The 56,362-nt window shown below is 59.4% G+C and carries 55 protein-coding genes, 1 other RNA gene and 1 pseudogene (1 of these 57 cut by a window edge); 28 read left to right on the plus strand and 29 right to left on the minus strand.

Annotated features, from left to right (window positions below):
* Positions 1-464: 464 nt before the first annotated feature.
* From KBY08_RS19750 to KBY08_RS19765, 4 genes are all read right to left on the minus strand, one after another.
* Positions 465-1,694, minus strand: coding sequence for a 2-octaprenyl-3-methyl-6-methoxy-1,4-benzoquinol hydroxylase (locus tag KBY08_RS19750; protein WP_011266320.1), 1,230 nt, complete (start codon positions 1,692-1,694; stop codon positions 465-467).
* Positions 1,695-1,745: 51 nt separating this feature from the next.
* On the minus strand, positions 1,746-2,933 hold the full coding sequence (ubiH, locus tag KBY08_RS19755; RefSeq protein ID WP_024652493.1) for a 2-octaprenyl-6-methoxyphenyl hydroxylase: 1,188 nt from the start codon (positions 2,931-2,933) through the stop codon (positions 1,746-1,748).
* On the minus strand, positions 2,930-4,264 hold the full coding sequence (pepP, locus tag KBY08_RS19760; protein WP_011266318.1) for a Xaa-Pro aminopeptidase: 1,335 nt from the start codon (positions 4,262-4,264) through the stop codon (positions 2,930-2,932). Before pepP ends, ubiH begins: the two co-directional genes overlap by 4 nt.
* A 75-nt stretch (positions 4,265-4,339) precedes the next feature.
* Positions 4,340-4,894: a YecA family protein gene (locus KBY08_RS19765; RefSeq protein WP_003403224.1), complete on the minus strand. Its 555-nt coding sequence runs from the start codon at positions 4,892-4,894 to the stop codon at positions 4,340-4,342.
* Positions 4,895-5,044: 150 nt separating this feature from the next.
* On the opposite strand from KBY08_RS19765, the gene KBY08_RS19770 reads away from it, so the two are divergent.
* From KBY08_RS19770 to KBY08_RS19785, 4 genes are all read left to right on the plus strand, one after another.
* Complete coding sequence (locus KBY08_RS19770; protein WP_002551573.1) at positions 5,045-5,254, plus strand: TIGR02449 family protein; 210 nt, start codon at positions 5,045-5,047, stop codon at positions 5,252-5,254.
* Entirely contained in the window at positions 5,251-5,580 is a 330-nt protein-coding gene (locus tag KBY08_RS19775) for a cell division protein ZapA (protein WP_096127434.1), read from the plus strand. Before KBY08_RS19770 ends, KBY08_RS19775 begins: the two co-directional genes overlap by 4 nt.
* A 30-nt stretch (positions 5,581-5,610) precedes the next feature.
* A non-coding RNA gene (gene ssrS, locus KBY08_RS19780) (6S RNA) lies at positions 5,611-5,789 on the plus strand.
* 94 nt (positions 5,790-5,883) lie between these two features.
* Positions 5,884-6,495: a 5-formyltetrahydrofolate cyclo-ligase gene (locus KBY08_RS19785; protein ID WP_096127433.1), complete on the plus strand. Its 612-nt coding sequence runs from the start codon at positions 5,884-5,886 to the stop codon at positions 6,493-6,495.
* A gap of 45 nt (positions 6,496-6,540) precedes the next feature.
* Here KBY08_RS19785 and KBY08_RS19790 read toward each other — a convergent pair whose 3' ends face one another.
* Positions 6,541-6,693 (minus strand): hypothetical protein, encoded by a 153-nt coding sequence (locus KBY08_RS19790; RefSeq protein WP_003317333.1) that lies wholly within the window; start codon positions 6,691-6,693, stop codon positions 6,541-6,543.
* Positions 6,694-6,886: 193 nt separating this feature from the next.
* Here KBY08_RS19790 and KBY08_RS19795 point away from each other — a divergent pair, with 193 nt between their 5' ends.
* Entirely contained in the window at positions 6,887-7,336 is a 450-nt protein-coding gene (locus KBY08_RS19795) for an EVE domain-containing protein (RefSeq protein WP_011266315.1), read from the plus strand.
* A gap of 6 nt (positions 7,337-7,342) precedes the next feature.
* Here KBY08_RS19795 and KBY08_RS19800 read toward each other — a convergent pair whose 3' ends face one another.
* Complete coding sequence (locus KBY08_RS19800) at positions 7,343-7,750, minus strand: flagellar basal body-associated protein FliL (RefSeq protein WP_003403230.1); 408 nt, start codon at positions 7,748-7,750, stop codon at positions 7,343-7,345.
* 130 nt (positions 7,751-7,880) lie between these two features.
* On the opposite strand from KBY08_RS19800, the gene KBY08_RS19805 reads away from it, so the two are divergent.
* The 4 genes from KBY08_RS19805 to KBY08_RS19820 all read left to right on the plus strand — a co-directional run bounded on the left by KBY08_RS19805 (position 7,881) and on the right by KBY08_RS19820 (position 12,050).
* Positions 7,881-8,858 (plus strand): NADPH:quinone oxidoreductase family protein, encoded by a 978-nt coding sequence (locus KBY08_RS19805; RefSeq protein WP_111522325.1) that lies wholly within the window; start codon positions 7,881-7,883, stop codon positions 8,856-8,858.
* Between the two features lie 98 nt (positions 8,859-8,956).
* On the plus strand, positions 8,957-10,921 hold the full coding sequence (locus KBY08_RS19810) for an S-type pyocin domain-containing protein (RefSeq protein ID WP_111522326.1): 1,965 nt from the start codon (positions 8,957-8,959) through the stop codon (positions 10,919-10,921).
* Positions 10,918-11,190: a bacteriocin immunity protein gene (locus KBY08_RS19815; RefSeq protein ID WP_016566934.1), complete on the plus strand. Its 273-nt coding sequence runs from the start codon at positions 10,918-10,920 to the stop codon at positions 11,188-11,190. Before KBY08_RS19810 ends, KBY08_RS19815 begins: the two co-directional genes overlap by 4 nt.
* Before the next feature lie 44 nt (positions 11,191-11,234).
* Positions 11,235-12,050 carry a hypothetical protein gene (locus KBY08_RS19820; RefSeq protein WP_024641257.1) on the plus strand — a complete coding sequence of 272 codons (816 nt, stop codon included), beginning with the start codon at positions 11,235-11,237 and terminating at the stop codon, positions 12,048-12,050.
* Positions 12,051-12,500: 450 nt separating this feature from the next.
* Here the strand turns inward: KBY08_RS19820 and KBY08_RS19825 are convergent, their stop codons facing one another.
* A complete protein-coding gene (locus KBY08_RS19825; RefSeq protein WP_024643080.1) occupies positions 12,501-13,136 on the minus strand; it encodes an energy transducer TonB in 636 nt (211 codons plus the stop codon).
* Positions 13,133-13,797, minus strand: a pseudogene (locus KBY08_RS19830) (energy transducer TonB). Before KBY08_RS19830 ends, KBY08_RS19825 begins: the two are co-directional and overlap by 4 nt.
* 274 nt (positions 13,798-14,071) lie before the next feature.
* Between KBY08_RS19830 and glpT the strand changes: the two are divergent.
* A complete protein-coding gene (gene glpT / locus KBY08_RS19835; RefSeq protein ID WP_003403247.1) occupies positions 14,072-15,421 on the plus strand; it encodes a glycerol-3-phosphate transporter in 1,350 nt (449 codons plus the stop codon).
* Here glpT and KBY08_RS19840 read toward each other — a convergent pair whose 3' ends face one another.
* The 6 genes from KBY08_RS19840 to KBY08_RS19865 all read right to left on the minus strand — a co-directional run bounded on the left by KBY08_RS19840 (position 15,422) and on the right by KBY08_RS19865 (position 21,527).
* On the minus strand, positions 15,422-16,090 hold the full coding sequence (locus tag KBY08_RS19840; protein ID WP_003403249.1) for a gamma-glutamylcyclotransferase: 669 nt from the start codon (positions 16,088-16,090) through the stop codon (positions 15,422-15,424). It lies immediately after the preceding gene.
* Between the two features lie 207 nt (positions 16,091-16,297).
* Complete coding sequence (locus KBY08_RS19845; protein WP_003403251.1) at positions 16,298-17,266, minus strand: CDP-6-deoxy-delta-3,4-glucoseen reductase; 969 nt, start codon at positions 17,264-17,266, stop codon at positions 16,298-16,300.
* On the minus strand, positions 17,266-18,732 hold the full coding sequence (gene ubiD, locus KBY08_RS19850) for a 4-hydroxy-3-polyprenylbenzoate decarboxylase (protein WP_003403254.1): 1,467 nt from the start codon (positions 18,730-18,732) through the stop codon (positions 17,266-17,268). Before ubiD ends, KBY08_RS19845 begins: the two co-directional genes overlap by 1 nt.
* A 127-nt stretch (positions 18,733-18,859) precedes the next feature.
* A complete protein-coding gene (rho, locus tag KBY08_RS19855) occupies positions 18,860-20,119 on the minus strand; it encodes a transcription termination factor Rho (RefSeq protein WP_002551560.1) in 1,260 nt (419 codons plus the stop codon).
* A gap of 231 nt (positions 20,120-20,350) precedes the next feature.
* Entirely contained in the window at positions 20,351-20,701 is a 351-nt protein-coding gene (gene trxA / locus KBY08_RS19860) for a thioredoxin TrxA (RefSeq protein ID WP_003403255.1), read from the minus strand.
* 121 nt (positions 20,702-20,822) lie between these two features.
* Positions 20,823-21,527 carry a FadR/GntR family transcriptional regulator gene (locus tag KBY08_RS19865; protein ID WP_024643077.1) on the minus strand — a complete coding sequence of 235 codons (705 nt, stop codon included), beginning with the start codon at positions 21,525-21,527 and terminating at the stop codon, positions 20,823-20,825.
* Between the two features lie 250 nt (positions 21,528-21,777).
* Here KBY08_RS19865 and KBY08_RS19870 point away from each other — a divergent pair, with 250 nt between their 5' ends.
* From KBY08_RS19870 to ppx, 5 genes are all read left to right on the plus strand, one after another.
* On the plus strand, positions 21,778-22,563 hold the full coding sequence (locus KBY08_RS19870) for a transporter substrate-binding domain-containing protein (protein WP_011266305.1): 786 nt from the start codon (positions 21,778-21,780) through the stop codon (positions 22,561-22,563).
* A 31-nt stretch (positions 22,564-22,594) separates the two neighbouring features.
* A complete protein-coding gene (locus KBY08_RS19875; protein ID WP_003403260.1) occupies positions 22,595-23,260 on the plus strand; it encodes an amino acid ABC transporter permease in 666 nt (221 codons plus the stop codon).
* On the plus strand, positions 23,257-23,907 hold the full coding sequence (locus KBY08_RS19880; protein WP_032608017.1) for an amino acid ABC transporter permease: 651 nt from the start codon (positions 23,257-23,259) through the stop codon (positions 23,905-23,907). Before KBY08_RS19875 ends, KBY08_RS19880 begins: the two co-directional genes overlap by 4 nt.
* Positions 23,894-24,628 carry an amino acid ABC transporter ATP-binding protein gene (locus KBY08_RS19885; protein ID WP_003432251.1) on the plus strand — a complete coding sequence of 245 codons (735 nt, stop codon included), beginning with the start codon at positions 23,894-23,896 and terminating at the stop codon, positions 24,626-24,628. Before KBY08_RS19880 ends, KBY08_RS19885 begins: the two co-directional genes overlap by 14 nt.
* A 671-nt stretch (positions 24,629-25,299) precedes the next feature.
* Positions 25,300-26,802, plus strand: coding sequence for an exopolyphosphatase (gene ppx / locus KBY08_RS19890; protein WP_003403846.1), 1,503 nt, complete (start codon positions 25,300-25,302; stop codon positions 26,800-26,802).
* Here ppx and ppk1 read toward each other — a convergent pair.
* A complete protein-coding gene (gene ppk1, locus KBY08_RS19895) occupies positions 26,789-28,999 on the minus strand; it encodes a polyphosphate kinase 1 (protein ID WP_024643076.1) in 2,211 nt (736 codons plus the stop codon). The genes ppx and ppk1 overlap by 14 nt on opposite strands.
* 16 nt (positions 29,000-29,015) lie before the next feature.
* Positions 29,016-30,026: a porphobilinogen synthase gene (hemB, locus tag KBY08_RS19900; RefSeq protein ID WP_058823230.1), complete on the minus strand. Its 1,011-nt coding sequence runs from the start codon at positions 30,024-30,026 to the stop codon at positions 29,016-29,018.
* 231 nt (positions 30,027-30,257) lie between these two features.
* Here hemB and KBY08_RS19905 point away from each other — a divergent pair, with 231 nt between their 5' ends.
* The 5 genes from KBY08_RS19905 (at position 30,258) to KBY08_RS19925 (ending at position 35,541) form a co-directional block, all read left to right on the plus strand.
* Positions 30,258-30,920 carry a DedA family protein gene (locus tag KBY08_RS19905; protein WP_011266302.1) on the plus strand — a complete coding sequence of 221 codons (663 nt, stop codon included), beginning with the start codon at positions 30,258-30,260 and terminating at the stop codon, positions 30,918-30,920.
* Between the two features lie 186 nt (positions 30,921-31,106).
* Positions 31,107-31,775, plus strand: a complete 669-nt coding sequence (elbB, locus tag KBY08_RS19910; protein WP_003403852.1) for an isoprenoid biosynthesis glyoxalase ElbB — start codon at positions 31,107-31,109, stop codon at positions 31,773-31,775.
* Positions 31,776-31,897: 122 nt separating this feature from the next.
* Complete coding sequence (locus KBY08_RS19915) at positions 31,898-32,956, plus strand: PA0069 family radical SAM protein (RefSeq protein ID WP_003403854.1); 1,059 nt, start codon at positions 31,898-31,900, stop codon at positions 32,954-32,956.
* A gap of 207 nt (positions 32,957-33,163) precedes the next feature.
* Positions 33,164-33,904: a carbonic anhydrase gene (locus KBY08_RS19920; RefSeq protein ID WP_003414103.1), complete on the plus strand. Its 741-nt coding sequence runs from the start codon at positions 33,164-33,166 to the stop codon at positions 33,902-33,904.
* A gap of 104 nt (positions 33,905-34,008) precedes the next feature.
* Positions 34,009-35,541, plus strand: coding sequence for a SulP family inorganic anion transporter (locus KBY08_RS19925; RefSeq protein WP_003403858.1), 1,533 nt, complete (start codon positions 34,009-34,011; stop codon positions 35,539-35,541).
* A 120-nt stretch (positions 35,542-35,661) separates the two neighbouring features.
* Here the strand turns inward: KBY08_RS19925 and KBY08_RS19930 are convergent, their stop codons facing one another.
* Positions 35,662-36,312: a hypothetical protein gene (locus KBY08_RS19930; RefSeq protein ID WP_011266299.1), complete on the minus strand. Its 651-nt coding sequence runs from the start codon at positions 36,310-36,312 to the stop codon at positions 35,662-35,664.
* 248 nt (positions 36,313-36,560) lie between these two features.
* On the opposite strand from KBY08_RS19930, the gene KBY08_RS19935 reads away from it, so the two are divergent.
* Together KBY08_RS19935 and KBY08_RS19940 are read left to right on the plus strand one after the other, a co-directional pair.
* Entirely contained in the window at positions 36,561-37,052 is a 492-nt protein-coding gene (locus KBY08_RS19935; protein WP_024659404.1) for a cytochrome c oxidase assembly protein, read from the plus strand.
* 69 nt (positions 37,053-37,121) lie between these two features.
* The gene (locus KBY08_RS19940) at positions 37,122-37,754 is read left to right on the plus strand and encodes an SCO family protein (RefSeq protein ID WP_011266297.1); all 633 of its coding nucleotides are present in this window, start codon (positions 37,122-37,124) and stop codon (positions 37,752-37,754) included.
* A gap of 6 nt (positions 37,755-37,760) precedes the next feature.
* On the opposite strand, the gene KBY08_RS19945 is transcribed toward KBY08_RS19940, so the two are convergent.
* From KBY08_RS19945 to KBY08_RS19965, 5 genes are all read right to left on the minus strand, one after another.
* Positions 37,761-38,246 carry a hypothetical protein gene (locus KBY08_RS19945; protein WP_111522327.1) on the minus strand — a complete coding sequence of 162 codons (486 nt, stop codon included), beginning with the start codon at positions 38,244-38,246 and terminating at the stop codon, positions 37,761-37,763.
* Positions 38,247-38,263: 17 nt separating this feature from the next.
* Positions 38,264-39,496, minus strand: coding sequence for a DUF6861 domain-containing protein (locus tag KBY08_RS19950; RefSeq protein ID WP_225650663.1), 1,233 nt, complete (start codon positions 39,494-39,496; stop codon positions 38,264-38,266).
* Between the two features lie 546 nt (positions 39,497-40,042).
* Entirely contained in the window at positions 40,043-40,816 is a 774-nt protein-coding gene (locus KBY08_RS19955) for a MetQ/NlpA family ABC transporter substrate-binding protein (protein ID WP_003403866.1), read from the minus strand.
* A 50-nt stretch (positions 40,817-40,866) separates the two neighbouring features.
* Complete coding sequence (locus KBY08_RS19960; protein WP_003317371.1) at positions 40,867-41,541, minus strand: methionine ABC transporter permease; 675 nt, start codon at positions 41,539-41,541, stop codon at positions 40,867-40,869.
* On the minus strand, positions 41,541-42,548 hold the full coding sequence (locus KBY08_RS19965) for a methionine ABC transporter ATP-binding protein (RefSeq protein WP_011266296.1): 1,008 nt from the start codon (positions 42,546-42,548) through the stop codon (positions 41,541-41,543). The genes KBY08_RS19960 and KBY08_RS19965 overlap by 1 nt, the downstream gene beginning before the upstream one ends.
* A gap of 307 nt (positions 42,549-42,855) precedes the next feature.
* Between KBY08_RS19965 and katE the strand changes: the two genes are divergently transcribed.
* Positions 42,856-45,006 carry a catalase HPII gene (gene katE / locus KBY08_RS19970; protein WP_011266295.1) on the plus strand — a complete coding sequence of 717 codons (2,151 nt, stop codon included), beginning with the start codon at positions 42,856-42,858 and terminating at the stop codon, positions 45,004-45,006.
* A 152-nt stretch (positions 45,007-45,158) separates the two neighbouring features.
* On the opposite strand, the gene KBY08_RS19975 is transcribed toward katE, so the two are convergent.
* From KBY08_RS19975 to KBY08_RS19990, 4 genes are read right to left on the minus strand one after another with little or no spacing between them, the layout of a single operon-like run.
* Positions 45,159-45,875 carry a PA5502 family lipoprotein gene (locus KBY08_RS19975; RefSeq protein WP_054091538.1) on the minus strand — a complete coding sequence of 239 codons (717 nt, stop codon included), beginning with the start codon at positions 45,873-45,875 and terminating at the stop codon, positions 45,159-45,161.
* A gap of 38 nt (positions 45,876-45,913) precedes the next feature.
* Entirely contained in the window at positions 45,914-46,702 is a 789-nt protein-coding gene (gene znuB, locus KBY08_RS19980; RefSeq protein WP_003341611.1) for a zinc ABC transporter permease subunit ZnuB, read from the minus strand.
* The gene (gene znuC / locus KBY08_RS19985) at positions 46,695-47,480 is read right to left on the minus strand and encodes a zinc ABC transporter ATP-binding protein ZnuC (protein WP_024640283.1); all 786 of its coding nucleotides are present in this window, start codon (positions 47,478-47,480) and stop codon (positions 46,695-46,697) included. The genes znuB and znuC overlap by 8 nt, the downstream gene beginning before the upstream one ends.
* Positions 47,480-47,962: a Fur family transcriptional regulator gene (locus tag KBY08_RS19990; protein ID WP_003425978.1), complete on the minus strand. Its 483-nt coding sequence runs from the start codon at positions 47,960-47,962 to the stop codon at positions 47,480-47,482. The genes znuC and KBY08_RS19990 overlap by 1 nt, the downstream gene beginning before the upstream one ends.
* Before the next feature lie 67 nt (positions 47,963-48,029).
* Between KBY08_RS19990 and znuA the strand changes: the two genes are divergently transcribed.
* On the plus strand, positions 48,030-48,971 hold the full coding sequence (znuA, locus tag KBY08_RS19995; protein ID WP_225651248.1) for a zinc ABC transporter substrate-binding protein ZnuA: 942 nt from the start codon (positions 48,030-48,032) through the stop codon (positions 48,969-48,971).
* Positions 48,972-49,220: 249 nt separating this feature from the next.
* Here the strand turns inward: znuA and KBY08_RS20000 are convergent, their stop codons facing one another.
* A complete protein-coding gene (locus KBY08_RS20000; protein WP_011266290.1) occupies positions 49,221-50,171 on the minus strand; it encodes a homoserine kinase in 951 nt (316 codons plus the stop codon).
* 36 nt (positions 50,172-50,207) lie between these two features.
* Entirely contained in the window at positions 50,208-50,495 is a 288-nt protein-coding gene (locus KBY08_RS20005) for a DUF2782 domain-containing protein (RefSeq protein WP_003397794.1), read from the minus strand.
* Positions 50,496-50,569: 74 nt separating this feature from the next.
* Between KBY08_RS20005 and polA the strand changes: the two genes are divergently transcribed.
* Positions 50,570-53,335: a DNA polymerase I gene (gene polA / locus KBY08_RS20010; RefSeq protein WP_111522328.1), complete on the plus strand. Its 2,766-nt coding sequence runs from the start codon at positions 50,570-50,572 to the stop codon at positions 53,333-53,335.
* A gap of 241 nt (positions 53,336-53,576) precedes the next feature.
* Here polA and yihA read toward each other — a convergent pair whose 3' ends face one another.
* Positions 53,577-54,212, minus strand: coding sequence for a ribosome biogenesis GTP-binding protein YihA/YsxC (gene yihA, locus KBY08_RS20015; protein ID WP_003341625.1), 636 nt, complete (start codon positions 54,210-54,212; stop codon positions 53,577-53,579).
* Positions 54,213-54,505: 293 nt separating this feature from the next.
* On the opposite strand from yihA, the gene KBY08_RS20020 reads away from it, so the two are divergent.
* The 3 genes in view from KBY08_RS20020 to KBY08_RS20030 are tightly spaced (at most 9 nt apart) and all read left to right on the plus strand, a layout consistent with a single transcriptional unit that may run on beyond the window.
* A complete protein-coding gene (locus KBY08_RS20020) occupies positions 54,506-55,150 on the plus strand; it encodes a thiol:disulfide interchange protein DsbA/DsbL (RefSeq protein WP_003403888.1) in 645 nt (214 codons plus the stop codon).
* Between the two features lie 9 nt (positions 55,151-55,159).
* A complete protein-coding gene (locus tag KBY08_RS20025; protein ID WP_011266288.1) occupies positions 55,160-56,035 on the plus strand; it encodes an endonuclease/exonuclease/phosphatase family protein in 876 nt (291 codons plus the stop codon).
* Positions 56,032-56,362: the beginning of a GGDEF domain-containing protein gene (locus KBY08_RS20030; RefSeq protein WP_011266287.1), read on the plus strand. 1,742 nt of this gene lie beyond the right edge of the window; the window shows 331 of its 2,073 coding nt (coding positions 1-331); its start codon is at positions 56,032-56,034; its stop codon lies beyond the right edge, outside the window. The genes KBY08_RS20025 and KBY08_RS20030 overlap by 4 nt, the downstream gene beginning before the upstream one ends.

Below are 56,362 nucleotides of genomic sequence, written 5' to 3' on the forward strand. Positions count from 1 at the left end.
TCAAGCTGAAGCTAAACGGCTTGAGCCCCGTAAAATACAGGGCTCAGGCGGCGAGCTAAAACTGTCCAACTTTCGGGGGGCAGTCCACTGGAGCGTGAGGAACGATAGGTGTCTGGGGGATCGCGGGCGTAACGCGCCCTGAAGAACACCATCGTACCCATGCTCCGCGTGGGTATGCCGTTCTGGACGCTCTGCGTCCTCTCCTGATTATGTGACGCAGAGCGTCACGACAGGCATTCCCACACTGGAGCGTGAGGAACGATAGGTGTCCGGGGGATCGCGAGCGTAACGCGCCCTGAAGAACACCATCGTACCCATGCTCCGCGTGGGTATGCGGTTCTGGACGCTCTGCGTCCTCTACTGATTATGTTACGTAGAGCGTCACGCGACGCTGGAGCGTGAGGAACGATAGTGCTCTCAAGAACACCGTCGCGCCTGGGCTCCGCGTAGGTATGTTTTGGTTTCTAGCGTGCTTCGATCCGCGCCAGTTCAGGCAGATCCCCCGACAAACCCAGTGCCTCGCGGACGAACAGCGCCTTGGCTTCGGGCATGCGGTTGACCATTTTCAGGCCGGTGTTGCGCAACCAGCGCAAGGGCAGCGGGTCGGCCTGGAACAGGCGTTCGAAGCCCTCCATCGCCGCCATCAGTGCAAGGTTGTGCGGCATGCGGCGGCGCTCGTAGCGGCCCAGCACGCGCAGGTCAGACCAGCGCTCGCCGCGCCTTGCGGCATGGGTCAGGACTTCCGCCAGCACTGCGGCGTCGAGAAAACCGAGGTTCACGCCCTGCCCGGCCAGCGGGTGAATGGTGTGGGCCGCATCACCAATCAGTGCCAATCCTCCGGCAACGTACCGCTTGGCGTGACGCTGACGCAGCGGCACACACAGGCGGCTATCGGCAGACAGCACCTGGCCCAGTCGTCCTTCGAATGCCTGCTCCAGTTCGCGGCAGAACAGGTCATCTTCCAGCACCATCAGGCGCTCGGCTTCGGCAGGTGTGACTGACCAGACGATGGAACACCAGTGCTCGCCCTCACGCTCCAGTGGCAGAAAGGCCAGCGGCCCGTCATCGGTGAAACGCTGCCAGGCGGTTTTCCTGTGGGGATCGGCGGTGCGCACGCTGGTGACGATCGCGTGATGCAGGTAATCCCATTCACGCGTCGGCGTTTCAGTCAGGCGGCGCACGGCGGAATTGGCACCATCGGCGGCCACCACCAGCGGTGCGCGCAGCTGACGACCATCAGCCAGAGTCAGCAGCCAGTCATCGCCGGAGTGACGCATCTGTTCAAGCCGCGCATTGGCCAGCAGGCCGATGTCGCTGGCATGCAGACGGTCGAGCAACGCGTCCTGCACCACACGATTCTCGATGATGTGACCGAGCACGTCGGCATGCACGCTGGAGGCCGAGAAGTGAATCTGCCCGGTGCCGCTGCCGTCCCAGACCTGCATATGCGCATACGGGCTGATGCGCCGGGCTGCGATGCCTTCCCACACGCCCAGCCGCTGGAGGATTCGCTGGCTGGCCGCCGACAAGGCGCTGACCCGCGGCTCGAAGCTCGACTGCTGATCAAACGGTTCGACGCTCAGCGGTCCACCGTCGACCACCAGCACATCAAGGCCGCTGTCCTGCAATGCCAAGGCAAGGGCACTGCCGACCATTCCGGCTCCGACAATCAGCACATCTGCGCGCGTTTCCATGGTCAAACCGTTCTCGCTTGCGGCCGAAGCCCTGTGTTTAAAGTGGGTGATTCACACATCGGATCGAGTCCCCAACCCCATTGCCTGGCGGGCAAACCAGCGCTTGGCGGCAGGCAGCAGGTCCAGGCCGAGCAACCCGACGTTACGCCCGGTGGCAACCGCCGACCGGGAGCTGCCGAACAGGCGCGTCACCTTGTCGGAGAAGCCCACGGTCAATTGCTGATCCTGGCGCTGGCGCTCACGGTAGAGCTGCAGCGTCGGCAGCGCACCGGGCGGCGCGTCGCTGTCCAGCAGCGTCTCGGCCAGTGCATCGGCGTCGCGCAAGGACAGATTGAACCCCTGCCCGGCGACCGGATGCAGACTGTGCGCCGCGTTGCCCAGGATCACCAGATGCGAGCGCACCTGCTCTTCGGCTTCGATCAGTGCCAAGGGGTAGACATGCCGGGCACCTACCTGACGCAGCGTGCCCAGGCGATAGCCAAACACGCCCTGCAGCTCTTCCAGAAAACTGCGGTCGTCCAGCTCGGCCAGACGCTGGGTATCGTTGCCCGGACGCGTCCAGACCAACGCACAGCGGTTATCCGGCAATGGCAGCAGCGCCATCGGCCCGTGTTCGGTAAAACGTTCGAACGCCTGCCCGCAGTGAGCTTCGCTCGGCGTGATATTGGCAATCAGCGCATGCTGGTCGTAAGGCCGTTGCCGCACCCCGATACCCAACTGTTCGCGCAGACTGGAACGGCCACCGTCGGCCAGCACCGCCAGGTCGCAGTCCAGCTCGCTGTCGTCACTCAGGCTCAGGCGATAACCGTCGGCCAATGGCTGCATGTGTTTGACCTCGGCCGGCACACGCCAACTGACCACATCACGATCCAGCCCGGCCCACAGAGCCTGACCGAGCCAGGCGTTTTCGACTACATAGCCAAGCGCCGGAACGCCCTCTTCGATCGCCGACAGGCGAGTGGCGCCGAAGCGACCCCGGTCCGACACCTGGATTTGCAGGATCGGCTCGGCGCGTCGGGAAATCTGCTGCCAGAGGCCAAGCCGTTCATAGATGCGTCGCGAGCCGAACGACAGTGCCGAAGAACGCGCATCGTAGCTGGGCTGCCAGGCTTCACCCGGCGCGAAGGGCTCGATGAGCACGATTTTCCAGCCGCGCGCCTTGGCACCGGCCTGCAGCGACAGCGCAAGGCTCGCACCGACCAATCCGCCGCCGACGATGGCGATATTGAAGCGGCTCATACGACCTGTTCCTGTGCAGCCGCCATCAGCGCCTCGATCTCGGCGACGGTCTTGGGCACGCCGCCGGACAGAATTTCACACCCCTGCCTGGTCACAACCACGTCATCCTCGATTCGCACACCAATACCTCGCCATTTCTTCGCGACGTCCAGGTTGTCGGGGGATATGTAAATCCCGGGTTCAACGGTCAGCGTCATGCCAACCTCCAGTACGCGCCACTCGCCGCCGACCTTGTATTCGCCGACGTCATGCACATCCATGCCCAGCCAGTGCCCGGCACGGTGCATGTAAAACATCTTGTAGGCCTCGCTTTCGATCAGCTCGCGGACATCGCCGCGTAGCAGGCCCAGCTCGACCAGCCCGGCGGTAATCACCTTGACCGTCGCCTCGTGTGCCTGGTTCCAGTGTTTGTCAGGCCCGATGGCCGCGAAGGCCGCCTGCTGGGACTTGAGCACCAGCTCGTAGATGGCTTTCTGTTCGGGGGAAAACCTGCCGTTCACCGGGAAGGTACGGGTGATGTCGCTGGCATAGCAGTCGATTTCGCAGCCCGCGTCGATCAACACCAGATCACCGTCCCTGAGCACCGCGTCGTTCTGCTGGTAATGCAGGATGCAACCGTTGCGACCCGAGGCGACGATCGAGCCATAGGCAGGCATCTTCGAACCGCCCTTGCGGAACTCGTAGTCCAGTTCGGCTTCCAGACTGAACTCATGCAACCCCGCGCGGCAGGCCTGCATCGCCCGCACATGGGCCCGCGCGGAAATATCCGCCGCGCAACGCATGACTTTGATTTCCGCGGCGGACTTGTACAGGCGCATGTCGTGCAACAGATGGTCCAGCGCCACGAACTCCTTGGGCGGCTGGGCACCGAGGTGCGCCTTGGAGCGAATCACGTTGATCCAGTCCATCAGGTGTCGGTCGAATTCAGGATTGCTGCCCATCGCCGAATACACCCGATCCCGGCCTTCGATCAGGCCGGGCAGGATTTCATCGATGTCATTGATGGGGAACGCGTCGTCCGCACCGTACTCGCGGATCGCGCCTTCCTGCCCCGCGCGAAGGCCTTCCCACAGCTCGCGCTCGGGGTTGCGCTCGCGGCAGAACAATACGTACTCACCGTATTCACGACCGGGGATCAGCACCACCACCGCTTCGGGCTCGGGAAAGCCGCTCAGGTACTGAAAGTCGCTGTCCTGCCGATAGACGTGCTCGACATCACGATTGCGAATGGCAACCGCAGCGGCGGGCAGGATGGCAATGCTGTCCGGCTCCATCTGAGCCATCAGAGCCTTGCGGCGGCGGGCGTACTCGGACTTCGGGATCTGAATCATGGGCAGCGGGCGTCCTGATGGAGTCCACCGGCTCGCGCTGCGGCAAGCGCTGGCCGGTGTCGCAGTGATCGGCTATCAGTGCAGGGAAGGCTTGGGTTGCGGCGCGGACGGCTCGTTGAATTCAGTGAACAGCAGCAGCGGCGCTACACGCATGTACTCCATGACTTCCATGTAGTCGGTTTCGCCGTCTTCGGACTCTTCCAGCGCGTCCTGAACCTGGGCAATCGCCGCCAGATCCTCCAGAACAGCCTTGGCCTCGGTGCCCAGCGGCTTGTCACCAATGTTCAGACCGAAGCCCATCAAAAATCCCTGACACCATTGGCCCAGCGCAGCAGCACGCTCGGTCAGCGGTTCATCGTCGCCCGGCAGCAACAGCACGACGGTCATGTCGTCGCCGGTGAGCTCGCCCTTGACCATCTCTTGCAGGCCGATGAGGGCCTGACGGATATTGTCTTGCGGCTCGGTTTCCAGCAGTTGCGACGCGTCGGCGAACCAGCCTTCGTTGTCGAAACCGGCAGCTGCGCAACTGCGCCCCAGCAACAGGCCATGCAGCTCGGCAGGAGATACCTGGTGACCGCCACTGTTGAGCAGAGTGGCGAACGCTTTGTACGGAGAATTCTGAATGGGCATGGGTAGCTAGTCGCCAAACGGCGCAATGTCTAGAATGAAGGCCTTGTATCCTAGACTATCCGCGCGACAAGATCACCCGGACGGCGGTTCGAGCTTGAGCACAAGCATCGCTCCCCCTGCCATTCATCAGAAAGTATTCAGTGGAAAACAATGGAAGACACCGACCTGCAAGCGCTGATGAAACGTGTGGAGCTGCTCCTGAAGTATGCCGAGCAACTTAAAGGCCAAAACGCACTCTTATTAGCTCAGGAAAAGACCTGGCGCGAGGAACGTGCCCAACTGATTGAAAAAAACGAAATCGCCCGGCAGAAGGTCGAGTCAATGATTTCGCGCCTTAAAGCCCTGGAGCAAGACTCATGAGCAATGGCAACAGCGTTACCGTTCAGATCCTGGACAAGGAATATTCGATCATCTGCCCTCAGGAAGAGCGCACCAACCTGGTCAGCGCCGCCCGCTATCTGGATGGCAAGATGCGTGAGATCCGCAGCAGCGGCAAAGTCATCGGTGCGGATCGCATCGCCGTGATGGCTGCCCTGAACATCACTCACGACCTGCTGCACAAGGAACATCTGCCTGACGTACAGACCAGCGGTTCGACCCGCGAACAGGTCCGCGATCTGCTCGACAAGGTCGATCTGGTGCTGGCGACAGACACGCCCGGCGCACCGGATTCAACTCGGGGCTGATTATTGCGGGGCATTTCTGTATACTCGCGCTGCTCCCTGGAGTGCTTGCCAGTCGGTCATGTCCCTGAGCCGATACGCACAACCACGGGGGTTGCACGTTGGGGTTGGTGTGCATGTCCGCTCGACGGAAAGCCTTAAAACCTCCTGCAATCTCCACCTTGAACTTTCGGGTTCAAGGGCTAAACCGACAGCGGTTCGTCGGGGAGTCCATATTCAGTTCGTTGCCAGCCCTGTTGTCTGGCAACGACGACCCCGCTCCGGCTTCAACCTCCTTTCCGGATCAGCCTGCATGACCTCCTGCTCATGATCAGCGCCCAATCACTCACACGTCCACAATTGCGCCGCCAGCTACGCAAGGCACGCAAAGCCTTGAGTCAAAGCCAGCAACGCGCAGCCGCACGGGATATTTACCGTCAACTGGCGCAGCACCCGCTGTTTCGGCGTGCCCGACATGTTTCGCTGTACCTGCCGATGGATGGCGAGATCGACCCGCGGCTGTTGCTGCGCGAAGCACAGCGCCGCGGCAAGGCAACCTATCTGCCGGTGCTCAATGCCTGGCCGCGCACCCGCATGGTTTTTCAGCGTGTGCGTCCCGGCGAGACATTCATCCCCAACCGTTTCCGCATCCCCGAGCCGCACATCGACCGGGCAAGGCAACGCCCTGTCTGGGCGCTCGATCTGATCCTGATGCCGTTGGTAGGTTTCGATGACGAAGGCGGTCGCCTGGGCATGGGCGGAGGTTTCTACGACCGCAGCCTGGCGTACCTGGCGCGCAGAAAGACCTGGCGCAAACCGCTGTTACTCGGGCTGGCTCATGAATGTCAGAAAGTGGATCGACTGGCGCAGGCCAGTTGGGATGTACCGCTGCACGGCACGCTATCGGATAAAGGCTGGTATGTGACGCAGACTCTCTGATCGTTCAGCCAACAAGGCCATCAACGATCAGAGTACAGGCAGGGCTCAATGCCTGCCGGGGACTTTTTGCTGCTGCTGTGTGATCTCGACGGGAGCGTCGTCCTTGGTGGACCACAAGCTCTGTGCATAACCGGTTGTCACGACACCCAAGCCAAACAGAATAACCAGAATCCAGAGTAAATCAGGCTTGCGTTTCATTGACTGCCCTCCTTAGGCAAATCAATACGATGTCAGCATCGGTTTTGTGTAGGCCGTGCAACAGCGTGGAACTTTGAAGGGCGGCATTTTGCGGTAACGTGAACCAGTACGCAAATAGTGGCGCGAACCGATTGTCGGTTTGTCATCAAACTGTTCGAAACACCGTAAACCTTTTGTCTGTGGAGTGAGCACAATGGCCTATTGGCTGATGAAGTCCGAGCCTGATGAATTCTCGATCAGCGACCTGCAACGACTGGGCAAAGCGCGCTGGGACGGAGTGCGCAACTATCAGGCGCGCAATTTTCTGAGAACCATGGCAGAGGGCGACAAGTTCTTTTTCTATCACTCCAGTTGCCCCGAACCGGGCATCGCCGGTATCGGCAAAGTCGCCAGGTCAGCTTATCCGGACCCCACCGCGCTGGACCCCCAGAGCCACTATCACGACGCCAAGGCCACGGAGGAAAAGAATCCGTGGAGTGCCATCGACGTCGAGTTCGTGGATATCTTCAAACACGTGCTGGGGCTGGGTTATCTCAAGCAACAAAGCCAGCTGGAGCAACTGCCTCTGGTACAAAAAGGCAGCCGGCTCTCGGTCATGCCGGTGACCGCCGAACAATGGGCGGCGATCCTGGCATTGCGCTGACGGCCGTTATTGAACGATGAAGTTATTGAACAGCAAGTCTTCGACAATCGGCTTGCCTTCTTCATCGTTCATGACGCGCTGAACCTGCTTGAGGGCTTCCTGACGAATGTTTTCCTTCGCTTCGGCGCTGCTCATGGAATCGACGGTCTGCTGAGTGAACAGCGACACCAGTTGATTGCGGATCAGTGCGTCATTGCGCTTCACGGCGGCCTCGGCGTCGGCACCGGTTACACGCAAGGCAATGTCAGCCTTGTAGACACGCAGCTTGGGGCCGCCATCGAGTGCGTAGTTACCCACGAACGGAGGCGTCAGCGAGACATACGCCGCTTTTGGCGGGCCGCCTTCTTCCTTGGCTTCCTCTTGCGCCATGACAGGCAATGACAAGGCCAGCAACATCAGAATCCACGCTTTCACAGTCCACTCCTTAATACGGTTTGCCACGTAGCTTACAGCTTATGTGTGCTTATCAGGCAGGGCCATGCTTGTTGACCCGAGAACCCGCTTAACTGACTTTATCGGCCATTACCGGAAAAGGAATAGCCCGATGAAAGCCCTGTTATGCAAAGCCTTCGGTCCTGCCAGCACACTGGTACTCGAAGACGTCCCCGGCCCTGCGATCAAAAAGAACGAAATTCTGCTCGACGTGCACGCCGCCGGGGTCAACTTTCCCGACACCTTGATCATCGAGGGTAAATACCAGTTCAAACCACCCTTCCCGTTCTCACCGGGTGGTGAGGCCGCAGGCGTGATAGCCGCCGTCGGAGAAAACGTCAGCCACCTGAAACCCGGCGACCGCGTCATGGCGCTCACCGGCTGGGGCAGCTTTGCCGAGCAGGTCGCCGTGCCCCACTACAACGTGCTGCCGATTCCGCAGGGCATGGAATTCACCACGGCGGCCGCATTCAGCATGACCTACGGCACCTCCATGCACGCCCTCACACAACGCGCCCGCCTGCAACCCGGCGAAATCCTGCTGGTACTCGGTGCATCCGGCGGTGTGGGCCTGGCCGCCGTGGAAATCGGCAAAGCCCTCGGCGCACGCGTGATCGCCGCCGCCAGCAGCGCAGAAAAACTCGAAGTCGCCAGAAACGCAGGCGCCGACGAACTGATCAACTACAGCGAAACCAGCCTCAAGGACGAAGTCAAACGCCTCACCCACGGCAACGGCGCCGACGTGATCTACGACCCGGTCGGCGGCGACCTTTTCGACCAGGCCATCCGCAGCATCGCCTGGAACGGTCGCCTGCTGGTCGTCGGCTTCGCCAGCGGCCGCATCCCCGACCTGCCCGTCAACCTGACCCTGCTCAAGGGCGCTTCGGTGGTCGGCGTGTTCTGGGGCTCGTTTGCGCAGCGACAACCGCAAGACAACGCGGCGAACTTCAAGCAGTTGTTTGCGTGGTTTGAAGAAGGGAAATTGACGCCGCTGGTGTCGACGGTTTATCCGCTGGAAAGGGCTGGGGAGGCGATTGATTTGTTGGGGGGACGGAGGGCTGTGGGGAAGGTGGTGGTTTTGGTTAATTAACACTCGTAATACAGTATGAAGCAAAAAATATTTATGTATCACAATGACGGAGAAAAAGCGGATTAATTAGTCGCCATACAGCTAATAAGGAGAACTGTATGGCAGATGAGCAAGAAAAACATATATATGTAAAATACTGGCCTATTCCAGACTTAGGGTCCGCAGACCGGGCAGCGGCCGAGGCAGCTGCTAATAAAGCGAGTGGTGGAGGTAATTCAGGCTGGAGCATTGGAATCGGTGGTGGCGGCGGCGGACCCAGCACTACCGGCCTAGGCCCAGGGCGCGGTCGCCGAAGAGGTATCACTAATAAACAGCTGAGACGTCTATTAAGGCAACAAGAGGCAGAGGCGCATGCGTTGGCCCAGCGGCAAGCGGCAGAACACGCGGCTCATCTCGCAAGACTAGAAGCTGAGGCGCATGCTCGGGCAATGGCGGAAGCCGCCGAGCGAGAGCGCGTTGAAGCGCAGGTGCGCGCACAGGCCGAAAAAGATCAGGCACATCGACAGGCTCTTGAAACGCTGACAGCGTCCTATCCCTCGTTACAATCTGGATTGGCACAAAACTACTTACTGGCTTTTGCATCGCTGCCAAATGATCTTCAAAAAGAAATAGCGTCAGGTCATGATCTAAATGCTGATCCCCCACGCGACGAACAGGCTCTTGAGCTGATACTTCAGAAAAAAATCAGGGTTAACTATTTACTTGCAATCAAACAACCGTTACTGGAAGAGCGTCGCGCTCAGGCTCTGAGTCTCACCGGTCAAGAGCTTGACCATGCTACACAAAAAGACCACCTGAACTATCTGGTGTACTACAGCCAGGGTGATCCTCCACGTGTGCAGCAGGCCCATGAAGCGTGGATACAGGCGTTATCTCAGACCTACGAAGCAAAGCTTCTTGCCGAATCGGTCACGCTGCTCAACGAACAATCAGCAGCGCTTTCCATGCGCCATGCTGAACTGTCGCTGGCCAATAAACCGGCGAGTCAGGATGCACGACAGGCCGCTGGCATCGACAAGCTGTGGTCAGTTATTGCCCCCGCGTCAACCACCACCGCAGCAACAGGCATCAGAACCGTCGCGACCAACATCGCGAAGGATCAACTCATCAGGATTGCAACCAGAACACTGGGCAGCAATCTGGTTACGTTGCTGGCGATGTATCCACAACCGTTGGGCGACGCAGAACTGCCGCCCGCCGTTATCGCCACACCTCTGTCGCAGCTCAACCTGCCGCCGCATATCGATCTGCACTACCTTGCCAGCGTCAAAGGCACGCTGGATGTGCCTCATCGACTGACATCCGATGAAGCTGGCACAAGCGGCGCTGCACGCTGGGTAGCTACGGACGGTGTGGAAGTTGGTACCAAGGTTCGCGTAAGAACTTTCACCTATAACGCACAGAACAATTCCTACGAGTTTATCCGTGACGGGGAATCGACACCGGCACTGATATGGACGCCAATAGCACGACCGGCGGACAGCTCGACAAGCTCACCCGCAGGACCACCCGCTTTGCCGGTAGATCCAGGCAACGTGGTGACACCTTTTGTACCCGAGCTTGAAGCTTACCCGGCGATTGATCGAGATGATCCTGATGATTACATTCTCATATCGCCGATTGATTCAGGGCTGCCGAATAGCTACCTGCTGTTCAAGGACCCGAGGTCGATTCCGGGGGTTGCGAGTGGGTATGGTGAGCGCATAACAAACACTTGGTTAGACGCTAGGACTCGGGCTGAGGGGGCTCCAATTCCTTCGCAAGTTGCAGATCAATTGCGTGGGGTACGCTTCAGCAATTTTGGCCGTCAGAGAGAAGCCATCTGGAAAGCTGTGGCGAATGACTCAGAAATCAGTCAACAGTTTAGTCAGCGGAACCTGCAATTAATGAAGGCCGGTAACGCACCACATCCAAAATTAGAAGATCAGGTAGGACAGCGTACGAAATTCGAGATTCATCACAAGGAAGAAATTGCAAACGGCGGGGCGGTGTATGACGTAGACAATTTAGTCATCATGACACCAAAACAACATATAGAGCATCATAGGAACCGTTCACAATGATTATGAAAGAAAAAATTGAAGATTACACTGAAGAAGAGTTTCTTGATTTTTTGAGGGAGTTCTCTCCCGAGCGCAACAAGCTTGAAGGGAAAGAATATGGGGCATATGTCGACGTATTGTTGCAGCATTTCATTAAAGTGACCGAACACCCCGCACAGTCGGACGTAATATTTTATCCAGAGGAAGGCCAAGAGGACAGCCCCGAAGGAGTTCTGAAGGTAATCAAAGAATGGCGAGCTCAAAATGGCAAGCCCGGATTTAAAAGCTGACGTCCCAACAGGCTACGCGATAGATTTATATAAGGAAATCACCCATGGAAGAATTACGCCATCACTTGCAACAACTGCCTGACATCCTGCAAGTGGAACTTGCTACTCAAGTTGGCGATTGGAGCACACTGGAATACATCGAAATAACTGATCGACACCTACAAGCAATCAATCATTTGATTGCAAACAAGCGTGCCCCACTGCGGCAGGATCATATTGACAACATCCCCACTGCGTTGGGCGATGCTCGCTGGACGAAATCGGATATTGAGATGCACGCACGGCTGGGCTCTCTTACTGGTGTCACACCCATCGACTTTTTCTCGATGACGGTATATGCGCAGTTTCAGATGGAAAGTATTCGTTTTCTAAACGAACTCAAGGCCAACCTCGAATCGTTACACGCGCGAATTAAAGAGCAGAACCGGCAGTATCTTGAGCGTCTTGCTACGGAGGCTGCAAACCGTCAAGCCCAAGAAGCCGCACAACGCCAAGCCGAAGAAGAAGCGCGCGCGCGAGCCGAGGCGGAAGAGGCGGCTCGCCGACTCGCGGAAGAACAGGCTGCGCAGCAGCGAGCCATAGAGGCAGCGTTCCGGCTTGCACAGCGTCAGGTTGAAGAGGCCGAGCATGCGTTGGCCCTACGCAATGCCGAGGAAGCTCGCGCTACAGAGGCCGAATCCCTCCGAGTGATTGAGGTAACGTTCGGGCCTGAGACGTCGCGAGAAATCGATAATGCAATCAAGGTGCTGAGAGGCACTATCGAAATCGCGATCACCGACTTCTCGAATACGATCAGCGCTCACGGAGCGCTCGACATGAGTCAGCTTGAAGCGATTCAAAATATGAGCACTGTTCACTGATCATTTCGCTGGAGGTGCCGGGTCAAGTCAGCACTGCTTTGACACCGGCACCACACGATAGATCTGACATTCTCCGGCAAATAATCCACCTACCTGAAGGTCGGATCATTTGGTAACTGACGACGATATCCGGTTCAGACCTCCAGACTGAAACTCACTCAAAAGCAGGAGGATTACCTGAACTGTGGGAGCGAGCTTGCTCGCGAAGGCGTATTCACAGGGCAACAAACATTTTCGTTGCCATGCCCGCTCATGCTTTTCTGGAGACTTTACGTCCAATCTTGAATGTGGCTCATGGAGCGAATGGTGACGCGGAGCCTTAAGAAAGGCGCTCCCGCTGACGCGTGCGAAACGAGAGATATCCGTCGGCTGTACCGGCCCCTTCGTGAGCAAGCTCACTCCCACAAGTACGCGGCGCTCACGATGTCCGTAATCAATACCGCTCAACCCTTACAACGCCTTCCTCACATTCTCCGGCAAATAATCAACATACCTGCGCATCGGATTTTTTTGGCATTGAGCGACGATGCCCGGCGTCGCTTCCAGCAGCTCAAGAACCAGGGCCTGACGCTCGTCCGGTGTGAGAAACTGCTCTATGACCGGACTGCTCGACAGGTACAGTTCTGTCCGCATCAGCGCATCCGGCTTGACGTCCTTGCGCCATTTGCGTCCCTCGAACATTTCCGTATTCAGCTGCCAGCACAACACCTGCTTCAGCTCGACATTGGCTGCCAGCGGCGGGTTGGTATGTGGCCGCCCCGTGAAATTGAACGTGACCGTAACTGCTTCGCCCTCGGGATGAGAAGCAGACGGCTGCCAGGGTTCGAAGACCCACTGTTCGACAGCACTTCGGGTCAGGCTGATGAGCCTAGGATCGGGCGCGCCCAGCACTTCGAGGAAGCGCACGCCTCCATCGGCCTGAATGAAAACCCTGATACTGACACTGCGTTTTACGGAGGAACGAAGCATCGATGTCGGATAGCCCGGCTCAGGCATGTGCAAGGGCACAGGATAAGACGGCAACGCCTGTGCTCCCCCCGCCGAAAGCAACCCCGTAAGCATCATGCAACCCAGCACGCAGCTCATTCGCTGCCCTCCGCTTGCTCGGCCAGCCCGACGATCAACGCCTTGATCGGCGCTGGCAGATAATCGCCGTACAGACGATCGGGATTGCTTCGGCAATTGCTGACCATCATCGGTATCGCGGCGCCCAGTTGCTCAAGCAGGACCTGGCGTTGGGGCTCGCTGCGCAGGTGGGCAACATGGCTGCCGAACAGCGCCTGCCCGGTGTACCAGAACACGTCGACCTTACTCAGTGGTTCCTTGGGATAGTCCTGGCGGGCGGATTTCACTTCGTGGTTCAGGTAGCCGCAGCGGATGTTTCCCAGGCCCACGGTCACTTCGGTGTTGAAGCGCCGATAGCCGTGGAACCAAAAATGACGGGCACGGTGATCGTGGTCATGGGCGGCGCGCCGACTGTTCCGACCCAGGGTTTATAGCGCCATTGGCGGAGTGCCTGCTCCACCGCTGCGGCGAGCTGCGGATGCCCGCTCTCGACGGCCCGGACTTCACGAACCTGCCCATCGGACTTGATCCACAACTGGGCGCGGACTTTGCCTGCATAGCGGGTCTTGACCAGCTCAGGCGGAAAAACCGGTGTCGGCGTGTATATCGGCACCAGAAATGGCTCTGCAGCGCCGACGTGAGCGGCCAGTGCTGCGGTAATCATGAACGCGGTCATTCTCATTGTTGTAGGGGCTCATCGTCGTGGTGCACCTCCAGGGCGCGGTGATGACGATGGTATGAACCTGCCGACACATCAGTCAGCACACGACTTCCGATACGCCTGTAGGATCCATCCCAAATACTTGAAACACCTGTAAACATTTACGCAATGTTCGTAAAACAACAGCTGATTGCCTGCATTTCCTACAAAGAATCAGCCCGAAGGCACTGCTTTTTTCTGTAATGAAAATGTAATATTCGCATTCGCAAAAACAACAATAATCAGGAGCTTCTCCATGTTTGGGTTTTTCCGTCCTGCCAGGCATCAGGCACCCCTTCCCGAAGAAAAGGTCGACAGCACCTATCGCCGTCTGCGCTGGCAGATCTTCGCAGGCATCTTTATCGGCTATGCGGGTTACTACCTGCTGCGCAAGAATTTCTCGCTGGCGATGCCGTATCTGATCGACGAAGGCTACACGCGTGGCCAGCTGGGCGTGGCGATGTCTGCCATTGCCATTGCCTACGGCTTGTCGAAATTCCTCATGGGCATCGTTTCGGATCGCTCCAACCCGCGTTACTTCCTGCCGTTCGGCCTGCTGGTGTCGGCCGGGATCATGTTCATCTTCGGCTTCGCGCCGTGGGCGACGTCCAGTGTCACGATCATGTTCGTGCTGCTGTTCATCAATGGCTGGGCACAGGGCATGGGCTGGCCGCCGAGCGGGCGGACAATGGTTCACTGGTGGTCGCAGAAAGAGCGCGGCGGCGTGGTGTCGGTGTGGAACGTGGCGCACAACGTCGGCGGCGGCCTGATCGGCCCGCTGTTCCTGCTTGGCATGGGCTGGACCAACGACTGGCATGCGGCGTTCTACGTGCCGGCGGCGGTTGCGTTGCTGGTCGCGGTGTTCGCCTTCGCGACCATGCGTGACACCCCGCAATCGGTCGGCCTGCCACCGATCGAGCACTACAAGAACGATTACCCGGAAGGCTACGATGCCAGCCACGAGGAAGAATTCAGCGCCCGGGAGATCTTCGTCAAGTACGTGCTGCGCAACAAGTTCCTGTGGTACATCGCCATGGCCAACGTGTTCGTTTACCTGCTGCGCTACGGCGTGCTGGACTGGGCACCGACCTATCTCAAAGAAGCCAAACACTTCACGGTCGACAAGACCTCCTGGGCTTACTTTCTGTACGAGTGGGCGGGCATTCCGGGCACGCTGCTGTGCGGCTGGATGTCGGACAAGATCTTCAAGGGCAATCGCGGCCTGACCGGCATGGTGTTCATGTTTCTGGTGACCATCGCCACGCTGGTGTACTGGCTGAACCCTGAAGGCAATCCGACCGTCGACATGATCGCGCTGGTGTCCATCGGTTTCCTGATCTACGGACCGGTGATGCTGATCGGCCTGCAGGCGCTGGAACTGGCACCGAAGAAGGCAGCAGGCACGGCCGCCGGCTTTACCGGGCTGTTCGGCTATCTGGGCGGGTCGGTCGCGGCCAGCGCAGCGATGGGCTACACGGTTGACCACTTCGGCTGGGATGGCGGCTTCGTGCTGTTGATCGGCGCGTGCATTCTGGCGATGGTGTTCCTTGCGCCGACGCTGCGGCACAAACAGGTCGCCAGCACATCTCGCGACACCAAAGGCTGATCAGGCAGTCTCTGACTTGCAGCGCTTGAGCCGCGCCTCCAGATTCAGGTCTGGCATGGCGTGGCTACGCAGGGCCTTGGCGGTCTGCTCGACGTACTCGCGGGTGGTTCCATAGCGCCCTCTGGCGCTGGCGAGCACCTGGCTCAGCACGCTGTCCGGCAGGTTGCCTGCGTAGCTGGGCAGATGCCGCTCCAGCACAAAGCCCAGGGCCTGTACCTTCCGGCCATCTTCAAGGCGACAATTGAGCCAGTGCGGGCGATACGAGGGGTACGGCATCTCGCGCTCCCACAAGGCCAGCAGTGATTTTTCCAGGCATTCATCCGGCAGACGATAAGCGAAGCCGGTGCATGAACCGCCACGGTCCAGACCGAATACCAGCCCCGGCACTTCCGGCGTGCCACGGTGTTCGTGCGACCAGAGGTAAAGTCCGCGGTGATAACCGTGCACTCGGGCGCGCTGGCTCTCCACGGCGGTGCACTCGGGACGCCAGATCAGTGAACCATAGGCGAACAGCCAGACCGGGCCGCCCTTGTGACGACGCATGGTGGCGTTCATGGATGCGAGCAGTTGCTCGCGGGTAAGCTGTGGGCCCATATCGATAACGGGCGGATACGTCAGGCCAAGACCGTCGTGCACTGCAGCGGCCAACTCGTTGATTGGATTCTCCATTTGCCTCCCTGACAGTCTGACTGCCAGTTTTACCGAGCCCCGCCGACTCGCTCGTGGTTGAGCGGCATCAGGGTGTCGTGGTTCGGTTGTTGCCACAGGCCAAGGGCCTGCCTCTACTAAAAGTTGCCTGGCGACGAACAGGCATCGCCATCGGTTGTAATCAGTTAAAGCAATTTACACTCCACTCCTGCAGCCGTCAGTCCGGCATTACGGACGCGGTGCGTAGGCGAATACGTCTGCGCGCATCTGATGTGCATCCATTCCGGCGTCAACCAGGGCGTCCAGGGTTCCGTAGATCATCGCAGGCGAGCCGCTGGCGTAGACGTGAACGGCCGACAGGTCCTTGATGTCCTCGCAAACCGCCTCGTGCAGCAGACCGCAACGCCCCTCCCAACCGCACAGGTCGCTGACGACCTTGTGCAGGAACAGGTTCGGCAGTTTCGCCCACTCATCCCAATGGCTGACCTGGTAGAAATCCTCGGGACGACGCACGCCCCAATACAGGTGCACAGGATGACTGAAGCCTGTGGAGCGACAGTGTTCCAACAAACTGTTCATTTGCGCCATGCCCGTACCGGCCGCGATCAGCACCAGCGGCCCGTCCGGCAGCTCGGCGAGGTGGGTGTCGCCAAACGGCAGCTCGACCCGCGCCATGCGGTTGCGTTGCAGTTGTTCGATCAGGCTGCGCGCACTGTCTTCACGAGCCAGCACGTGCAGTTCCAGGTCGCGACCGCTGTGCGGCGCCGACGCGATGGAGAACGCCGACTTCTCGCCGTTCTCGCGCTCGATCATCAGGTACTGCCCGGCATGATAACGCGGCGGCTTGCCGGCCGGGGCGCGCAGGCCGACCCGCCAGACATCGCCACCCACCTCGACGCATTCGCTCAATTGGCAGGCAAAACTGCGCACCGGCAGTTCACCCTTGGCCAGCACGCCATCCCACAGCACCAAGCACTCTGTCAGCGGCTCGGCCACACAGGTATGAATTTCGCCGTGATCAAGTGTCTGCCCTGACTGCATCACCCGGCCTTCGACCAGCAGGGCCGAGCAGACATGGCAGTTGCCATTGCGACAGCTCTGCGGGCACTCGTAACCCAGGCGTTGTGCCGCATCGAGTATCCGCTCGCCCGGCAGGGTTTCCAGCACCGCACCTGATGGCTGCAAGGTTACGCGCATCAGTCTATTCCCAACTGAGTCCAGATTTCGTCCACCCGGCGTGTGGTGGCTTCGTCCTTGACGATCGCCCTGCCCCACTCGCGGCTGGTCTCACCTGGCCATTTGTTCGTGGCATCCAACCCCATTTTCGAACCCAGGCCGGACACCGGCGAGGCGAAATCGAGGTAATCGATGGGCGTGTTGTCGATCATGACCGTGTCGCGCTTGGGGTCCATGCGCGTGGTGATGGCCCAGATCACGTCGTTCCAGTCCCGCGCATTGATATCGTCGTCGGTGACGATCACGAATTTGGTGTACATGAACTGGCGCAAGAACGACCAGACACCCAGCATCACGCGCTTGGCATGGCCGGGATACTGTTTCTTGATGGTCACCACCGCCATGCGGTACGAGCAACCCTCGGGCGGCAGGTAGAAATCGACGATCTCCGGAAACTGCTTTTGCAGAATCGGCACGAACACTTCGTTCAGCGCGACGCCCAGAATCGCCGGCTCATCAGGTGGACGACCGGTGTAGGTGCTGTGGTAGATCGGCTTGATACGGTGCGTGATACGCTCGACGGTCAGCACCGGAAAGCTGTCGACTTCGTTGTAATAACCGGTGTGGTCGCCGTAAGGCCCTTCGTCGGCCATCTCGCCCGGATGAATCACACCCTCAAGCACGATCTCGGCGCTGGCCGGAACTTGCAGATTGCTGCCACGGCATTTGATCAGTTCGGTGCGCGAGCCACGCAGCAGCCCGGCAAAGGCATATTCGGACAGACTGTCCGGTACAGGCGTCACGGCACCGAGAATGGTCGCCGGGTCCGCGCCCAGTGCGACGGCCACCGGATAAGGCTCGCCGGGGTGCTTGGCGCACCAGTCGCGGAAGTCCAGCGCGCCGCCGCGGTGGCTGAGCCAGCGCATGATGATCTTGTTGCGACCGATGACCTGCTGGCGATAGATGCCGAGGTTCTGGCGCTCCTTGTTCGGGCCTTTGGTGACCGTCAGGCCCCAGGTGATCAGCGGCGCGACATCGCCCGGCCAGCAGGTCTGTACAGGCAGCATGCCGAGGTCGACGTCATCGCCTTCGATGACGACCTCCTGGCAAGGCGCATCCTTGACGACCTTCGGTGCCATGGCGATGACCTTGCGGAAGATCGGCAGCTTGGACCACGCATCCTTCAGGCCCTTGGGTGGCTCGGGCTCTTTGAGGAACGCCAGCAGCTTGCCGATTTCACGCAGCTCACTGACCGCTTCGGCGCCCATGCCCATGGCGACGCGCTCTGGCGTGCCGAACAGGTTGCCCAGCACCGGGATATCAAAGCCAACCGGTTTTTCGAATAACAGCGCCGGGCCCTTGGCACGCAAGGTACGGTCACAGATTTCAGTCATTTCCAGCACAGGCGAGATCGGCATCTGAATGCGTTTCAACTCTCCGCGCTGCTCAAGCTGCTGCACGAAATCCCTAAGATCTTTGAATTTCATTAACCCGGCCATTTATCCAATAGACGCACATCGTACCTGCTCCAGCACGTCAAGGCAGCTAATCGGCGGCATGCAGGCAAAAAAAATGGTGCCCCGAAGGACACCATTTTTTGTTTCAGCCTGCCAGTTACTTGCGTTTCATGGACAGGAAGAACTCGTCGTTGGTCTTGGTCTGCTTGAGCTTGTCGATGAGAAACTCGATAGCCGCGACTTCGTCCATCGGGTGCAGCAGCTTGCGCAGGATCCACATGCGCTGCAGCTCGTCATCAGCGGTCAACAGCTCTTCACGGCGTGTGCCGGAGCGGTTGATGTTGATGGCCGGGAACACGCGCTTCTCTGCGATCTTGCGATCCAGAGGCAGCTCCATGTTGCCGGTACCCTTGAACTCTTCGTAGATCACTTCATCCATCTTCGAACCGGTTTCAACCAGTGCGGTGGCGATGATGGTCAACGAGCCGCCTTCTTCGATGTTACGCGCAGCACCGAAGAAACGCTTTGGCTTCTCGAGTGCGTGAGCGTCGACACCACCGGTCAATACCTTGCCGGAGCTCGGGATGACGGTGTTGTAGGCACGGGCCAGACGGGTGATGGAGTCGAGCAGGATAACGACGTCTTTCTTGTGCTCGACCAGGCGCTTGGCCTTCTCGATCACCATTTCGGCAACCTGTACGTGACGGGTTGGCGGCTCGTCGAACGTCGAGGCGACCACTTCGCCGCGCACGGTGCGCTGCATCTCGGTCACTTCTTCCGGGCGCTCGTCGATCAGCAGAACGATCAGATGCACTTCCGGGTTGTTACGCGTGATGTTCGACGCGATGTTCTGCAGCATGATGGTCTTGCCCGCCTTCGGCGGAGCAACGATCAGACCACGCTGGCCCTTACCGATCGGTGCGCACAGATCGATCACACGACCGGTCAGGTCTTCGGTGGAACCGTTACCGGCTTCCATCTTCATGCGAATCGTCGGGAACAACGGCGTCAGGTTTTCGAACAGAATCTTGTTCTTGGCGTTTTCCGGACGGTCGTAGTTGATCGTGTCGACCTTGAGCAGAGCGAAATAACGCTCGCCTTCCTTGGGTGGACGGATCTTGCCAACGATGGTATCGCCGGTACGCAGGTTGAAGCGGCGGATCTGGCTGGGGGAGACATAGATGTCATCCGGGCCGGCCAGGTAGGAAGCATCTGCAGAGCGCAGGAAACCGAAGCCGTCCTGGAGAATCTCCAGCACGCCATCACCGGATATTTCCTCGCCACTTTTGGCGTGCCGTTTGAGCAGGGAGAAAATGACGTCCTGCTTGCGCGAACGGGCCATATTCTCGATGCCAGCCTGTTCGGCCATTTCGAGCAATTCGGTAATCGGCTTTTGCTTGAGTTCAGTCAGGTTCATATGGGGAATGACGTAATCATGTATGGAGGGGGAAATTAAGCTTTTGGCTTAATGAGGCCGCGCCGCAGAAAAGGCGACAGGATCGCGTACTAAATCGAAAGGAGAGCGTCGGCGACGGCTAGCAGGGGGCAACGGAGAAGCCGTTGCGGGGCCGAATGTACCACCTGATTTTCCAGGCGTCTAGTACGACACCCGAAAAAAACCCCGCATTTTGCGGGGCTTTGAAACGTCTCAAACAGGTTTAGGAAGGTCGATACCGTTTCCTTCGAGAAACGCAGTCAGCTGCGACTTCGACAGCGCACCAACTTTGGTCGCTTCCACATTGCCGCCCTTGAACAGCATCAGCGTAGGAATACCACGAACACCATGCTTGGCAGGAGTGTCCGGGTTTTGATCGATGTTCAACTTCGCAACCGTCAGCCTGCCTTTGTAGGTGCTGGCGATTTCGTCCAGAACCGGGGCAATCATTTTGCAAGGGCCACACCATTCAGCCCAATAGTCAACAAGCACAGGACCCTGAGCCTCGAGTACTTCGGCGTCAAAGGTGCCGTCGGTGACGTGTTTGATAAGGTCGCTACTCATGGAAGTCTCCGAGGTCATAGGCTAAAAACGACGCTCATCATAGCGGTCCTTATGCTATTCAGGAAGCGAAGCTTCATTGAGTCTTGCTATCGTAGAACATGACTGAGGTTATGGCAGTAGCTCAGTTCGCGGGTGAAACGAAGACGATGCCGGTGCGCAGTGCCGCGCCACGAATATGGTCCTGCATGGCCTTTTGCGCAGGCCCTGACGCATGTCGGGCCAGCGCGCGAAGGATCTTGCGGTGCTCCTGCCAGGTCTCCATGACCCTGGCCGCCCGGATGAACGGCATCTTCTGGCTTTCCAGGAAGATGTCGGCCCCGGCAGTCACGATCCCGAGCATCGCCTGATTGCCGCTGGCGGCCAGAATGTGCCGATGAAACTCGAAGTCCAGCCGCGCCGCAGCCTCGAAGTCACCGGCCCGCAATTCCAGGCGCATGGCTTCGACGTTGTCCTCCAGTACATCGCGCTCGTCGGCGGTCAGGGTCACGGCGGCCATGCCTGCAGCGAAACCTTCCAGTGCATAGCGCAACTGAAAAGTGTCGGCCGGGGAAACCTGAGCTTCATAAGGCCAGGAAAAACCACCCGTGCGCTGTTCTGGTTCAGAAATCGACTGCACGAAGACGCCTTTGCCGGGCTGGACACTGACCACTCCGAGTGCGCTGAGCGACGACAAGGCTTCACGCAAGGACGCACGACTGACCCCCAGCAATACCGCCAGATCGCGTTGCGACGGCAGGCTTTCGCCGGGCTTGTACCCTTGCTCGGCGATCAATTTGCGAATGGCCCGGAGGGCTGATTCGGGTACTGCGAGTGAAGTGTGCGGCATCACTGTTCAGGCCAGTCAGTCCAGTAAAAATCCCTTTTATCCCCATCTCGAACATTCGGCAAGCGACGCCCAGCCCTGGGGCGGCAAGGCTTTAAAGCGCGCCAAAGCAGGGCGCGGCGCCGCTCAACTGGTCAGACCAGTAAGACCATAAACACGCTGCAAACCCTTATTCATGGCAGCTCAAGAGCGAATGGCATGCGCTGTGCACTGGAGACAGGCCAACACCTTTCGTTTCGCCCGGAGACTTCATATGACCAAGCGTTACAGCGCCCTGCTTACTGCATTGTTTGCCAGTCTGATGCTGAGCCAGACACCCGCCCACGCCAACGGCCTGGACGACGTTGTAGCGCGCGGCACCCTCAAGGTAGCCGTTCCGCAGGACTTCCCGCCATTCGGCTCGGTCGGCCCGGACATGAAGCCGCGCGGCCTGGACATCGATACTGCACAGCTGCTGGCTGACAAGCTGAAGGTCAAGCTGGAGCTGACCCCGGTCAACAGCACCAACCGCATTCCGTTCCTGACCACCGGCAAGGTCGACCTGGTGATCTCCAGCCTGGGCAAGAACCCGGATCGCGAGAAAGTCATCGACTTCTCGCGCGCCTACGCACCTTTCTATCTGGCGGTATTCGGCCCACCTGATTCGCCGGTCAAGGACATCGCTGACCTGAAAGGCAAGACTATCAGCGTGACCCGTGGCGCGATCGAGGATATCGAGCTGTCGAACGTTGCTCCCGAGGGCGCGACCATCAAGCGCTTTGAAGACAACAACTCGACCATCGCGGCCTATCTCGCTGGCCAGACTGACCTGATCGCCAGCGGCAACGTGGTGATGGTCGCCATCAGTGAGCGCAATCCCAAGCGCATTCCGGCGATGAAAGTGAAACTCAAGGACTCGCCGGTGTACGTTGGCGTGAACAAAGGTCAGCCGGAACTGCTGGGCAAGGTCAACGAGATTCTGAACGCTGCCAAGGCTGACGGTACGCTGGAAAAAGCGTCACAGAAATGGCTGAAGGACCCGCTACCCGCCGATCTCTGATCACTGCTTTTTTCGGTCACAGGATTCACCCATGGCTTATCACTTCGACTTCACACCGGTCCTGCAGAACCTCGACGTGCTGTTGCGTGGGGCTCTGTTCACGCTGGAACTGACCGCTATAGGCACCTTGCTCGGTGTCAGCCTTGGCATTGTCGGTGCCGTCGTGAGGGCCTGGAAGATCCAGCCCTTTGCGACGATCTTCGCCATCTATGTCGAGCTGATCCGCAATACACCGTTTCTGGTCCAGCTGTTCTTCATTTTCTTCGGTCTGCCGTCGCTGGGCGTGCAGATCACGGAATGGCAGGCAGCGGTGCTGGCGATGGTTATCAACCTGGGTGCCTACTCGACCGAAATCGTGCGGGCGGGTATCCAGGCGATTCCCAAGGGCCAGCTTGAAGCATCGGCTGCGCTGGCGATGAGTCGCTACGAAGCCTTTCGCCACGTGGTGCTGGTTCCGGCGCTGGGCAAGGTCTGGCCGGCACTGAGCAGCCAGATCATCATCGTCATGCTCGGCTCGGCAGTCTGCTCGCAGATTGCCACTGAAGAGCTGAGCTTCTTTGCCAACTTCATTCAGTCACGCAACTTCCGCTCGTTCGAAACCTACATCGTGACCACGCTGATCTACCTGGCCATGGCGCTGTTGATCCGGCAACTGCTGGCCTGGATCGGACGTCGCTACATCTCGAGGAACCGCTGATGGATTTCACCCTCTGGGACATCGTGCGCAACCTGCTGATCGGCCTGCAATGGACCGTGGCCTTGTCGCTGGTGGCGTTCATCGGCGGCGGGCTGATCGGCTTGCTGATCATGGGCATGCGCACCTCGGAAAAATCCGGCCCGCGCGTGACCGCGAAACTCTATATAGAACTGTTTCAGGGCACGCCGCTGTTGATGCAGCTGTTTCTGGTGTTCTTCGGTGTCGCCCTGATGGGCCTGAACATTTCGCCCTGGGCGGCGGCGGCACTGGCCTTGACGCTGTTTACCAGCGCTTACCTTGCGGAGATCTGGCGTGGCTGCGTCGAATCAATCTCCAAGGGCCAGTGGGAAGCATCCGCGAGCCTGGCGCTGACCCCGTTCGAGCAGATGCGCTATGTGATTCTGCCGCAGGCGCTGCGCATCGCGGTCGCGCCGACGGTCGGCTTTTCCGTGCAAGTGGTCAAAGGCACAGCGGTGACGTCGATCATCGGCTTCACCGAACTGACCAAGACCGGCAGCATGCTGGCCAACGCTACGTTCGAACCTTTCATGGTCTATGGCTTCGTTGCTCTGGGCTACTTCATCCTGTGTTACCCCTTGTCGCTGTGCGCGCGCCATCTGGAAAGGAGACTGCATGCCTCTGCTTAGAATTTCCGCCCTGCATAAATACTATGGCGATCATCACGTGCTCAAAGGCATCGATCTATCGGTCGAAGAAGGCCAGGTCGTGGCGATCATCGGTCGCAGCGGCTCGGGCAAAAGCACCCTGTTGCGCACGCTCAACGGTCTGGAGTCGATCAACGATGGCGTGATCGAGGTCGATGGCGAATACCTGGACGCCGCACGCGCCGACCTGCGCACGCTGCGCCAGAAGGTCGGCATGGTGTTCCAGCAGTTCAACCTGTTCCCGCACCTGAGCGTGGGCGAGAACGTCATGCTGGCGCCGCAGGTCGTGCAGAAAGTGCCTAAGGCCGAGGCCGCCAAACTGGCGAGGAAGATGCTCGAACGCGTCGGCCTGGGCGAGAAGTTCGACGCCTTCCCGGATCGCCTGTCCGGTGGTCAGCAGCAACGCGTGGCGATTGCCCGCGCGCTGGCGATGTCGCCCAAGGTACTGCTGTGCGACGAAATCACCTCGGCGCTGGATCCGGAGCTGGTCAACGAAGTGCTCAGCGTGGTCCGCCAACTGGCAGCCGATGGCATGACCCTGATCATGGTCACCCACGAAATGCGTTTCGCGCGTGAAGTGGGCGACAAGCTGGTGTTCATGCACCAGGGCAAGGTGCACGAAGTGGGCGACCCGAAAGAACTCTTTGCCAACCCGAAAACCCCGGAACTGGCGAACTTCATCGGCACAGTGGAGCACGCCTGACGCTGAACGCAGAGCGTCCGGAACAGCATGTCCACGCGAAGCGATCAGCGTTATACACAAACCCCGAAGAGCCTGGAAAAGGGCTGAAGCGGCAGTGTCTGGCTGGACAGAAATCTTTGTGGGAGTGAGCTTGCTCACGAAGGCGTTGGTCCAAACACCATATCTCCGGGGGCTGCACCGGCCTCTTCGCGAGCAAGCTCGCTCCCACGAAGACTGTGTATTACGCTGAGCGCGGAGCATGTTGCGGGCACTTATCGTTCCTCACGCTCCGCGTGGGAATGCATTTCGTGACGCTCCGCGTCACAGCTACATGCTGTATCGGGCTGGACAGAAATCCTGGTGGGAGTGAGCTTGCTCACGAAGGCGTTGGTCCAAACGCCATATCTCCGGGGGCTGCACCGGCCTCTTCGCGAGCAAGCTCGCTCCCACGAAGACTGTGTATTACGCTGAGCGCGGCGCATAGACAAAATGGCGTTCTTAGGGATACCTCTCGTTCCGCACGCTTTAGCGTGGCAATGCATTTTGGTGACGCTCTGCGTCACATGGCATTGATAGCCATACGCCACGCGCGCGAGTAATACCGGGTATTTCCGGTGCCTGAACAGCTTCGCGTTGGCGGCAGGCATGGATCGTGGCACGATGGTCCGGTTATCGAACCGGATTTCCTGACCATGCCGCACTCAACACCCAAGAATTTTTCACTGATCGCCGCTATCGACCTGGGCTCCAACAGCTTTCATATGGTTGTGGCAAAAGCCAATCAGGGCGAGATTCGCATTCTTGAGCGCCTGGGCGAGAAGGTGCAGTTGGCCGCTGGCATCGACGAAGAGCGCCAGCTGACCGAAGAATCCATGCAGCGCGGTCTCGACTGCCTGAAACGTTTCGCCCAGTTGATCAACGGGCTGCCGCCCGGTGCGGTGCGCATCGTGGGCACCAATGCCCTGCGCGAGGCGCGTAACCGCAACGACTTCATTCACCGCGCCGAAGAAATTCTCGGCCACCCGGTGGAAGTGATTTCCGGCCGCGAAGAGGCGCGCCTCATTTACCTGGGCGTCTCCCACACGCTGGCCGACACCCCGGGCAAACGTCTGGTCGCCGACATCGGCGGCGGCAGTACCGAATTCATCATCGGCCAGCGCTTCGAACCGCTGCTGCGGGAAAGCCTGCAGATGGGCTGCGTGAGTTTTACCCAGCGCTACTTCCGCGACGGCAAGGTGACACCGGCCCGTTACGCTCAGGCGTACACCGCTGCGCGCCTGGAAATCATGAGCATTGAACACGCGCTGCATCGCCTCAAGTGGGATGAAGCGATCGGCTCGTCAGGCACCATTCGTGCTATCGGTCTGGCGCTCAAGGCCAATGGTTACGGCGCTGGCGAGGTCAACGCCGAAGGGCTGGCCTGGCTCAAGCGCAAGCTGTTCAAGCTGGGTGACGTGGACAAGATCGACTTCGATGGCATCAAGCCCGACCGTCGCGCCATTTTTCCCGCAGGCCTGGCGATTCTGGAAGCCATCTTCGACGCCCTCGAACTCAAGCGCATGGATCACTGCGAAGGTGCCCTGCGTGAAGGCGTGCTGTACGACCTGATGGGTCGCCACCATCATGAAGACGTACGTGAACGCACACTCAGCTCGTTGATGGAGCGTTATCACGTCGATCTGGAACAGGCTGCACGCGTCGAAGCCAAGGCGCTGCATGCGCTGGAGCAGGTTGCCGAGAGCTGGGAATTGCAGCACGAGAGTTATGCCGAACTGCTGAGCTGGGCGGCCAAGGTGCACGAGATCGGCCTGGACATCGCCCACTATCACTACCACAAGCACGGCGCGTACCTGATCGAGCACTCCGACCTTGCCGGCTTCTCACGCGAAGACCAGCAAATGCTCGCACTGCTGGTGCGCGGTCATCGCCGTAACATTCCCAAGGACAAGTTCGCCGATTTCGGCGCTGAAGGCATCAAGCTGATTCGCCTGTGCGTGCTGTTGCGCTTTGCGATTCTGTTTCACCACATTCGCGGCACCCAGGAGATGCCGCGTGTGACGTTGCGTGCCGACGGCCCGAATCTGGACGCCGAATTCCCGAAAGGCTGGCTGGAAAACAATCAGCTGACTCAGGCCGACTTCGCGCTGGAAGCGGAGTGGCTGACCCGAGTCGGCATCGTCTTCAGCGTACGCTGAGGACCGGGTTGCTCAGGCGCTCCAAAAGGGTCGCCTGGGCGCTTCGCGGGTTCTGATTACCGGTCGGCGTGCTGCGCACGTAACGCCCGTCCGACTGCAACAGCCAGCTGTGGGTGTTGTCGGTCAGGTAGCTTTCCAGCTCCTTCTTCACACGCAGAATCAACTTCTTGCCTTCCACCGGGAAGCAGGTCTCGACGCGCTTGTCGAGGTTGCGCTCCATCCAGTCGGCACTCGACAGGAACATCTGCTCGTCGCCGCCGTTGAGGAAGTAGAACACCCGCGTGTGCTCCAGGAAGCGGCCGATGATCGAGCGCACATGGATATTGTGCGAAACCCCGGCGATGCCCGGACGCAGGCAGCACATGCCGCGCACCACCAGATCGATGCGCACACCGGACTGACTGGCCTTGTACAACGCCCGGATGATCTTCGGATCGGTCAGCGAGTTGAACTTGGCGATGATGTGTGCAGGTTTGCCATCGAGCGCAAATTGCGTCTCGCGGGCGATCATGTCGAGCATGCCTTTCTTGAGCGTGAACGGCGCGTGCAGCAGCTTCTTCATGCGCAGCGTCTTACCCATGCCGATCAACTGGCTGAACAGTTTACCGACGTCTTCGCACAAGGCGTCATCGGAGGTCAGCAAGCTGTAGTCGGTATACAGACGTGCGTTACCGGCGTGGTAGTTGCCGGTCCCGAGATGCGCATAACGCACGATCTCGCCCGCTTCGCGACGCAGGATCAGCATCATCTTGGCGTGGGTCTTGAAGCCGACCACGCCGTAGATCACCACCGCACCGGCGGCCTGCAGGCGGCTGGCCAGTTGCAGGTTGGACTCTTCGTCGAAACGCGCACGCAACTCGATCACCGCAGTGACTTCCTTGCCGTTACGCGCGGCATCGACCAGTGCATCGACGATTTCCGAGTTCGCTCCGCTGCGATACAGCGTCTGGCGTACCGCCAGCACGTGCGGGTCTTTTGCCGCCTGGCGCAGCAGGTCGACCACCGGCGTGAACGACTCGAAAGGGTGCAGCAACAGGATGTCCTGCTTGCTGACCACGCTGAAAACGTTTTCGCTGTTCTGCAGCAGCTTGGGAATGGCTGGCGTGAACGGCGGGTATTGCAATTCTGGGTGGCTATCCAGGCCGGTGATGCTGAACAGACGCGTCAGGTTGACCGGGCCATTCACCTGATACAGCTCGGACTCGTGCAGGTTGAACTGCTTGAGCAGGTAGTCCGACAGGTGTTTCGGGCAGGTGTCCGCCACTTCCAGACGTACCGCATCACCATAGCGACGCGAGAACAGCTCGCCACGCAGTGCGCGCGCCAGGTCTTCCACATCTTCGGAGTCCAGCGCCAGGTCGGCGTTGCGGGTCAGGCGGAACTGGTAGCAGCCCTTGACCTTCATGCCCTGAAACAGATCGTCAGCGTGGGCGTGGATCATCGACGACAGGAACACGAAGTTATCGCCAGGCCCGCAGACCTCTTCCGGCACCTTGATCACACGCGGCAGCAGACGCGGCGCGGGAATGATCGCAAGACCGGAGTCGCGCCCGAAGGCATCGATACCTTCAAGCTCGACGATGAAGTTCAGGCTCTTGTTGACCAGCAACGGGAACGGGTGCGTCGGGTCGAGACCGATCGGGGTGATGATCGGCGCGATCTCGTCGCGGAAGTAGCGTCGTACCCAGGCCTTGAGCTTGGCCGTCCAGTGACGGCGACGAATGAAGCGGACCTGATGTTTCTCCAGCTCCGGCAGCAGAATGTCGTTGAGGATCGCGTACTGACGATCCACATGACCGTGCACCAGCTCGCTGATCCTGGCCAGCGCCTGATGCGGCTGCAGACCGTCGGCGCCCGCCTGTTCACGGGCAAAGGTGATCTGCTTCTTCAGGCCTGCAACACGAATCTCGAAGAACTCATCGAGGTTGCTGGAGAAGATCAGCAGAAACTTCAGCCGCTCCAGCAACGGGTAGGACTCATCGAGCGCCTGTTCCAGAACCCGGATATTGAACTGCAGTTGCGACAGTTCACGGTGGATATACAGGCTGCTGTCGTCCAGGTTGGGCGCGACGATAGCGGGCACCAGAGCGGCGGGTGCCTCGATGGCCGGGATTACTTCGATGTCAGGTTCGACCACGGGCGTTGCCTCCGGGACATCGACTTGAACAGCGGCTTCGATGAGTGCTTCGGTATTCATGAATGTTCCTGTGAGGCTATTGCCCCTTCAACAGTTGAGCGGCGCGAACAGCAAAGTAGGTAAGGATGCCGTCGGCGCCGGCGCGTTTGAAGGCAGTGAGGGATTCGAGAATCACCCCTTCACTCAGCCAACCGTTCTGGATTGCGGCCATGTGCATCGCGTATTCACCGCTGACCTGATAAACAAAGGTCGGCACTTTGAACTCATCCTTGACCCTGTACAGAATGTCCAGATAAGGCATGCCTGGCTTGACCATGACCATGTCGGCGCCTTCGGCAAGGTCGGCCGCCACTTCGTGCAGGGCCTCGTTGCTGTTGGCCGGGTCCATCTGATAGGAGGCCTTGTTGGCCTTGCCCAGATTCAGGGAGGAACCCACCGCATCACGGAACGGGCCGTAGTAGGCACTGGCGTACTTGGCCGAATAGGCCATGATCCTGACATTGACATGCCCGGCCAGCTCCAGAGACTCGCGGATGGCCTGAATACGACCGTCCATCATGTCCGACGGAGCGATCACCTGAGCACCGGCATCGGCGTGCGACAGCGCCTGCTTCACCAGCGCGTCGACAGTGATGTCGTTCTGAACATAGCCCTCTTCGTCGAGGATGCCGTCCTGACCATGCGTGGTGAACGGGTCCAGCGCCACATCAGTGATGACGCCCAGCTCCGGGAAACGGTCACGCAGGGCGCGGGTCGCGCGCTGGGCGATGCCGTCCGGGTTCCAGGCTTCGGCGCCGTCGAGGGATTTCTTTTCCAGCGGTGTCACCGGGAACAGCGCCAGCGCAGGGATACCCAGCGCGACCCAGTGCTCGGCTTCCTTGAGCAACAGATCCACGCTCAAGCGCTCGACGCCAGGCATCGAGGCGATGGATTCACGACGGTTTTCACCATCGAGTACAAATACCGGAAGAATCAGATCGTCGACAGTGACAACGTTTTCACGCACCAGCCGACGGGAAAAGTCGTCGCGGCGATTACGGCGCAGACGAGTGAGAGGAAACAGGCGGTTAGCGGGGGTAAAGCTCACGGCGAGACTCCTGAGCCCGCTTACGCGGGCAAGCGCGACAGTTATAAGCCGCCATTATGACCAATGTGTGACAGTCATGGTTCGACCTGCGACTGCACGTCGCGGTCGCGGCCTTTGAAGGGATAGGACCATTGTGGTTGCAAGAATCTTTAACGTCGAGACACATATGGACACTTTCATGATTGCCTTGGGCGCGTTAGGCTGCGCGTTCATTTCGCCAGCATCCAGACAATGCTCCAGAATTTCTTGAACGAATTCGGCTACTTCGCCCTGTTCCTCGGCACCTTTTTTGAAGGCGAGACCATTCTGGTTCTTGCCGGATTTCTGGCGTTTCGCGGATACATGGACCTCAACATCGTCATCCTCGTAGCCTTTTTTGGCAGTTATGCGGGTGACCAGTTGTGGTATTTCATGGGGCGCAAGCATGGCCGCAAGCTCCTGGCGCGCAAACCTCGCTGGCAACTCATGGGCGACAAGGCGCTGCGGCTGGTCCGCAAGCACCCGGACATCTGGGTGTTGGGCTTCCGCTTCGTGTACGGCCTGCGAACGGTCATGCCTGTGGCCATCGGCCTGTCGGGCTATCCCCCCGGGCGTTATCTCCTGCTGAACGGTATCGGCGCGGCTGTCTGGGCCGCAGCGCTGGGTTCAGCTGCCTACCATTTCGGCGCGGTGCTCGAAGGCTTGCTGGGCAACGTCAAGAAATATGAACTCTGGGTGCTGGGCGCACTGATACTGCTGGGGCTGGCCCTGTGGATACGCCGACGCATCAAGAACGCCCGTATCGCCCGTGAAGAGCGTGAAGAAAGGAGCCGCTTCTGCGCATCGGCAGCGGCCTCCGACCTGGAGGAGCCGATCACCGTGCCCGTCGACCTGACGAAAAAATCCGACGAATAAACGCTCAGTCCCCCTCCCGAGCGCAGGCTGACAGGCCTCGCTCGGCGACAGCGCGACCACCGCCCTCCCCATGCACCTTTGCACAACCAGCAATGCCTGAACTGAACACTCGGCCCGTTAAGCGATCAACTGAACAGACAAATTAAAACAAGCCTCAGGTTGATCGAGCAAAAGGAGCCGAAATCGATGCAGAAAAAAGTGGCTGTAATCCTCTCCGGCTGTGGCGTCTACGACGGTGCCGAGATTCACGAAAGCGTCCTCACCCTGCTGCGTCTGGATCAGCGCGGTGCGCAGGTTCAGTGCTTTGCGCCCGACATCACTCAGCATCATGTGGTCAATCACCTGACCGGTGAGGAAATGCCCGAGTCGCGCAATGTGCTGGTCGAGTCTGCGCGCATTGCACGCGGCGAAGTGAAGGACATCCGCGAAGCAAATGCCGAAGACTTTGACGCCCTGATCATCCCGGGCGGTTTTGGCTCGGCAAAGAATCTTTCCGACCTTGCCCTGCAAGGCCCGGCCTGCCAGGTCGAAGCCGGACTGCTGGAGCTCGCCGAGGCGTTTGCCGAAGCCGGCAAACCGGTCGGGCTGATCTGCATCACCCCGGCACTCGCGGCCAAGATCTATGGCCCCGGCGTTACCTGCACCATCGGCAACGACCCTGAAACCGCTGCGGCCATCACCAAAATGGGCGGCAGCCATGCGGAATGCGCCGTCGATGATATCGTCGAGGACGAAGCCCGAAAACTGGTCAGCACACCTGCCTACATGGTCGCCAAGAGCATCAGCGAGGCGGCCTCGGGCATCAACAAGCTGGTTGACCGCGTGCTGGAACTGACCCACGAGGGCGATGCCTGATCGGCGCCCTGCCTGCCCAAGGCACCGCCCGTCAGGCGGGCGGTGTTTTGCAGGCCGGCCATGGTGATTCATCCAGGCTTTATACTGTACTGTATGTATGAACAGTATATGAGTAATGCCCGATGTCCAGCCCCTATCCGGTTCGTGGCCGAGGTACTGCCAGCAATCCGCATAACCGCTTCGCACCCAGTCAGTCGGTGGCCGAAGATGATGGCTGGTATCAGGAAGTGCCGCTTACGCAAGGCACCCAGGTCACCAGCGAAACAGCCAAAAGCATCATTACCCGCAACAGCTCGCCGGATATCCCCTTTGACAGGTCGATCAACCCTTACCGGGGCTGCGAGCACGGCTGCATCTATTGTTTCGCCAGACCCAGCCACGCCTACTGGGACATGTCGCCCGGCCTGGACTTCGAGACCAAGCTGATCGCCAAGACCAACGCGGCGGCGCTGCTCGAGCAGCAGCTGTCCAAGCCCGGCTACCGCTGCGCGCCCATCACCCTCGGGGCCAACACCGACCCCTACCAGCCGATCGAACGTGAGTACCGCATCACCCGGGCGACGCTTGAAGTGTTACTGCGCTATCGGCATCCGGTCAGCATCATTACCAAAGGCTCGCTGATCCTGCGCGATCTGGATCTGCTGGCAGAGATGGCCAGGCTACGGCTGGTGTCGGTGTTCATCAGCCTGACCACACTGGATGACGAACTCAAATGTATCCTCGAGCCCAGAGCTGCGGCGCCCAAGGCTCGCCTGCGGGCCATTCGGGTATTGCGCCAGGCGGGTGTCCCGGTCGGTGTGCTGTGTGCGCCGATGATCCCGATGATCAATGACAGCGAGCTGGAGGCACTGCTGAGCGAAGCGAAGGCTGCAGGCGCCCTGAGCGCCAGCTACGTGATGTTGCGCCTGCCGCTGGAAGTCGCGCCGCTGTTCGACGAGTGGCTGAAGACGCATTACCCGCAACGCGCCGAGCATGTCATGAGTCTGATTCGTCAAAGTCGCGGCGGAGCCCTGTACGACAGCACGTTTGGTTCTCGAATGCGCGGCGAAGGACCGTTTGCCGACCTGCTGGCTCAACGCTATGCCCTGGCGATCAAACGGCTCGGATTGAACAAACGGGGTGGATTTGCACTCGATTGCGATGCGTTTTGTCCGCCGGGAGGGCAAATGTCGCTGCTGTGACGAACTTGGTACTATCGTGCAAACCCGCGTCCCAGAGCCATCGCATTCAGTTTCGTTTAAGCTTCGGCGATTAGTCTGTAACTCGGAGTGTCATCAGCGATAGCGCTCAAGGGATTTGTTCGTGATGCCCTTCAGAGAGGGATCACATCCGGCTCTGGTCAAACAGGCATGAAGAATCCACATCAATTCGTCAGAGAGGATGAAGACATGACAGACATCGGTAAACAGCATTCGGCTACGTCGTCCAGCACATCAAGCCATTCAGACAGCGCCGACGTAGCGTTGAAACATATCGTCGATGGCTTTGTACATTTCCGTAAAGAGGTCTTCCCCCAGCAGGAAGAACTGTTCAAGAAGCTGGCGACCGCCCAGTCGCCACGGGCCATGTTCATCACCTGCGCCGACTCGCGCATCGTGCCCGAATTGATTACCCAAAGCTCCCCGGGCGACCTGTTCGTGACGCGTAACGTCGGCAACGTCGTACCGCCGTATGGCCAGATGAACGGCGGCGTGTCCACCGCTCTGGAATACGCAGTGGTTGCACTGGGCGTGCAGCACATCATCGTTTGCGGACACTCTGACTGCGGCGCCATGCGCGCAGTGCTCAACCCTGACAGCCTGGACAAGATGCCTACGGTAAAAGCCTGGTTGCGCCATGCCGAGGTTGCCCGCACGGTGGTCGAGCAGAACTGCAGCTGCAGCGGCGAACTGGAAACCATGCAGGTCCTGACTCAGGAAAACGTGATTTCCCAGTTGCAACACCTGCGCACCCACCCTTCGGTCGCAGCGAAAATGGCCAGCGGCCAATTGTTCATTCATGGCTGGGTCTACAGCATCGAAACCAGCGAGATCCTGGCTTATGACGCCGAGCTCGATCGTTTCATACCGCTCGACGGTACGGGACCGACGCCGATGGCTTCACCGAAAGCACGCTTTTCAGCCGACTGATCACCAGTCCGACTGACGGCAAGCCCTTCTTTATCAGCTGATGGCGGCTGCGCAGGATGCGCGTCGCCCGTCTTGCCTCGTCTGAAGAATCCCGGAGAAGCGTCATGGGTATTACAGCATTGAAAACCGCTTTACCACGGGAGCTGCTCGCTTCCGTGGTCGTGTTCCTGGTCGCCCTGCCGCTGTGCATGGGGATCGCCATTGCATCCGGCATGCCTCCGGCCAAGGGTCTGATCACCGGCATCGTGGGCGGGCTGATAGTCGGCTGGATAGCCGGTTCGCCGTTGCAGGTCAGCGGTCCCGCAGCCGGTCTGGCAGTACTGGTTTTTGAAGTGGTACGCGAGCACGGCATGGCCATGCTGGGTCCTATCCTGGTACTCGCCGGATTGCTTCAGCTGCTGGCAGGTCGATTCAAGCTTGGCTGCTGGTTCCGGGTCACGGCACCTGCGGTGGTCTATGGCATGCTCGCCGGTATCGGCGTGTTGATCGTACTGTCACAGGCACACGTGATGTTCGACAGCGGTCCCAAACCCTCCGGGCTGGACAATCTGATCGCCTTCCCGTCCACACTGATCCAGGCCTTCGGGCCAGGCACCGGCATGCAGGCCGGTATGCTCGGTCTGGGCACCATGCTGATCATGTGGGGCTGGGAAAAACTCCGTCCGCAGTCTTTGCGCTTCGTACCCGGCGCACTGCTGGGCGTGGGTATCGCAACCGGTATCAGTCTGTTCATGGCCTTGCAGGTCAAGCGTGTCGAAGTGCCTGACAACCTGGCCGACGCCATCGACTGGCTTCGCCCGGCTGACCTGATGAACCTGGCCGACCCTGCCATTCTGGTGGCCGCTATCGTCGTAGCGTTCATCGCCAGTGCCGAGACGCTGCTTTCTGCCTCGGCGGTCGACCGCATGCACAGTGGCCAGCGTTCGGACTTCGACAAGGAGCTCAGCGCTCAAGGTGTGGGCAATATGCTCTGCGGCGTGCTCGGTGCATTGCCGATGACCGGCGTTATCGTACGCAGTTCGGCCAACGTCCAGGCCGGTGCCACCACGCGCTTCTCGACGATCTTCCACGGCCTGTGGCTGCTGGCGTTCGTATTGCTGCTGTCGAGCGTGCTGCAAAGCATTCCGGTCGCGAGTCTGGCCGGCGTGCTGGTCTACACCGGTCTGAAGCTGGTCGACCTGAAGGCATTTCGTGGTCTGGGCCGCTATGGCCGGATGCCGATGTTCACGTATGCGGCGACTGCTGTGGCGATCATCTTCACCGACCTGCTGACCGGTGTACTGGTCGGTTTCGGCCTGACCCTGGTGAAGCTTGCGTTCAAGGCTTCGCGTCTGAAGATCAATGTGGTCGAACTGGCGGGCGAGAAGGAATTCGAGCTGCGTCTGGTCGGTGCCGCAACCTTCCTCAAGGTACCGGCGCTGACTCAGGCACTGGGCACTATCCCACAGGGCAGCACGGTGCATGTGCCGTTGGGCAATCTGTCCTACATCGACCACTCGTGTCTGGAACTGCTGGAAGAATGGGGTCGTTCCAATGCCGCTCATGGCACCCGGTTGCTTATCGAACCGCGGGGCTTGAAGCGTCGTCTTGAAGGGCGGATCTACACCACAACGGGGATCGGCTCGGGCGCAGCCTGATAGTCGCCACCCTGTTATCACAGCTCTGGAAACATGGGAGCCGGATGGGTCTTCGCGTAGCAGCGGAGCGATATCCGGCTCCTTCCATTGCCGGCGAAGACAGTGATTCGGGCCTCTGAATCAGACCGCGGAGCGCTCCAGCTCCAGGCCGACGCCCAATTGCCGTGACAGGCTTGGCCAGCGCTGCCAGGCCGCTCCTGTTTCAGGGCTGATCAGCTTCTCGCGGTAGGCCTCGACCGAGTCCAGCGCGAAACTCTCTTCATCAAGCAACTCGTCGACGGCATGGTGAACCGCTTCGTCCAGCTGGTTGGCAAATTGCTCGCCGATCAACTGGTGGGCAATCACGCTGGCAACCGTGGTATTTGACGGTATCAGCGGCTGACCGAAATGCTTGATGTACAGGTCATTCACTTCCTCGACCAACCGGTGGGCCAGATAAGCCTCGTCCAGCAGGCTTTCCAGGCCTTCATGCCCATCCATGATGGAAGGTGGGGCCGCGAAAAAATGCTCGGCGATTTTCAGCACCGGCTTTATCTGACCTTCGATCCCGGCTTCCAGCGCGACCTCATGAGCTGCGTCCAGCAGATCGGGTACCAGATCGATGTAGGCCGTGACGAAGCGCGCCAGAACATCTTTCGCATCGACTTCCGGCAGGTGGATGGCAGGATGGAGATGTGGGAGCTTTTGTGCCAACTGTTGCAGCAAGTGGCCGGTCCGGGCCTCATGTTGATGGGCTAGTTGTATCTGCTCGCGCAATGCGGCGGTATTCATGGCTGCTGGGACTCCTGGAGGCGTCAGGCCCCGTGGTTGGTTGATGGAAAGTCATACGTTAGCTTGCTTAACTAAATGCCTAAGACGGTTTTGCTATATGTGACTCACATTTAGATACATTGGCTATATACGGCTGCCGTGCCCGGCCATGAGGGCGCGCTGCAGCTCGCGTTTTGAATAAGCAGGCTACTCTGAAGTCGCCCGCAGCTCTTTCGACACGCTGTCCGACATAAAAAAGTGAGCCACGCATGAGCCAGCCTCTTTTGTCCAAACGGCTCGTCCTGCGTTTGACGTGCTTAATAGTGATCATGCTGATAGGTGGATTGGCATTGCCGTCGCTCTATGGCGTGCTGACCGGACATGACAATGCCCTACCGGGTGAGGACGCTTCGCGCCAGGTCAAGGTGCAGTTCACCGCCAGCAACGTTGCCGGAATGACCTGGGCCTTTTATCCACAAGCCAGCCAGATGCAGGTCCATCCCGGCACGGTCAACGAGATGATCTTCATCGCGCAGAACCCGACCGACAGACCGATGAAAGCCCAGGCCGTCCCGGGTATTTCGCCCGGAAAAGCGGCAGCGTGGTTTCACAAGACCGAATGTTTCTGCTTCACGCAACAGACATTGCAGCCGGGCGAGCGCATCGAGATGCCGGTGCGCTTCATCATCGACCGGGACATGCCCGACGATGTAAAACACCTGACGCTGGCCTATACGCTGTTCGATGTCACCACGCCCTAGACCTAGGCTCGGCGCGCAATATAGGCCATCATCCCCGGCCGCACGCCGATCACTACTCGCACTGACACCATGACCCGTACTCAGAAAAGCGTTTTCATTGCTGCCGCCATCGTCGCCCTGATTCTGGGTGTGATTCTCAGTCAGGTGCTGCCTGGCCGCAGCTCACAGGATCAGGCGGCGCTCAACGACGCCGGTATTGTCCTGCTCCCCAAAAGCCGCCAATTGCCGGCCTTGAGCATGACCGACCAGAACGGCGCGGCCGTGCCCCTTGATGGCTTGAAAGACCAATGGACGCTGATGTTCTTCGGCTACACCTTCTGCCCGGACATCTGCCCCACGACCCTGGCGCAGATCAAGCAGATCAGGTCCGAGCTGCCCGAAGAGACAGTCAAGCGCATGCGGGTAGTGCTGGTCAGCGTCGACCCGAACCGCGACACACCGCAGCAGCTCAAGCAATACCTGGGCTACTTCGACCCGCAGTACATCGGCCTGACGGCACCTGTCGCTGATATCCAGACACTGGCCAATGCCGTGAGCATCCCGTTCATTCCGGCCGATACCGGTAAACCGAACTACTTCGTCGACCACAGCGGTAACCTGGCCCTGATCGGCCCGGACGGCACGCAGCGCGGCTTTATCCGCGCACCGCTGAACAACAGGAAGCTGGTGAAGCAATTGCCGGGGTTGCTGGGAAGGGATTAGACCAGCTCAACCGCCGTGAGGCTTCCAGAGAATGGCATAAGGCAGCTCATTATCGATACTCGTAGGCGACCGAAAATAATAAACAGCCGATGAGCTTTCCAAACTCTTATGAACAAAGGCACCATCAGACATTACACGATAAGATGCGTATTCCATAAATTCCTGAGAGCCTTTGAAGTCTAAAGCTTCTCTTATCTGGCTGTAAGTACTGCCCGCACCAACCGGAAGCAATTCAGGCGGAGGCATACCTTCAGCGTTATCATCACCTTCAACATCTTTATAATAAGCTCTTCGAAATGCACGCTCACTGGCAGCCCAGTAAAAAGACAGCAAACAAAGTTTGCCATCTGTATCATCACTTGAGGCATCAACCAATAAATATTGCTCCTCTGAAACTTTATATGCATCGTCCTCCATCGGTAGAACGGATGCCTCCCGCACGTCGATAATTTCTCCGGCTTTCATCCTGCACAACGATACCCAATTTTGCATTCTCTTATGCCTCACACTTATTGCGGCCATTTTAATAGACGACCTTCAACCCTGCCAGCCTTAAGCGCTTTTTCTGCAGCTACTTTAGCTTGGCCCTCGGGCATGTTTCTGACAGAACTTATGATTTCTGCCTGCCACGCCTGTAACTTTGAAGGTGGTAAAGAAGCTGGATAGCTTCCGCCTGGAGCACGGTATTTTGCATCCCAAACAATCACTGAACGTGATGCTGGATCGTAGGTAATGTAATCTGCGCCTGGTAACGATGCTTTGCCTGGTGCTGATATAGGTATTTGTCCTGACTCAATCACTTGAGCCCAACCACGTGCCTCTCCGATTGCACCGTTCAATTCAGAATACGGACTGCGGCCGCTATTAACTTTTGCAAGGACTTCCGGTTCAGCTTGATTCATCGCATTGGCATTTGCTCCAGGGCGATCAGCTACCTGCTGCAGAGAGGATTCCGGTATATCAAACGGGCCTCGGCGCGGCTCCGGCTTTTGCAAATCATGACGTTTCTTGAGCGCGTCCTCGTGCTCCAGCATCCACTGGGCCAGTCGTTCTCCTTTGGGGCTGGCTCGCATTTCCTGTGCGAGGAGACCTGCGTTGCCTCGGCCACGTGTCAGGTATTCAACCACCGCCCCCAGCAACAGCATCACTACTTCCACGTGGCCTTTTGCAATGTCTTGAGTTGCGCTGTTCTGGGCGTACGGATCGTCACTCATGAACGGGTTATGTCCTCGCTCGCGAGGTCCTCGCCATGCTGTTTTAATGCCGCTCAAGTAATAGCCGATGATGCGCGGGAAGCCATCGACGACGTATTCGGCGATGGACTTAAGACCCAGCACTCCCAAAATGAACGTACTGGCCTGTAATCCCAGCGCAGTACCAAGAGCACCACCGGGATAAGCACCTATCCCGAAGAAAGCCGAGCCAACGCCTGCGCCGATCAAGCCTCCCGTAAACGCACTGCCCACTACAATCATGGCCATTTGCGCAACGACGTCGATCAAGTCCTTGATAATGATGGAGATGTCGAGGTCAGAGAAACGCCTTACCAATACGCGACCAGCCTCCCACTCGGCAAGGACAAACGCCCTTCTGACGCAGTCAAAACGACGAATGATCAGTGATCGCGAAGGTGCAGGTTCGTTAAGATGATTCCGAAAATGGCCGCCGGGCTGATACCCCATGTCGTGGTCCAGCCTCTGTCGCAATTCACTCCACGAAGGCAGCATACGGAAAAAGAACATTCAGCGTCTCCCTGACAACTCTTGATACAGCTAATGCGCAAGCAACCTAACAGAAGAAGTGCAAAAAAATCCGAGGGCCACGTGAAATCCGCAAAACTCGGAAAATTCTTACATTAGCTTGGGTTAATCAAAGGCCTACCTGTGCCCGGGCCTACGCAAGGCGTGCGGTGCAGGGATGAAGGGCACCTTAATCACCGTCCCCGCCTTACGTGCTCATTGTCATACTTGGATCAGAAAAGGCACGAAAAACGGCTTATGCCTGGGGGCGTGGGAGATTCAGGAGATAACGACAGCTGCAACGGGCTGCGAAGCGACTATAAGACCTGCTTCGGATTTGCCTGTCTTCCATCTTGCGAGGTCACGGCATGCAACTCCGCCTGCTCGTGCGGCCCGAAGCAGGCGTAATGGCTGCAATGTGACGCGGAGCGTCCCGAAGGGCGCTACCACGCAGAGCGTAGGAGCGATAGAGCGCTCCAGAATGCACCCGACGCTCTGCGTCGCAAGGGACGCAGAGCACTGGCGCGAGAACCGCAAGGTGCGATCAGATCAGAACGCCGGCAACACCGCGCCTTTGTACTTCTCGGCCAGGAAGGTTTTCACTTCCGGGCTCTGCAAGGCGGCTACCAGCTTCTTCATCGCGTCAGAATCCTTGTTGTCCGGGCGGGCGACGAGAATGTTCGCGTAGGGCGAATCGGCACCTTCGAGGATCAGCGCGTCCTTGGTCGGGTCAAGCTTGGCGCTCAGGGCGTAGTTGGTGTTGATCAGCGCCAGATCGACCTGAGTCAGCACGCGGGGCAGCGTGGCCGCTTCCAGTTCACGGAATTTCAGGTTTTTCGGGTTATTCACCACATCCGAAGGCTTGGACAGGATGTTGCCCGGTTCCTTCAGAGTGATCAGGCCTGCCTTGGCCAGCAGCAGCAAGGCGCGGCCTTCGTTGGTGGCATCGTTGGGCAGGGCGACATTGGCATCATTGGGCAGCTCTGCCAGCGTCTTGAACTTCTCCGAGTAAGCGCCGAAAGGCTCGATGTGAACCTTGGCCACAGCCACCAGATCAGTGCCTTTGCCCTTGTTGAACTCATCCAGGTACGGCTGGTGCTGGAAGAAGTTCGCGTCCATACGGTTCTGCGACACCTGCACGTTAGGCTGGATGTAGTCATTGAACACCTTGATGTTCAGGTCCACGCCTTCTTTGGCCAGGGTCGGTTTGACGAACTCGAGGATCTCGGCGTGCGGCACGGCAGAGGCCGCGACGGTCAGGGTTTCGTTGGCCTGCGCGGACAAGGCGGTGACAGCGGCGAATATGGCCAATAGTTTTTTCATGCAACAACTCCTTTGGGCCCGCACAGGCGGGCCAATACCAACGGATTCGATCAACGATGTGTGAAATGCGCGACCAGTCTGTCGCCGATGGTCTGCAGAATCTGCACCAGCACCAGCAACAATACGACCGTCACGAACATCACATCGTTCTGGAATCGTTGATAACCATAACGGATCGCCAGGTCGCCCAGCCCGCCAGCGCCCACGGCACCGGCCATGGCCGTGAACGACACCAGCGCAATGGCGGTCACCGTGATCGCCGCCAGAATGCCGGGGCGCGCCTCGGGCAACAGCGCCTTGACGATGATCTGCCGAGTCGTCGCGCCCATGGCCTGCGTGGCTTCGATGATGCCGCGATCCACTTCGCGCAGTGCGGTCTCTACCAGACGCGCAAAGAACGGCGTGGCGCCGGCGATCAGCGGCGGCAAGGTGCCGAGGATACCCAGTGACGTACCGGTAATGATCTCGGTCAACGGCATCATCACGATCAGCAGGATGATGAACGGCAGCGCGCGCAGCATGTTGACGATCACCCCGACCGTCGCATACAGCTGCTTGTGCTCCAGCAACTGACGCGGCGAGGTGAGAAACATCAGCACGCCCAGCGGCAGGCCGAGCAGGATGGTGAAACCGAGCGATACACCGAGCATGATCAGCGTGTCGCCAGTGGCCACCCAGATCTCGTACCAGTCGACATTGGAAAACAGGTTCAGAAAAGCGTCCATCAGCGCAGCACCTCCATATGAACATCAGCGGCGGTGAAGCGCGCGAAGGCAGCGTCCATGTCGCCGCCGGTGACGGCCAGCGTCAACTGCCCGTAAGGGGTGTCCTTGATGCGGTCGATACGACCGGCAAGGATGCTGTAATCGACGCCGGTTTCCCGCGCTACCGTGCCGAGCAACGGCGCGTAGGTGGCCTCGCCCTGAAACGTCAGACGCACGATACGGCCTTGAACGTGAGCGAAGTCGTCACGCTGCTCGTTTTCGTCGATCTGCTCGTCTTCCTGCACAAAGCGCCTGGTCGTGGCGTGCTGCGGATGCAGAAACACATCAGCGACCTTGCCATGCTCGACAATCACCCCGGCGTCCATGACGGCCACCTGATCGCAGACGCGACGAATCACGTCCATTTCATGGGTGATGAGCACGATGGTCAGCTTCAGCTCGCGATTGATCTCGGCCAGCAGTTGCAGAACCGACGCAGTGGTCTGCGGGTCCAGCGCGCTGGTGGCTTCATCGCAGAGCAGGATTTTGGGCTTGGTAGCCAGTGCGCGGGCGATGCCGACGCGCTGCTTCTGGCCGCCCGACAGTTGTGCCGGGTACTTCTTGGCGTGATCGGACAACCCGACCCGTTCCAGCAATTCGGCCACGCGCTGGTCGATCTGCTTGCGCGGCATATCGCCTGCCAGGGTCAGCGGCATGGCGACGTTGTCGGCCACGGTTCTAGACGCCAGCAGATTGAAGTGCTGGAAGATCATCCCGACCTGTTGGCGGAAGCGGCGCAGGCCGTTGGCATCGAGCGCAGTGACGTCTTCGCCATCGACCACGATCTGTCCGCCACTGGGGGTTTCCAGGCGGTTGATCAGGCGCAGCAGGGTACTTTTGCCCGCGCCGGAGTGGCCGATGATGCCGAACACCTGGCCGCTGTCGACGCGCAGGCTGGTGGGGTGCAGGGCCGGTATTTCCTTGCCTGCCACCCGATAGGTTTTGTGGACGTTATGAAACTCGATCACGGAGCGAACCTTGTGGGGCGCGTTAAAAAATCAGCGCAGTGGCTAGAGCACCACCTGCTTCGTTACCTCGGCCGGATAAAGCCGGGCGCGCATTTTAGCCTGTCCGGCCCGCTGTGCTTAGCATTTATTTACCAGCTGTCCTGCGCAACGGGCATAACACGACCGTTGGTGATCGTATGCTGAAAATAAAAGGAACGGCTGTTTTTTGCTCCGGTCACTTCATGGATACCGTGATTTCCCGCTTACGCCAGGGAAGTCGTATTCAGCGAACCCAACTCAATGATTGGGGCGAGATAAGGAGTCTCTGATGGCTAGCAAGAACGCACCACCTGTAACCGAAACGCCCAAGAGCGAAATGGCAGGTACCGACACCCTGGACCGTGGCAACACCAACGAAAAGCTGGAAAGTCTCGAGCAGTTTCGCTCGGACGCGACCCAGCAGGCCCTGCGCACCAACCACGGCGTCAAGATTTCCGATAACCAGAACACCCTGAAAGTCGGCAGCCGCGGCCCATCGCTGCTCGAAGACTTCATCATGCGTGAAAAGATCACGCACTTTGACCATGAGCGCATTCCGGAGCGTATCGTCCACGCCCGCGGTACTGCAGCACATGGTTATTTCCAGACTTACGAAGACCATGGCGCCCTGAGTAAAGCGGGCTTCCTGCGTGATCCGGGCAAGAAGACCCCGGTGTTCGTGCGTTTCTCCACCGTTCAGGGCCCACGTGGCTCGGGCGACACCGTGCGTGACGTGCGTGGCTTTGCCGTCAAGCTCTACACCGACGAAGGCAACTTCGACCTGGTGGGCAACAACATGCCGGTGTTCTTCATTCAGGACGCGATCAAGTTTCCTGACTTCGTGCACGCGGTGAAACCCGAGCCGCACAACGAAATCCCGACTGGCGGCTCGGCTCACGACACCTTCTGGGACTTCGTTTCGCTGGTGCCGGAGTCCGCGCACATGGTGCTGTGGACCATGTCCGACCGTGCGATCCCGAAAAGCCTGCGCACCATGCAGGGCTTTGGCATCCACACCTTCCGCTTTATCAACACTGAAGGTAAGTCGAGCTTCGTGAAGTTCCACTGGAAGCCCAAGTTCGGCGTGTGCTCGCTGGTCTGGGACGAAGCGCAGAAGCTGGCCGGCAAGGACACCGATTTCCACCGCCGCGACCTGTGGGAGTCCATCGAGATGGGCGACTACCCGGAATGGGAACTGGGTGTACAGATCGTTGCCGAGGAAGACGAGCACAAGTTCGACTTCGACCTGCTCGATCCGACCAAGATCATCCCGGAAGAACTGGTACCGGTTACCCCACTGGGCAAGATGGTCCTGAACCGTAACCCGGACAACTATTTTGCCGAGACCGAGCAGGTTGCCTTCTGCCCGGGCCACATCGTGCCGGGTATCGATTTCTCCAACGATCCGCTGCTGCAAGGTCGCCTGTTCTCCTACACCGACACGCAGATCAGCCGTCTGGGTGGGCCGAACTTCCACGAAATCCCGATCAACCGTCCGATTGCGCCGAACCACAACGGTCAGCGTGACGCACAGCATCGCACCACTATCGACAAGGGCCGCGCGTCCTACGAGCCGAACTCGATCGATGGCGGCTGGCCGAAGGAAACCCCTGCCGGCCCGGTAGATGGCGGCTTCGAGACCTACCCTGAGCGTGTTGAAGCGCACAAGGTGCGTGAGCGCAGCGAGTCGTTCGGCGATCATTTCTCGCAGGCCACCCTGTTCTTCCAGAGCATGAGCCACCACGAGAAAGAGCACATCATCGCGGCCTACAGCTTCGAGTTGGGCAAGGTCGAGCGCGAATACATTCGTGCCCGTCAGGTCAACGAGATTCTGGCTAACATCGATATGGATCTGGCCAAGCGTGTAGCCGCCAACCTCGGCTTGCCAGCACCGGCTGCCGGTACCGTACCTGCGCGTCAGACTTCGGTAAAAGAGTCGCCGGCGCTGAGCCAGGTCAACCTGCTGTCTGGCGATATCGTTTCGCGCAAGGTTGCCATTCTCGTGGCTGACGGCGTTGACGGCAAAGCGGTCGAAGCCATGAAAGCCGCGCTGACTGCCGAGGGCGCACACGCCAAGGTATTGGGCCCGACCTCCGCACCGGTCAAGACGGCTGACGGCAAGAGCCTGCCAGTGGACGCATCGGCTGAAGGCCTGCCTTCGGTCGCGTTCGACGCAGTCTTCGTGCCGGGTGGCAAGGCTTCGATCGAAGCGCTGAAAGGCGACGGCGTGGCATTGCACTTCATCCTCGAAGCCTACAAGCACCTCAAGGCCATCTCCTTTGCCGGAGAAGCCAAAGAGCTGCTGAGTCTGCTACGCCTGGAAGAAGATGCGGGCCTGCTGGAGGTATCCGATAGCACATCGTTCAAGCCGTTCTTCCACGCGATTGCTCAGCACCGTGTGTGGGATCGTGAAGCGAAAGCCAAGGCTGTTCCGGCTTGATCTGACGCTGCTACATCGCTCCCACGCTCCGGCGTGGGAGCGCCTTTCCGGACGCTCTCTCCGCCCGCTTATACTCCCGAACACTTGTCGTTCCTCACGCTCCGCGTGGGAATGCAGTTCTGGACGCTCTGCGTCCGCCTTCAAGGATCGACTCAGGACTTCGCTGGCGTGAGGATGATGTGAGCTTTTTCATTGCGCTCGATCTGTCGACGCAATTGCAGTTCGAAATCCGGATTGGCCTTGACCACCCGCTTGGTCAGCAACGTAGCCAGCCAAGGGTAATCTTCGGTGCGCGGCACCACCATCAGCACTTCACAGTTGAACGCTACGGTATCGGCTGCGATATCGTCGAGTTGACGACGCAATGCAGGCATATCGCCGATCTTGAGCTCAACCGTCGTGCTTTCTGCTGATGGATCAATCAGCTTGGCAACCCTTCTGGCCTCGGCCGCCTTCAAATCCGCTTCGGCTTTTTCCAGCTCGGCCTTGCGCGCATGGGCGATGGCGCCGTTGACGCCACTGGTCAGCGCCGGTGCCTTGGGCATCAGGGCGCGTGCACGGCTCAGCGCAGAGGCCGCCGCGTTCATGTCGCCCTTCTGCAGGCTGATCTGACTGCGGCTCAGATAGGCTTCGGCCAGACGACGCTGAAAAGGCTCCAGACGGATGTCGGCAGGATTGGCAGCCTGCAACGCCGCCAATTGGTCCTCGGCCGTTGCCAGCTCATTGCCGGCGATGTTCTGCTCAAGCTGAGCGAATGCATCAGGCTGGGCCTCGGAGGCAGGCGTCTCGACAGTGGGCGCACTCTGGCAGGCACCCAGCAGGATGGAAAATGCGACAAGCAGCAGATAGCGTGGGGCGAACGGCTTCATTCCTGCGATTCTCTAGTTTGCGCAAAAAACGAGCAAGTCTACACCGCTCGCCTGGGTAGAACAAAGCTGAGCAAGAACAACGCCGCAGCGGATACCACTATAGACGGTCCGGCAGGAGTGTCCTTGAACCAGGACAATGATAGCCCGGCACACACGGCTATCACGCCCAACAGGCTCGCGCCCAGCGCCATTTGCTCCGGCGAACGGGCGTGACGCTGTGCCGCAGCTGCCGGGATGATCAACAGCGACGTAATCAGCAGAACACCGACGATTTTCATCGCAACCGCGATCACCACGGCGATCAGCAGCATCAAGGTCATGCGCAGTGTAGCAACCGGCAGGCCTTCGACCCGCGCCAGCTCTTCATGCACGGTCATTGCCAGCAGTGGGCGCCACAGCGCGACGATCAGCACCAGCACCAACGTGCTGCCGCCCAGAATCCAGCCCAGATCAGCCGGGCTGATGGCCAGCAGATCGCCGAACAGGTAGGCCATCAGGTCGATGCGCACTTCGTGCATGAAACTGAGCACCACCAGCCCCAGCGACAAAGTGCTTGGCGCGAGAATCCCCAGCAGCGTGTCCGACGCCAGCGGTTGGCGCTGTTGCAACGTGACCAGCAACACCGCCAGCAGCAGGCAGCCGACTGTCACCGCGATGGTCGGGCTGATATCCAGCAGGAAGCCCAGCGCGACGCCGAGCAGCGCGGCGTGGGAAAGTGTGTCGCCGAAATACGCCATACGCCGCCAGACCACGAATGATCCCAGCGGGCCTGCGACCACGGCCAGCGCAACGCCTGCGAGCAAGGCATACAGTAGAAAATCAGCCATGCTTGCAGCTGTCTCCGTGAACGTGAGTGTGAGAGGTCGCAGCGTCATTCACCACCGCGCCATGCAGATCGTGGGCGTGATCGTGATGGTGGTGATAAATCGCCAGGCTCTGTGCGTTCTTGCCGAACAGTTCGACGAACGCCGGGTCATGGCTGACCTGCTCGGGATGCCCGGAACAGCAGACATGGCGGTTCAGGCACACCACCTGATCGGTGGTGCTCATGACCAGATGCAGATCGTGGGAAACCATCAGCACGCCGCACCGGTGGCGGTCGCGCAGCCGGGTAATCAGGCTGTACAGCTCGGCCTGTCCCGCTACATCGACCCCCTGCACCGGTTCGTCGAGGACCAGCAACTCAGGCTTGCGCAACAACGCACGCGCCAGCAGAACACGCTGCATCTCGCCACCGGAAATGCCCTGAATCGGGCTGTCGATGACTTTCCCGGCGCCGACTTCTTCCAGCGCCGACGCTGCGGCCGTGCGATCCACACCAGGAACCAGACGCAGGAAACGCAGCACCGACAGCGGCAGCGTCTGGTCCACATGCAGCTTTTGCGGCATGTAGCCGACACGCAGTTTCGGCTTGCGCCAGACGGTCCCGGAGTCAGGCTTGAGCAGCCCCAGCACCGCACGCACCAGCGTGGTCTTGCCGGCACCGTTGGGGCCGATCAGGGTGACGATCTCGCCGGGTTTGACGCTCAACTGGATGTCATCCAGGACGTTTTGTCCGGAAAGCGTAACGGCGACCTTGTCCAGACGTATCAATGCATCCGACATCAGGCGGCCTTGCAGCCAGCGCATACGCCGACGATCTCGACCGTCTGGCCTTCGACCGCGAAGCCGACGCCTGCGGCGGCATCGACCACGGCATTGCTGATGGCCGGGTGCTGCAGCTCGATCGCCGCATGACACAGGCGGCAGATCAGGAACTGGCCCTGATGCGCATGAGTGGGGTGGTTGCAGCCCGTGAAGGCGTTGAGTGAGGCAATCCGGTGCACCAGACCGTTTTCCAGGAGAAAATCCAGCGCACGGTAAACCGTTGGCGGGGCCGCACGGCGACCGTCCTCATCACTCAGTACCGCAAGGATGTCGTAGGCACCCAGCGGCTTGTGGCTTTGCCAGACCAGTTCCAGCACACGACGGCGCAAGGTGGTCAGGCGCAGACCCTGTTTGGCACATAGCGCATCGGCTTCGGCGAGGGCCGAATGCACGCAGTGAGAGTGGTCATGGGGGCGACTGGCCAGGGGAGTATTGGGCATGAGCAGCGACGATATTGGCTAGAGACGTTATTATGTTACCCGTTCCTGGCTGATATGAGTGATTCGAGTGCGCCGTCTTTTAAATCTTGCTGCTGTTTTCTGGGTCAGCCTGCTGATCATCTCCCCTGCTCAGGCCGAGGTCCGGGTGCTGACCAGCATCAAGCCTCTGCAGCTGATTGCGGCGGCTGTACAGGATGGCGTCGGTACACCGGAAGTGCTTCTGCCGCCGGGTGCCTCACCGCATAACTACGCGCTGCGCCCGTCCGACGTACGGCGTGTACAGGAAGTCGAGTTGCTCTACTGGATCGGCCCGGACATGGAAACCTTCCTGCCGCGCGTCATTCAGGGCCGCAAACTGCCTGCGGTTGCCGTACAGACACTGCCGGGCATGCACTTGTGGCACTTTGGCGAAGACAACGCCTCGCATGATGACCACGAGCATGATCACGACAACGACGCAGACGAACATGACCACGACCACCGCCCCGGCAGTCTCGATTCGCACCTGTGGCTGTCGACCGTCAACGCGCGGGTGATCGCCGCAAAAATGGCCACTGACCTGAGCGCTGCCGACCCCGCCAACGCAGCCCGCTACGCCAGCAACGCCGAGGCGTTCAGCAAACGTCTGGATACGCTGGACGCCCGTATCAAGCAGCGTGTCAGCACAGTGGCAGGCAAGCCTTACTTCGTATTCCACGAAGCCTTCGATTATTTCGAAGAGGCCTATGGGCTCAAGCATGCCGGGGTATTCGCCATCGCCGCCGAGATCCAGCCCGGCGCCCAGCACGTCGCCGCCATGCGCGAACGCCTGAAAGCTGCAGGCAAGACCTGCGTATTCAGCGAACCACCCCTGCGCCCGCGCCTGGCCGAAACCCTGAGCGCCGGCCTGCCGGTCAAACTGGCCGAACTGGATGCACTGGGCGGCTACACCCCGGCCACCGCGCAGGGTTACGAGCAAGTCTTGCAGAAGCTGGCTGATGATTTGGCAGGTTGCCTGAGCAGTCTCTGACTGCCACCGCCCACATCGCAGCACTGCTGTGTGACGCGGAGCGTCACGAACTGCATTCCCACGCTGGAGCGTGAGGAACGATAGTCGTCAGGGATAACACTATCGTGCCCATGCTCCGCGTGGGCATGCCGGTCTGGACGCTCCGCGTCCTCTTGCGACGCAGAGCGTCACCAACTGCATTCCCACGCGGAGCATGGGAAAGAGAGTCAACCGTCCGACTAGTTCAGACTCGCGAAGACAGGTCTGGTCTCAGAGCGCAAACGGCAACGCAATATGCGCTTCCTGGCGCTCGGCCAGGCGGCGCTCGAACTCCGCAGGATCATGAATCAGCACATCCTGACCGGCAAAGGTTTCGGCGGCGATCAAACGTGACAGCCAGAAACGCACACAAGCGATACGCAACATGGTCGCCCAGAGCTTCGACTCCGCAGCCGTGAACGGTCGCAAGCCTGCATAGGCCCCCAGCAAGGCGCGCGCGCGGACAGCATCGAGCTGACCGTTTTCGCGGGAACACCAGTCGTTGAGGGTAATCGCCAGGTCGTACAACATCGGACCCGAGCAGGCATTGTAGAAATCGATCAACCCGGTCAGGTGCGTCCCTTCGAACAGTACGTTGTCGCGGAACAGATCGGCATGCAGATTGGCGCGCGGCAGCGCCATGATCTGCGGTTTGCACGCCTCGATCTCCTGCAGGCTCTTTTCAAGCAGCGCTCGCTGAGTCTCGCCCAGGTGCGACAGAAAATTGCGCCCCTCGCTCAGCATCCAGTCCAGACCGCGATCAGTCTTGCGCTCGACGATCTGCCCGCGGGTCGCCAGATGCAGGTTGGCCAGCAACTCGCCAATCTGTACGCAGTGCTGAGTGTTCGGCTCACTGATGTGCTTGCCCGGCAGACGCGGCTGCAAAAGCGCCGGTTTGTCTGCCAGCTCGCGCAGCGCCTGACCGTCGGTGGTGCGCAGCGCATAAGGCACCGGCAGATCGGCTTCATGCAGCACGTCGAGCAGTTCGATGAAGAACGGCATCTCCTGAACCGGACCGCGCTCGACCAAAGTCAGCACGAACTCGCCCTGCTCCAGACTGATGAAGTAATTGGTGTTTTCACTACCGGCAGCGATGCCCTGATAGTCAAGCAGACGGCCGAGCCCGTAAGGGGCGAGAAATGTTTCCAGCTCGGGCCGAGCCAGTGGGGTAAAAACGGACATATCAGGACTGCCAACGATTGAAGTGAATGTAGGGTGCTACCAGCTGAATATTTCCCACTGCGGGATCAGCATGTCCGGTTGGTCCGAACGAATGAAATTGGGGCTTGTACCATCGGCGCGCACCAGAAAATAGGGTTTGCCGTGTTTCGGGGTGATTTTAACCGCATACAGAAAGCCATTCTGGCGGTATTCCTGAATGGTTCTGTCACCGTCAGTGCGAATAGTAACGTCCGGCGCCGCTGAAGGTGGATCTTCTGCTGCAACAGCGAGCAAAGGGCAAAATGCCAACAGGCCGGTCAATATCAGTCGATTTACCTTGCACATGATAACCTTGTCCCTTTGTCGTCAATGGTCCGCGCATTCTAGCGCCGACCCCGCCGAAAAGGTTGATTCTGCTCATGACCCAAGCGCCACTCGTCCTGGTAGACGGTTCCTCCTACCTCTACCGCGCCTTCCACGCACTGCCACCACTGGCCACCTCCAAAGGATTGCCGACCGGTGCCGTCAAGGGCGTGCTCAACATGCTCAAAAGCCTGCGGCGCCAGTACCCGGACAGCCCGCTCGCCGTGGTGTTCGACGCCAAGGGCGGGACGTTCCGTGATGCGCTGTACAACGACTACAAAGCCAACCGGCCGAGCATGCCGGACGATCTGCGCGTGCAGGTCGATCTGCTGCATGCCTGCGTCAAAGGCATGGGCTACCCGTTTCTGTGCGTCGAAGGCGTCGAAGCCGATGACGTGATCGGCACGCTGGCACGCAGCAGCGCGGCGGCCGATCGTCCAGTGGTGATCTCCACCGGCGACAAGGACATGGCGCAACTGGTCGACGGCCACATTACTCTGGTCAACACCATGACCGGCAGCGTGCTGGATGTGGCGGGCGTGAAAGAGAAATTCGGCGTCGGTCCGGAGCACATCATCGATTACCTGGCGCTGATGGGCGACAAGGTCGACAACATTCCCGGCGTGCCCGGCGTTGGCGAGAAAACCGCGGTCGGTCTGCTGGTCGGCATCGGCGGTGGCATCAAGGAGCTTTACGAGAACCTCGACAAGGTCGCTTCCCTGCCGATCCGTGGCGCCAAGACCCTGGCCGCCAAACTCGAAGAACATCGTGAGATGGCCTTTTTGTCTTACGAACTGGCGACCATCAAGATCGACGTCCCGCTGGACATCGAGCTGGATCAATTGCATTGCGGCGAGCCTGACCGTGACACATTGATGGAGCTGTACGCCGAGCTGGAATTCAAGAGCTGGATCGAAGACCTGCAACGCGACGCCAAGCGCGCCGGCCAGGAGCTGACCGTCGAAGAGCCGACCGCCGAAGCCAGGGAAGCCGCTTATGAAGTCATTCTTCAACAGGGCCAGTTCGATGCCTGGCTGAAGAAGCTGCAGGCCGCGCCGCTGTTTGCCTTCGTCACCCAGAGCAACGGCACTGATGCCCAGCGTGCGCAACTGGTCGGCCTGTCCTTCGCCATTCAGACCCACGAAGCCGCTTACATTCCGCTGACCCACTCCTACATGGGCGTGCCGCAGCAACTGGACCGCGACACGGTGCTCAAAGCGCTCAAGCCGCTGCTGGAAGACCCGGACAAAATCAAGGTCGGCCAGCACGCCAAGTTCGCCATCAACCTGCTTGCCAATTGCGCGATCGACGGCGATCAGACTCAAGGCATCGACCTGCAAGGCGTGCGCTTCGACACCATTCTGGAGTCCTACGTACTGGACTCCACCGCCACCCGCCACGACCGCGACAGCCTGGTGGCCAAGTACCTGACGCACACGCCGATCAATTTCCAGGAGATTGCCGGCAAAGGCGCCAAACAGCTGAGCTTTGACCAGATTGCCCTGGAACAGGCTGGCAATTACGCCGCCGAAGAAGCGGACCTGACCCTGCGCCTGCATGAAGTCTTCGACGCGCGGCTGGCCGCGATTCCGACCCTGCAGCCGGTATTGAACGATATCGAGATGCCGCTGGTGCCTGTCCTGGCGCGTATCGAGCGCCAGGGCGCGCTGGTCGATGCCAACCTGCTGGGCATCCAGAGTGTCGAACTGGGCGACAAGATGACCGCGCTGGAGCGCGAAGCCTTCGCCATTGCCGGCGAAGAGTTCAACCTCGGCTCGCCCAAGCAGCTGGGCGTGATTCTCTACGAAAAACTCGGCATGCCGATTCTCAGCAAGACCGCCACCGGCCAGGCATCGACTGCCGAAGCCGTGCTTGCCGAACTCGCGGAGCAGGATTTCCCGCTGCCCAAGGTGCTGATGCAGTACCGCTCGATGAGCAAGCTCAAGAGCACCTACACCGACCGCCTGCCGGAGCAGATCAACCCGCGCACCGGACGTATTCACACCTCCTATCATCAGGCGGTGGCCGTTACCGGGCGCTTGTCCTCCAGCGATCCGAACCTGCAGAACATCCCGATTCGTACCGCTGAAGGCCGGCGCATCCGTCAGGCCTTCGTGGCGCCGAAGGGCTACAAGCTGCTGGCCGCCGACTATTCGCAGATCGAACTGCGCATCATGGCGCATCTGGCCCAGGACGAAGGCTTGCTGCATGCATTCCGCAATGACCTGGACGTTCACCGCGCCACGGCGGCGGAAGTCTTCGGCGTCGAGCTGGAAAACGTCACCACTGACATGCGTCGCAGCGCCAAGGCGATCAACTTCGGCCTGATCTACGGCATGAGCGCGTTCGGCCTGGCCAAGCAGATTGGCGTGGACCGCAAGCAGTCACAGGCGTACGTCGACCGCTACTTCGCCCGCTACCCCGGCGTGCTGAACTACATGGAACGCACCCGCGCCCAGGCTGCCGAGCAAGGTTTCGTCGAGACCATCTTCGGTCGTCGCCTGTACCTGCCGGACATCAACGCCAAGAACCAGTCCCTGCGCAAAGGCGCGGAACGCATGGCGATCAACGCGCCGATGCAGGGCACCGCTGCGGATATCATCAAGAAAGCCATGGTGGCGGTGAACGGCTGGCTGGACGAGTCCGGCCTGGATGCACGGGTAATCCTGCAGGTACACGATGAACTGGTGCTTGAAGTGCGCGAGGACCTGGTCGATCAGATCAGTGAACAGATCCGTCCGCACATGAGCGGCGCAGCAGAATTGGCCGTGCCGTTGCTGGTAGAAGTGGGGGTTGGCAACAATTGGGACGAGGCTCACTGAGCCTGAAATGGCGAACCTGTACGCAGGTTCGTCAAATATTGTAGGAAATGTGAACTTTTCTTCACTGCTGGAACTTAACCGTTTGGACAGGAGTCAGACGTGTCGATTGGTTGAAAAATCGATCGTGCTCCTAGTTGTGTTAAGTGTTGGCAGTTATCCAGATCCCACCCTAAGGTCTGGACCTTAAGCCCCGGAACTTCCCCCTCCCCATGCGAAGTCCGGGGTCTTTTTTGCCTGCGATTTACTCCGCAGGTGCCTTGTCTTCCAGTTCCATCCAGTCGGCCAGCACGGTGTAGGCCTCTTCCAGCCCCATGCGCTTGGGGGCCGAGAACAACTGGATGCTCACTGCATCGCCCCAGCCTTTGCGAATCTCGGCCTGAACCTTGAGCAGCGTGTTCTTGGCCGCGCCGTAGGTCAGCTTGTCGGCCTTGGTCAACAGAATGTGCATCGGCATGTTGCTGGCGATGGCCCAGTCCAGCATCAACACGTCGAAGTCGGTCATTGGATGACGGATATCCATCATCAGGATCAGCCCCTTCAGGCTTTCGCGGCTGCCCAGATAGGCTTCCAGGTGACGCTGCCAGTGCAGTTTGAGCGGGATGGGCACCTTGGCGTAGCCATAACCGGGCAGGTCGACCAGACGCCGATCTTCGTCCAGACCGAAAAAGTTCAGCAACTGGGTACGCCCCGGGGTCTTCGATGTACGCGCCAGGCTGGCGTGGGTCAGGGTGTTCAGCGCGCTCGATTTGCCCGCGTTGGAGCGACCGGCAAATGCGACCTCAAAACCTTCGTCGTCGGGGCATTGGTCGACCTTGGCGGCGCTGAGCATGAACGTGGCCTGTTGGCACAGACCGAGGATGGGGTTTTTGAGTTGCATGTGATTTCCGGTGAAGACCTGCCTGCAAGGGGTGCGGCAGGAGGTGTCGGTTTCGTTTGGATGCGTGCGCATATAATGACACACCTGTCCCCCGGCCCACACTCACACCGTATCAGCCCGCCCTGACGGACGTGCTGGAACATTCAGACATGACCTGCTTCACTGCTTATGCAAAAAGGCCGTCCTCGGTCGCCCATTTTTACAACCTCAGCGTTACACTAACGAACTCAGGCTTTCGCGTCCGGTCGAAACACCGTCGCTTGAAGGCGATTCAATCTGCTCAGGAGTAAAGCATGCGTAATCTGATCATCAGCGCCGCTCTGGTTGCCGCCAGTCTGTTCGGTATGTCCGCCCAGGCCGCCACGCCCATCGAGGCCGGCAAGCAATACGTCGAGCTGGCAAGCGCTGTGCCTGTTGCCGAGCCAGGCAAGATCGAAGTCGTCGAGCTGTTCTGGTATGGCTGCCCGCATTGCTACGCATTCGAGCCAACCATCAATCCGTGGGTTGAAAAACTGCCGTCCGACGTGAAGTTCGTACGCATCCCTGCCATGTTCGGCGGCCCTTGGGACGCTCACGGCCAGCTGTTCATCACCCTGGACACCATGGGCGTCGAACACAAGGTTCACGCAGCCGTATTCGAAGCCATCCAGAAAGGCGGCAAGCGTCTGACCGACAAGAATGACATGGCTGATTTCGTCGCCACACAGGGCGTGAACAAGGAAGACTTCCTGAAGACGTTCGACTCTTTCGCAGTCAAGGGCAAGATCGCCCAGTACAAGGAACTGGCCAAGAAGTACGAAGTGACCGGCGTTCCGACCATGATCGTCAATGGCAAGTACCGCTTTGACCTGGGTTCTGCCGGTGGTCCGGAAAAGACCCTGGAAGTTGCCGACCAGTTGATTGCCAAAGAGCGAGCGGCTGCCGCAGCCGCCAAGTAAGCGCACATCATGCGCCGCTGGGGCAAAGGCAGTACCCGTATCGTTGGCCTGCATGATCCGCAGGTCAACGAACATCATCTGCTGCAAAACGGCCTGCCGCAAGACGGCAGGCTGCGTTTGCTCAGTTTCAATATCCAGGTGGGTATCAGTACCCAGCGCTACCATCATTACCTGACGCGCAGCTGGCAGCACTTGCTGCCGCATGGCGGCAGGGCTGGCAACCTGCAGAAGATCGGCGACCTGATCAACGATTTCGATCTGGTGGCACTTCAGGAAGTCGACGGTGGCAGCATGCGCTCCGGCTTCGTCAATCAGGTCGAGCATCTCGCCCAGTTGGGTGGCTTTCCGTACTGGTATCAACAACTCAATCGCAATCTCGGGCGCCTGGCGCAGCACAGCAACGGTGTATTGAGCCGTCTGCGCCCGACCAAGATCGAGGATCACCCGCTGCCAGGCCCGGCCGGGCGCGGGGCGATTCTCGTGCGTTTCGGTGAAGGCGAGGATGCCCTGGTCGTGGTCATGATGCACCTGGCGCTGGGGACCCGAACCCGAACCCGGCAGCTGGCGTACATTCGCGAACTGATCGGCGGTTATCGCCATCAGGTGCTGATGGGCGACATGAACACCCACGCCAATGACCTGCTGGAACACTCGCCGCTAAGGGATCTGGGCCTTTTGGCGCCGCAGATAGAAGCGACCTTTCCGAGCTGGCGGCCACAACGCTGCCTCGATCACATTTTGCTCAGCCCGACCCTGACGCTCGAGCGCGTGCAGGTACTGGCGCAACCCATTTCCGATCACCTGCCTGTCGCTGTCGAGATTCGCCTGCCAGACTCATTGCGTGGGGACTCACTGCCTGTGCCCTCTGGTGGAAGCCTTGCATGAGCGACGACGCGGAGCGTTGGAAAGAGAAATACCTCAAAGGGATCGAGCAACAGGACACGCTCGAAAAGCGCTGGGATGCGCGGCTCGATTTGTTGCGACGCGGTCTGGTGCGCAGCAGTCTGGCGGCAGAAGGCTCTGACCGCGCCGTCGATGAATGCATGAAGGAAATGCGCGAAATCGTCCGCAAGGACGATATGGACGCGGGCCTGGCAGCCCTGATCCCGCGCCTCGAAAAAGCCGTACTGGACTCTGAACAACGCCGTGAAGTCAGGGCCGCGCAAATCAGCTCGGCGCTGACCGCACTGGTTGCACAGCTGCAGTCACTGC

The organism is Pseudomonas sp. P135 (genome assembly GCF_020312125.1).
In the GTDB taxonomy this organism is placed as follows: Bacteria; Pseudomonadota; Gammaproteobacteria; order Pseudomonadales; family Pseudomonadaceae; genus Aquipseudomonas; species Aquipseudomonas fragariae.

What these genes read in the sequence shown, in the direction of transcription:
- KBY08_RS19975 (WP_054091538.1), bottom strand. Translation starts at nt 45,875, where the DNA reads ATGAAGCCGTTCGCCCCACGCTATCTGCTGCTTGTCGCATTTTCCATC.
- KBY08_RS19875 (WP_003403260.1), top strand. Translation starts at nt 22,595, where the DNA reads ATGGCTTATCACTTCGACTTCACACCGGTCCTGCAGAACCTCGACGTG.
- KBY08_RS19960 (WP_003317371.1), bottom strand. Translation starts at nt 41,541, where the DNA reads ATGGACGCTTTTCTGAACCTGTTTTCCAATGTCGACTGGTACGAGATC.
- KBY08_RS19915 (WP_003403854.1), top strand. Translation starts at nt 31,898, where the DNA reads ATGTCCAGCCCCTATCCGGTTCGTGGCCGAGGTACTGCCAGCAATCCG.
- KBY08_RS19785 (WP_096127433.1), top strand. Translation starts at nt 5,884, where the DNA reads ATGATCAGCGCCCAATCACTCACACGTCCACAATTGCGCCGCCAGCTA.
- KBY08_RS19820 (WP_024641257.1), top strand. Translation starts at nt 11,235, where the DNA reads ATGGAAGAATTACGCCATCACTTGCAACAACTGCCTGACATCCTGCAA.
- znuC (WP_024640283.1), bottom strand. Translation starts at nt 47,480, where the DNA reads ATGTCGGATGCATTGATACGTCTGGACAAGGTCGCCGTTACGCTTTCC.
- katE (WP_011266295.1), top strand. Translation starts at nt 42,856, where the DNA reads ATGGCTAGCAAGAACGCACCACCTGTAACCGAAACGCCCAAGAGCGAA.
- KBY08_RS19885 (WP_003432251.1), top strand. Translation starts at nt 23,894, where the DNA reads ATGCCTCTGCTTAGAATTTCCGCCCTGCATAAATACTATGGCGATCAT.
- KBY08_RS19805 (WP_111522325.1), top strand. Translation starts at nt 7,881, where the DNA reads ATGAAAGCCCTGTTATGCAAAGCCTTCGGTCCTGCCAGCACACTGGTA.
- ubiD (WP_003403254.1), bottom strand. Translation starts at nt 18,732, where the DNA reads ATGAAATTCAAAGATCTTAGGGATTTCGTGCAGCAGCTTGAGCAGCGC.
- KBY08_RS20005 (WP_003397794.1), bottom strand. Translation starts at nt 50,495, where the DNA reads ATGTGCAAGGTAAATCGACTGATATTGACCGGCCTGTTGGCATTTTGC.
- KBY08_RS19990 (WP_003425978.1), bottom strand. Translation starts at nt 47,962, where the DNA reads ATGCCCAATACTCCCCTGGCCAGTCGCCCCCATGACCACTCTCACTGC.
- glpT (WP_003403247.1), top strand. Translation starts at nt 14,072, where the DNA reads ATGTTTGGGTTTTTCCGTCCTGCCAGGCATCAGGCACCCCTTCCCGAA.
- KBY08_RS19920 (WP_003414103.1), top strand. Translation starts at nt 33,164, where the DNA reads ATGACAGACATCGGTAAACAGCATTCGGCTACGTCGTCCAGCACATCA.
- KBY08_RS19790 (WP_003317333.1), bottom strand. Translation starts at nt 6,693, where the DNA reads ATGAAACGCAAGCCTGATTTACTCTGGATTCTGGTTATTCTGTTTGGC.
- znuB (WP_003341611.1), bottom strand. Translation starts at nt 46,702, where the DNA reads ATGGCTGATTTTCTACTGTATGCCTTGCTCGCAGGCGTTGCGCTGGCC.
- elbB (WP_003403852.1), top strand. Translation starts at nt 31,107, where the DNA reads ATGCAGAAAAAAGTGGCTGTAATCCTCTCCGGCTGTGGCGTCTACGAC.
- KBY08_RS19845 (WP_003403251.1), bottom strand. Translation starts at nt 17,266, where the DNA reads ATGCGCGTAACCTTGCAGCCATCAGGTGCGGTGCTGGAAACCCTGCCG.
- KBY08_RS19795 (WP_011266315.1), top strand. Translation starts at nt 6,887, where the DNA reads ATGGCCTATTGGCTGATGAAGTCCGAGCCTGATGAATTCTCGATCAGC.
- KBY08_RS19765 (WP_003403224.1), bottom strand. Translation starts at nt 4,894, where the DNA reads ATGCCCATTCAGAATTCTCCGTACAAAGCGTTCGCCACTCTGCTCAAC.
- KBY08_RS19930 (WP_011266299.1), bottom strand. Translation starts at nt 36,312, where the DNA reads ATGAATACCGCCGCATTGCGCGAGCAGATACAACTAGCCCATCAACAT.
- KBY08_RS19935 (WP_024659404.1), top strand. Translation starts at nt 36,561, where the DNA reads ATGAGCCAGCCTCTTTTGTCCAAACGGCTCGTCCTGCGTTTGACGTGC.
- KBY08_RS19825 (WP_024643080.1), bottom strand. Translation starts at nt 13,136, where the DNA reads ATGAGCTGCGTGCTGGGTTGCATGATGCTTACGGGGTTGCTTTCGGCG.
- KBY08_RS19940 (WP_011266297.1), top strand. Translation starts at nt 37,122, where the DNA reads ATGACCCGTACTCAGAAAAGCGTTTTCATTGCTGCCGCCATCGTCGCC.
- pepP (WP_011266318.1), bottom strand. Translation starts at nt 4,264, where the DNA reads ATGATTCAGATCCCGAAGTCCGAGTACGCCCGCCGCCGCAAGGCTCTG.
- KBY08_RS19955 (WP_003403866.1), bottom strand. Translation starts at nt 40,816, where the DNA reads ATGAAAAAACTATTGGCCATATTCGCCGCTGTCACCGCCTTGTCCGCG.
- yihA (WP_003341625.1), bottom strand. Translation starts at nt 54,212, where the DNA reads ATGCAACTCAAAAACCCCATCCTCGGTCTGTGCCAACAGGCCACGTTC.
- trxA (WP_003403255.1), bottom strand. Translation starts at nt 20,701, where the DNA reads ATGAGTAGCGACCTTATCAAACACGTCACCGACGGCACCTTTGACGCC.
- KBY08_RS20020 (WP_003403888.1), top strand. Translation starts at nt 54,506, where the DNA reads ATGCGTAATCTGATCATCAGCGCCGCTCTGGTTGCCGCCAGTCTGTTC.
- ppk1 (WP_024643076.1), bottom strand. Translation starts at nt 28,999, where the DNA reads ATGAATACCGAAGCACTCATCGAAGCCGCTGTTCAAGTCGATGTCCCG.
- KBY08_RS19775 (WP_096127434.1), top strand. Translation starts at nt 5,251, where the DNA reads ATGAGCAATGGCAACAGCGTTACCGTTCAGATCCTGGACAAGGAATAT.
- ubiH (WP_024652493.1), bottom strand. Translation starts at nt 2,933, where the DNA reads ATGAGCCGCTTCAATATCGCCATCGTCGGCGGCGGATTGGTCGGTGCG.
- KBY08_RS19770 (WP_002551573.1), top strand. Translation starts at nt 5,045, where the DNA reads ATGGAAGACACCGACCTGCAAGCGCTGATGAAACGTGTGGAGCTGCTC.
- polA (WP_111522328.1), top strand. Translation starts at nt 50,570, where the DNA reads ATGACCCAAGCGCCACTCGTCCTGGTAGACGGTTCCTCCTACCTCTAC.
- KBY08_RS20025 (WP_011266288.1), top strand. Translation starts at nt 55,160, where the DNA reads ATGCGCCGCTGGGGCAAAGGCAGTACCCGTATCGTTGGCCTGCATGAT.
- KBY08_RS19950 (WP_225650663.1), bottom strand. Translation starts at nt 39,496, where the DNA reads ATGTTCTTTTTCCGTATGCTGCCTTCGTGGAGTGAATTGCGACAGAGG.
- KBY08_RS19925 (WP_003403858.1), top strand. Translation starts at nt 34,009, where the DNA reads ATGGGTATTACAGCATTGAAAACCGCTTTACCACGGGAGCTGCTCGCT.
- KBY08_RS19870 (WP_011266305.1), top strand. Translation starts at nt 21,778, where the DNA reads ATGACCAAGCGTTACAGCGCCCTGCTTACTGCATTGTTTGCCAGTCTG.
- KBY08_RS19815 (WP_016566934.1), top strand. Translation starts at nt 10,918, where the DNA reads ATGATTATGAAAGAAAAAATTGAAGATTACACTGAAGAAGAGTTTCTT.
- KBY08_RS19810 (WP_111522326.1), top strand. Translation starts at nt 8,957, where the DNA reads ATGGCAGATGAGCAAGAAAAACATATATATGTAAAATACTGGCCTATT.
- KBY08_RS20000 (WP_011266290.1), bottom strand. Translation starts at nt 50,171, where the DNA reads ATGTCCGTTTTTACCCCACTGGCTCGGCCCGAGCTGGAAACATTTCTC.
- KBY08_RS19840 (WP_003403249.1), bottom strand. Translation starts at nt 16,090, where the DNA reads ATGGAGAATCCAATCAACGAGTTGGCCGCTGCAGTGCACGACGGTCTT.
- KBY08_RS19905 (WP_011266302.1), top strand. Translation starts at nt 30,258, where the DNA reads ATGCTCCAGAATTTCTTGAACGAATTCGGCTACTTCGCCCTGTTCCTC.
- KBY08_RS19750 (WP_011266320.1), bottom strand. Translation starts at nt 1,694, where the DNA reads ATGGAAACGCGCGCAGATGTGCTGATTGTCGGAGCCGGAATGGTCGGC.
- KBY08_RS19865 (WP_024643077.1), bottom strand. Translation starts at nt 21,527, where the DNA reads ATGCCGCACACTTCACTCGCAGTACCCGAATCAGCCCTCCGGGCCATT.
- ppx (WP_003403846.1), top strand. Translation starts at nt 25,300, where the DNA reads ATGCCGCACTCAACACCCAAGAATTTTTCACTGATCGCCGCTATCGAC.
- KBY08_RS19945 (WP_111522327.1), bottom strand. Translation starts at nt 38,246, where the DNA reads ATGCAAAATTGGGTATCGTTGTGCAGGATGAAAGCCGGAGAAATTATC.
- rho (WP_002551560.1), bottom strand. Translation starts at nt 20,119, where the DNA reads ATGAACCTGACTGAACTCAAGCAAAAGCCGATTACCGAATTGCTCGAA.